We start from the raw sequence: 56059 nt of genomic DNA, 5'->3' as shown, positions 1-56059 counted from the left end.
GTCAGGTCGATGTTCAGTTCGGCGGCCGCCTGGCGGATAACCTCCTCCTGGCCCAGCAGGGCGATGGTCATGCCCTGGCCGAACTCCTTCACGGCATCGGCCGCGCCCTGCAATACGGCGTTGGGGGCGTTGTCGCCGCCCATCACATCCAAAAGAATCTTCATTCCACGTCCTCCTGTTGGGCCACCCAGCCGGCCATGTCGGTCTGGGCGGCGTTGGAAAGCGCCATGTAGCGTTCCCGCTTGTCCCGGATGGCGTTGATCTCCTCGGTGCGGGGCAAGATACCCATGTTGGCGCCCATGGGCTGGAAATCCTTGTTGGGGGTCATGAGATAGTCGATCAGCGCGCCGCACATGGTGGCCGCCGGGGGCGGGGTGTAGTGCTTGCCCTGCAGCCGGGCGTAGATCGACCGCGCGGCCAGCAGGCCGCTGGCGGCGCTTTCCATGTAGCCTTCAAAGCCGGTGATCTGCCCGGCAAAGAAGACGTTGGGATGCTGTTTCAGGCTCTGGTCGGGGGCCAGCACCTTGGGGGCATTCAGGAAGGTGTTGCGGTGCATGACGCCGTAGCGCATGAACTCGGCGTTTTCCAGGCCCGGAATCATCCGGAACACCCGCTTCTGCTCGCCCCATTTCAGGTTGGTCTGGAAGCCCACCAGGTTGTACAGGGTCCGGGCGGTGTTTTCCGCCCGCAGCTGGACGTTGGCCCAGGGGCGGTGCCCGGTGTTGGGGTCCTTGAGGCCCACCGGGCGCAGAGGACCGAACCGGATGGTGTCCGCGCCCCGGGCGGCCATGACCTCGATGGGCATACAGCCCTCATACACGGTCAGGTCCTTGTCGGCGTCGTGGAGGGGAGCCCGCTCGGCGCCGATGAGGGCGGTGTGGAAGGCCTCGTACTCCGCCTTATTGAAGGGACAGTTCAGGTAGTCCGCCTCTCCCCGGCCGTACCGGGAGGCGGCAAACACCTTGTTGTAGTCGAGACTTTCGGCGGTGACGATGGGGGCCACCGCGTCGTAGAAATTCAGTTCTTCCCCGCCGGAGAGAGCCGCCACGGCCTGGGCCAGGGCGCCTTCGGTCAAGGGGCCGGTGGCCACCAGGATGGGGGCGTCCTCCGGGATTTCGGTGACTTCCTGCCGGTGCACCGTGATACCCGGGCAGTTTTCCACCATGCGGGTGACCTCGGCGCTGAACCGGTCCCGGTCCACGGCCAGGGCGCCGCCGGCGGCCACCCGGGCCGTCTCGGCGGCCCGGAGCAGATGGCTGCCCATGGCGCGCATCTCCAGCTTGAGCAGGCCGGAAGCAGAGTCCGGGCGCTCGGCTTTCAGGGAGTTGGAGCAGATGAGCTCCGCAAAGCCCTCGCTTTTGTGGGCGGGGGAAAAATGCACCGGTTTCTGCTCGTACAGGTCCACCTGCACCCCGTGTTCCGCCAGCCAGAGGGCGGCTTCGCACCCGGCCAGGCCGGCGCCGTATATCGTAATCTTGTGCATGTTACTCCTTCTTGGGGGCGGCATCCTTGGTAAAGCCGCAGCCCTCTTTCAGGCAGATGAGCTGCCCCTTGCGCTTGAACAGGGTGCTGTTGCACTGGGGGCAGCGCTCGGTGACCGGCTCGTCCCAGGTCATGAAGTTGCAGGTGGGGTAGTTGCCGCAGCCGTAATACACACGGCCCTTGGCGCTCTTGCGCAGCAGCATGTGGCCGCCGCACACCGGGCACAGGCCGCCGGTGTCCTTGACCAGCGGGTGGGCGTTGCGGCATTCCGGGAAGCCGGAGCAGGCCACGAACTTGCCGTACCGCCCCGACTTGATGACCATGGGACGGCCGCACTTGTCGCAGATCTCGTCGGTGGGGATGTCCGCCACCTTGACCTTCTTGCCCTCCATGTCCTTTTCGGCTTTTTCCAGGCTCTGGGCAAAGCCCTGGTAGAACTCGTCCACCGTCTGCACCCAGTCGGCCTGGCCGTTTTCCACCACGTCCAGCTTCTTTTCCATCTCGGCGCTGAAGGTGGGGTCCACGATGTCGGGGAATTCCTCCAGCATAACCTGGTTCACCGCCTGGCCCAGGGGGGTGGTTTTCAGCTTCTTGTTTTCCTTTTCCACATAGCCCCGGTCGATGATGGTGCTGATGGTGGGGGCGTAGGTGGAAGGACGGCCGATGCCGTTCTCTTCCAGGGCGTGGATGAGGGCGGCTTCGGTGTACAGCGGCGGCGGCTGGGTGAACTTCTGGTCCGCCGTCAGTTTATGCAGATTCAGCGCCTGCCCGGCTTCCAGCGGGGGCAGGGCGGTTTCTTTCTTCTTGGTGTCGTCGGTGGCTTCCTCGTACAGGGCGGTGAAGCCGTCGAAGGTGACGGTGTAGCCGGAGGCGCGGAAGAGCCAGTCCCCCGCCCCCACGGTCACCGACATGGTGTCCATGAGGCAGTCGGCCATCTGGCTGGCCATGAAACGGGACCAGATCAGCCGGTACAGCCGGGCGGTGTCCCCGGAGATGCTCTTTTCCACCTCGTCGGGGGTCAGCTCGGGCATGGAAGGCCGGATGGCTTCGTGGGCGTCCTGGGCCGCGGTGGCGGAACGGGACTTCCAGTGGCGTTGGGTGGGGCAGACATACTTTTCGCCCCAGCGGCCGCCGATGAAGCTCTTGGCGGCGGCCACCGCCTCGTCGGAGATACGCAGCGAGTCGGTACGCATATAGGTGATCAGACCCACGGTGCCGTGGCCCTCGATGTCCATGCCTTCGTACAGGGTCTGGGCCGCCCGCATGGTGCGGGTGGCGGAAAAGCCGAAGGCACGGCTGGCGTCCTGCTGCAGGGTGGAGGTGATGAAAGGCGGGGCGGGAGCGCGGCGGCGCTTGCCCTTGTCCACCTTGGCCACGCTGTAGGGCTTGCCTTCCAGGGAGGCCAGAATTTTGTCCGCCTCCTCCTTGGTGCGCACGGTGACCTTTTTGCCGTCGGCGGAAGCGGACAGCCGGGCGGTGAAGGAGGCGCCGCCCCCGGCGGGTTTCAGGTTGGCGTCGATGTTCCAGTATTCCTCGGGCACAAAGCGCTCGATCTCCAGTTCCCGGTCCCGGATCAGGCGCACAGTGACGCTCTGCACACGGCCGGCGGACAGCCCCCGGCGCACCTTGCGCCACAAAAACGGGCTGAGCTTGTAGCCCACCAGGCGGTCCAGTTCCCGCCGGGCCTGCTGGGCGTTGAACAGGTCCATATCGATGGCCCGGGGATGGGCCATGCCTTCCTTGACGCCCTTCTTGGTGATCTCGTCAAAGGTGACGCGGTTGGGCGCCGCCGGGTCCAGGCCCAGCAGGTTGGCCAGATGCCAGCTGATGGCTTCCCCTTCCCGGTCCGGGTCGGTGGCCAGCAGCACGCCGTCGCACTTCTTGGCTTCGGTTTTCAGCTCCTTGACCAGCTTCTGCTTGCCCTTGATGGTGATATATTTGGGGGTATAGCCGTGTTCAATGTCAATGCCCAGCTGGCTGGCCGGCAGGTCGCGCACGTGGCCCATGCTGGCTGTGACTTTGTACCCGCGGCCCAGGTACTTGCCAATGGTCTTGGCCTTGGCCGGGGATTCCACAATGACTAATTTTGGCATAGCTTCGCTCCTGAAAAAATTTTACCGTTGGGCGGTATACAATTGCCCCGGGTGAGAGGCGGCGGCACCGGCAAATTCCAGTTCCATCAGCGCCGCCTGCACCTGCTGGATGGGCAGGCCGGTGTCCGTCACCACCTGGGCCGGGGTGCGGGGCACCGGGCCCAGGGCCTGCAGCACCAGGCGGGCTTCCTCGGTGAGAGGAATCTCCTCCGCCCCGGATTCAGCCGTCGGCGGCGGGTCCTCCGCCTGCATCTCCAGCGCATGCAGCACGTCCCGGGCTTCGCACAGCGGGCGGGCCCTGCCCTCCCGCAGCAGATCGTTGGTGCCTTCGCTGGTGGGGCTGTAAATGCTGCCCGGCACGCTGAACACCGGGCGGCCGTACCGCACCGCATGGGAGACCGTATTCAAGGTGCCGCTGCGGCGGCGGGCCTCGGTGACGCAGACCGCCTCGGACAGGCCGGCAATCAGCCGGTTGCGGGCCAGAAAGGTGCCGGTGGTCTTGCCCTGGTAGTCGGGCGGGTATTCGCTCACCACCGCCCCGCCCCCGGCCTCGATGGCAGACCGCAGAGGGGCGTTGGCGGCGGGAAAGGTCTTGTCGATGGCGGTGCCCAGAAAGGCCACGGTGGGGGTGCCTGCCTCCACGGCGGCCCGGTGGGCCTCGGCGTCCAGGCCGTCGGCCAGACCGCTGACCACCACCGCCCCCGCCCGGGCCAGGTTCAGCGCCAGGTCATGGCAGGCCTGCTGGCCGTACCGGCTGGGGCGCCGGGTGCCCACCATGGCCACATACCGCCCGCCGCTGAGGCAGGCGATGTTTCCGGTGACATACAGCACCACCGGCATGTCCGGCAGGGTGCGCAGACGGTCGGGGTAATCGATGTCCTGGGGGGTGAGGATCTCCACCCCCAGGCGGGCACAGGCTTCCAGCCGGGATTGCAGGGCGGCAGGGTCGGTGGTCATCAGCCGGGCCCGGGCGGTTTTGTGCAGGGCCGTGGGCAGCGGGCCGTTGCCCTGCAGCCGTTCATACAGGGTCTGAGGGTCCGGGCACTGCCGCAGCAGTTCCCGGGCGCTGCGGCAGCCGGAACCCAGTCCGTCTGCCAGCCACATCCAGTACAACGCGGTATCCATTGTACATCAAACTCCTCTGAAATGCCACAGCAAAACGCTGCCAGCCACCCCGGCGTTCAGGCTTTCCACCCGGTCGGTCATGGGGATGCGCACAGCGGCGTCGCAGGCGGCCACGGCTTCGTCGGTCAGGCCCTGGCCCTCGCTGCCGATGACCACGCACACCCCGCCGGGCAGGTCGGTGCCCACCTCCTGCAAAGGCCGGGCCTTGTACAGGGCCGCCGCCAGGCAGGTGACGCCCCGGGCCCGCAGGGTGCCCAGAGCAGCGGGCAGGTCGGCACAGACGCCCACAGGCAGCCGCCCCGCCGCCCCCATGGAGGCGCGGAGCACCTTGGGGGAGAAGGGCGCGGCACATCCGGGGCCCAGCAGAACCGCATCAAACCCGAAGGCCGCGGCGCTGCGCAGCAAAGTGCCCACGTTGCCGGGGTCCTGCACCCCTTCCAGGGCCAGGATGCGGCGGGCAACTGCCAGCAGCGGGGCCGGGTCGGTGGAAGGTTCCCGGAACAGCCCGAAAACATTCTGGGAAGAGCGGGTCCCGGCCAGCTTTTCGGCCACATGGGGGGCAATCACGGTGGTGCAGTCCCGGAAGGCGGCCAGGGCCGGGGTGCGGTCCAGGGCCGCCTGGGTGGCGTACAGCTCGGTGAGGGTACAGTCCTTGGCCAGCTCCAGGCAGAGCTTGGGACCCTCGGCAAAGAAAAGCCCCGCTTCGGCGCGCTGTTTTTCGCTGTCACGCAAAGCGCACACCCGCTTGATGCGGGCGTTGTCCCGGCTGGTGATCACAGGTAAGATGTCCATAAAAATGCTCACAATTCCAAAAAAGACGCACGCGCATGTGCGCGGGCGTCTTTGGGTGGTTCGTTTTCGATTACAGAGCCTTCTTGGCGGTCTCCACCAGAGCGGTGAAGCTGGCGGGATCGTGGATGGCCATTTCGGACAGCATCTTGCGGTTCAGCTCCACGCCGGCCTTCTTCAGACCGTTCATGAAGGTGGAGTAGTTCATGCCCTGGGCACGGGCCGCGTTGTTGATGCGGGTGATCCACAGGTTGCGGAACTGGCGCTTCTTCAGCTTGCGGCCGACGAAAGCGTAGTTGCCGGACTTCATCACGGCCTGCTTGGCCATGCGGAAATGCTTGGACTTGGAGCCGTAGTAGCCCTTCGCCAGTTTCAGGGTCTTGGTGCGACGCTTGTGCGTCATGGTAGCGCCTTTGATACGAGCCATTGTATTCTATCTCCTTTTATACAGTCATATTCAAACCGGTGGTTTCGTGCGGGGTGGGCAATCAGCCGCCGTAGGGCATCATGCGGCGCACGGTGGCCTCGTTGGTCTTGTCCACATAGTGGTTCATGCGCAGACCGCGGGTCAGCTTGGTGGTCTTCTTGGTCAGGATATGACGGCGCTTGGACGCATTGCGCTTGATCTTGCCGGTGCCGGTCATCTTGAAGCGCTTTTTGGCGCCGGAGCAGGTCTTCAGTTTGAGCTTTGCCATTTTGTTTTTCCTCCTAATATTGGGTTACTTGGTGGGCGCGGGCGACATGAACATCATCATGCTGCGGCCTTCCAGCTTGGGCTGTTTGTCAACAACACCCTTGCCTTCCAGCTGTTCGGCAAAACGACGATGCACGTCCAGGCCCAGGTTGGTGTGCGCCATCTCACGGCCGCGGAACCGGATGGAAACCTTGAGCTTGTGGCCCTGTGCCAGGAACTTGGCCGCCTGATTGACCTTGGTGTTGAAGTCGTTGGTGTCGATGTTCAAAGAAAGACGGATCTCCTTGACTTCCACGACTTTCTGGTTCTTTTTGGCTTCCTTTTCGCGCTTCTGCATTTCAAAGCGGTACTTGCCGTAATCAAGGATCTTGCACACCGGGGGCTTGGCCTGCGGGGCGACCTTGACCAGATCCAGGTCCTGATCCATGGCCATGCGCAGTGCGTCGCGGGGAGACATGATGCCCATCTGGGAGCCGTCGGCCCCGATCAGGCGAATCTCTTTGTCGCGAATGCGCTCGTTGATCTCCAGTTCCTTGGTAGTGTTAGTGCTGGCGATTGGAATACACCTCCCATACAAAACGTAAAGTGAATAACAAAAGCGGCTGCCGTAAAAAGCAGCCGCCGAACAGACCATACCATGCCGAAGCAGACCCGTGGGCCGCAGTCTTCGGTATCTATGACCCGGAGCCTTTGCGGCCCGCAAGGTGAACGACGGCATTCTAGCCGGACGCTGCTTTTTTTACAACCGTTATCTTACCACGGGAACAGGGCGTTGTCAAGCACTTTTTCGGCCCCGCCGGCCGCCGGAAAAGTTTTTTCCAATATTTTTTCTTTTTTGGGCAAACATCTTTTAACCCGTGGGCAAATATGCTATTATTATAAGCTGAAATGTTATGCGTTTCAATACATGAGGGGATGTAATCTGTATGGTTGAAGATAAACAGATCCGCCTGGCATTGTTCTTCGGCGGTGTATCCAGTGAACACGAGGTCAGCTGCGTATCCGCGGCGGCCTGGCTGCGGGCTTTGGGCCAGCCGCCCTGTGCCGGGCGCTATGCCGTCACGGCGGTGGGCATTACCAAGCAAGGCCGTTGGCTGCGCTACACCGGCCCCGCCGACCGGGTGGAGGATGGCAGCTGGGAAACCGACGCCGCCCACAGCGCCCCCTGCGCCCTGAGCCCCGACCGCACCCTGCGCGCCCTGCTGGTGAAGGAAAGCGACGGCTGGCGGGAACAGCCGGTGGACGTGGCGGTGCCGGTGCTGCACGGCAAAAACGGCGAGGACGGCACCATCCAGGGACTGTTTGAGCTGGCGGGCCTGCCCTATGTGGGCTGCGGCGTGCTGGCCAGCGCCGTGTGCATGGACAAAGTGGTGGCCAACACCGTGATGGACGCTTCCGGCGTACCCCACTGCGCCTGGTGCTTCGCCGTCCGCGCCGACCTGGAAGCCGACGCCGACAAGGTGCTGGACACGGTCGAAGCCAAGCTGCCCTACCCCATCTTCGTCAAGCCGGCCAACGCCGGGTCCAGCGTGGGCATCTCCAAGGCCCGGGACCGGGCCGAGCTGCGCAAGGCGGTGGATGTGGCCCTGGCCGAGGACGACAAGGTTGTCTTTGAGGAGTTCATCGACGGCCAGGAGGTGGAGTGTGCCGCCATCGGCAACCCCGACGCCCCCGACACCGTCTTCACCACCCATCCCGGCGAGATCCTGGCCGGGGCGGAGTTCTACACCTACGACGACAAGTACAAAAACGGGGTGTCCCAGGTGCTGATCCCCGCCCGGCTGAGCCAGGCCAAGCTGGATGAGGTGCAGGCGCTGGCCCGCCGGGCCTATCTGGCCCTGGGCTGCGCCGGGCTGTCCCGCTGCGACTTCTTTGTGCAGAAGGGCACCGGCCGGGTTTTGTGCAATGAGTTGAACACCTTCCCCGGGTTCACGGCCATCAGCATGTACCCCAAGCTGATGGAAAAGGAGGGGCTGAGCTTTTCGGCGCTGGCGGACCGTCTGATTCACCTGGCGCTGACCAAGCGGAAGGGAGCCTATTGATGGATACAAGGCCCATCGGAGTGTTTGACAGCGGCCTGGGCGGTCTGACCGCCGTGCGCCAGCTGCGCCGGGTTCTGCCCGGTGAGGACATCATCTATTTCGGCGATACCGGCCGGGTGCCTTACGGCAGCCGAGGCCGGCAGACCATCCTCCAGTACGCCCGGCAGGACATCCGGTTTTTGCTGAGCCAGAACGTCAAGTTCCTCATGGCCGCCTGCGGCACCGTCTCTTCCACCTACCCGTCGGAGGAGGCCTCCCGCCTGCCGGTGCCCTACACCGGGGTGGTGGGGGCCGCCGCCCGCAAGGCCGTCACCCTGACCCGCAACCATCGGGTGGGGGTCATCGGCACGGCGGCCACCATCCGCAGCGGGTCCTATGCGGCGCTGCTGAAGGACCTGATGCCGGACATCCAGATCACCGCCAAGGCCTGCCCGCTGTTTGTGCCCCTGGTGGAGAGCGGCCACGTGCAGGACGGCGACCCGGTGACCACCCTGGTCATTGAGCAGTATCTGACCGAGCTGCGGGACGCCGGGGTGGACACCCTGATTTTGGGCTGCACCCACTATCCCCTGCTGAAAAAGATGATCGGGGATTTCATGGGGGCGGACGTGGCCCTCATCGACCCGGGCAAGGTCACGGCCATCGAGACCGCCGCCGCCCTGGCCGACCTGGAACTGACCAACGGCCGCACCGAAGGCGGGCGGGTGCGCTACTACGTGAGCGACACCCCCGAGGCCTTCCAGGAACTGGAGACCCTGTTCCTGGGCGAGTACGCCGGCGGCCCGGTGGAGCAGATTGCCATCGAGACCTACTGACAAGGTACAATACTATATAAGGATAGAAAGAACATGCAGGACAATTACCTGATCACCATCCGCGGCACCATGCAGCAGAACGGCGAAGAGGACAGTGTGGAGCTGATGACCCGGGGCAAGTTCACCCAGCGGGGTTCGGCCTACTACATTGTGTACGAGGAGACCGAGGCCACCGGTTATGCGGGGTGCACCACCACCGTCAAGGCCACTCTGGACGGCCAGCAGGTGGTGATGACACGGTTCGGCAAGGTGCCCAGCCAGCTGGTGATCGAAAAGGGCATCCGCCACATCTGCCATTACGAGACCGGGTACGGGTCCATCTCCCTGGGGGTGGCCGCCGACGTGATCGAGCTGTTTCTGGGCGAGAACGGCGGCCGGCTGAAGTTCAGCTACACCCTGGATTCGGGCGGCGAGAACTTCATCAGCCGCAACCTGGTGGACATCACGGTGGAGCAGCTGCCCACCGAAGTGGAAGAATAAGCATCCTCCCTTTTGGGGATTTTTGAGTTAAACGGAGGTTTCAAACATGAAGTACGAACACTACAACCCCCGCCAGGCCGCCCTGGATGCGGCCCGGGGTCTGCTGCAGGGCGCCGCTGAAGCCGCCATGGAGTCCGGCGCGCTGCCCCGCGCCGAGCTGCCCGCCTTTATCGTGGAGATTCCGGCGGACGTGAAGAACGGCGATGTGGCCAGCAACCTGGCCATGGCCGGCGCCCGTGTGTTCCGCAAGGCACCCCGGCAGATCGCCGAGGCCATTGTGGGCTGCCTGGACCTGACCGGCAGCGCCTTTGACCGGGCGGAGATTGCCGGTCCCGGCTTCATCAACCTGTATCTGGGCACCGGCTGGTTCACCGACGTGGTCCGCGCCGCCTGCTCCGAGCCGGAATACGGCCGCACCGAGGCGGGCGCCGGCAAGAAGTACAACGTGGAGTTTGTTTCCGCCAACCCCACCGGCCCCATGCACATGGGCAACGCCCGGGGCGGCGCCCTGGGCGACTGCCTGGCCGCCTGCCTGGACTGGGCCGGGTACGACGTGACCCGGGAATTCTACATCAACGACGCGGGCAACCAGATCCAGAAGTTCGGCAAGAGCCTGGCCATCCGGTACCTGCAGCTGTTCAAGGGCGAGGAGGCCTGCCCCCTGCCCCAGGAATGCTACCAGGGCCACGACATCATCGAGCATGCCAAGAACTTTGCCGCCGAGCACGGCGACGCCTATGTGAACGCCGACTTCGAGGAGCTGAAGAAGGCCATCACCGACTACGCCCTGCCCAAGAACATCGAAGGGCTGCAGCGTGACCTGGGCAAGTACCGCATCACCTACGACGTGTGGTTCCATGAGAGCACCCTGCATGAATCCGGCGCGGTGAAGGCCGTGGTGGACAAGCTGCTGGAGTCCGGTGCCTGCTACAAGGCCGAGGACGGCGCCATCATGTACAAGAGCGCCCAGTTTGCCGCCAAGTACGGCGTGGCCAACAAGCGCAAGACCACCGACGGCACCGAGGAGGAAGCCAAGGATGAAGTGCTGGTGCGCGCCAACGGCATTCCCACCTACTTTGCCGCCGACATCGCCTACCACTACAACAAGCTGGCCGTGCGCGGCTTTGACAAGGCCATCGACGTGTGGGGCGCCGACCACCACGGCCACGTGGCCCGCATGAAGGGCGCCATGGACGCCGTGGGACTGGACGGCAGCCGTCTGGACGTGGTGCTCATGCAGATGGTCAACCTGATGCGGGACGGCAAACCGGTGCGGATGTCCAAGCGGACCGGCAAGGCCATCACCCTGACCGACCTGCTGGATGAGGTGCCCATCGATTCCGCCCGCTTCTTCTTCAACCAGCGGGAAAGCACCTCCACCCTGGACTTTGACCTGGACCTGGCCGTGCGCAACGACAGCGAAAACCCGGTGTACTATGTGCAGTACGCCCACGCCCGCATCTGCTCCATCCTGAAGAAGCTGGAGAGCGAGGGCATCACCTTCCGGGGCATGGAGGCCGTGGACGCCGCCGTCCTCACCGACCCCAGCGAGCTGGCCCTGATCCGGCTGCTGGCCGCCTTCCCCGCCGAGATTGCCGCCGCGGCCGAAAAGTATGACCCGGCCCGCATCACCCGCTTTGTCATCGACCTGGCCAGCGCCTTCCACCGGTTTTACAACTCCTGCCGCATCCTGGGCGCCGAGGACGCCGTCCTTCAGGGCCGCATTGCCCTGTGCCTGGCCGTGCGCGGGGTGATCCGCAACGTGCTGACCATGTTCAAGATCAGCGCCCCCGAGAGCATGTGAATCTTTCCGGCGGGCCCTGCCGCCGGTGGATGTATAAAAAAGCGAAGGAGGATTCCCTATGAAAACCTGTCCCCGCTGCGGCACTTCCTGTGCCGACAATGACCGTTTCTGCCCCACCTGCGGCCAGCCCATCCCCGAAGACACGGCCCCCAACAACGACCAGGGTCCCCGCTATGAACAGGCCCCGCCCCCGCCGTACAACGCCTACCAGCCCGGCTACCAGCGCCCCACCCGCAGCGTGGCCCTGGCCATCGTGCTGAGCATCATCACCTGCGGCATCTACGGCATCTACTGGTTTGTGGTGCTCAACGATGAGATCAACGCTCTGACCGGCGACGCCAGCGCCCCCAGCGGCATTGTGGTGTTCCTGCTGAGTTTGGTCACCTGCGGTATTTACGGTATCTACTGGGCCTATGTGATGGGCCGCAAGGTGGCTTACCTCAACCGCACGGCGGACAGCGGCATCATCAACCTGATCATTGCCCTGTTCGGGTTCCAGATCATCAACCTGGCCCTGTTCCAGGATGCTGTCAACCATTACGCCGGCTAAGCGCCGCAAACTGCGCACCCTGGCGCTGGTATGCGGTATCGGGGCCGTATACGCGGCGTTTGCCGCCCGCTTCGGCGGGATTCCCTGCCCCATCCGGCTGGTGACCGGGCTGAAATGTCCGGGGTGCGGAGTGACAACCCTGCTGCTGCACCTTCTGCGGGGCGACTGGGCAGGCGCTTTTGCCGCCAATCCCTTTCTGCTGGCCACATCACCGCTGCTGGCGGCGATCCTGTGGCGTTTTTGGTGGGAAGACACCCGCCCCGGCAAAACCTGGCAGATCACGGCGGTCGTGTACATTGCCGCACTGCTGATCTGGGGTGTTGCCCGCAATTTCTGCGGTCTATAATCAAAAAAACGGGATGCAGACCCTTGGTTCAAGGGCTGCATCCCGTTTTTAGGTACACCGGACATATTTATTATACCACATCCGTCAATGCATTATCCATCCATAACATGAACAAATATTTCATTTCAGCTTTGGCGTTTCTGCGAATGGACGGGACCGGACCCCCGTGCTATAGTATAATCACAGAAAGAAAACAGCCGGAGATAAGGAACCACAGAAAGTTCCAAGACAGCCACTTTCAAAAGGAACCGAAAAAGGCGCGGATACTCTTTCGACAGCTTACAGACGATTTCTCTAAAGTATGAACACCCGGTTCAGAACCAGATGGTTCCGAAAATGGGAAAGCAGCTTCAAAGAGAACACTGTAGGGACTCCGTAAAGAGGAAGCCGAAGAGCCATCGGAGAACTTGAAAGACGTGCAAAGGCTAGGCCGGCAGGATTCGTAAGGAAGGAGGCTCAGCCCGATGGCAAACTTCAAAGATCCCATTCATCACCGGCGGGCCTGGGCCTGCTGAAGAAAAACGAACCACATTGACAGCCGCAGGTCATTACCTGTAAAAGAAGTAATCAACCGATGATCGGTTCGTATAATAGAGATCAGCAGTCCCAGGGCCCGTCAAAGTTAGGACCCCAGCGTTTCGAATAGATTAGATGAAAGGAACGTAAAGTCTGACCTCATGGCCGGTGATTCCCGAAGGTAAAAGGATTCCGAAAGGAAACCGAAACGGCAAAATAAATCGTTAGGCCCGTAAGCTTAAAGGTTTTGAGCAAGTAAAAAAATTCCGACAAAAACTTTCCGAATAAATCTTTCCTTAAAAAGAAAGAGAAGCACTAAGAAAGTAAGTTCAGGAATAAGATGGGAACAAGATAACGGCCGGAAGTATCTTAGATGCGAATGGTTTGAACCGAAAGGTTCAGCCTTAAAAGTTCGATCTACGTTCATCTAACCAGTGGGAGATAACGCCAATGTACAGTTGATAAAGAGGGATGCATCCTCTGGCAGTAAACCCTTACCCGCAAACTCAGTGATCAGCAAAATCTGTTCAAATCGTTCTTTGGTAACAAACGCTTCGAAAAGGAAATCCCCTCGCAAAAGGTTTTGCGTACAGACCGCAGAAAATCAAACCAGACAAAATTGAATCGTAACCCATAAGATGTTGTAGAAGGTTCCTTTCCGAGGGAATCCGGAGATAACATCGTCAGATGGAAACCGAAACAAACTTGAATGGCCGGCCAACCTGAGATACGGAAGGCAAGATTGATGAACCTGCTTACGCAGATCCCGGGATAACACTCCAACCTCTTTTAAGCGCAAATCCCAAGATCCAATGGCAGACCCTGAAAAATCCGATCGATCGGATCACTGAAATCACCTTCGCAACGGAGCGGATCAAATCCAAAAAGTTCTGAAAACCATGATCCGCATACAACGAATACAGGGTATGAGGCTATGACTCCAATCAAGTAGTACCGCCCCGGCGCACCAAGGTGCGCCGGGGCTTTTTGTTTGTGTCTGTGCCTTCTCCCCGGTCCCGCCCGTCGGGCGTCCGGGATAAGGGCCCCTTCGCCCATCAGACGAGCTTTTTTCTTGGCTTTTTCCCCGGCACGGTTGCATAATGGCGTGCCGGACGATATAATAGAAATGTACTGCTTAAAATGGGAGGGGTGTGTATGGAACAAAACAAACCCAAGCGTCCGGTGCTGGGCATTCTGGGCGGGCTTGGTCCCGCTGCCAGCTGCTACCTGTACCAGATGCTCATCGACCACACCCCCGCCGTGCGGGACCAGGACCACATCGATCTGGTGCTGTCCTCCCGGGCATCCACCCCGGACCGCACTGCCTTCATCCTGGGCAAAAGCGACGAGGACCCCTTCACCGTGATGGAGCAGGACGGGGAAAGCCTGGTGGCCTACGGCGCCACCGTGCTGGCCATTCCCTGCAACACCGCACACTACTTCTACGACCGTCTGGCCGCCGCTCTGCCGGTGCCGGTGCTGAACATGCCCCGGCTGACCGTGGCCGAAGCAAAAGCCGACGGCTGCCAAAAGCTGGGCATCCTGGCCACCGACGGTACCCTGCAGGCCGAAACCTACCAGATCATGTGCCGGGAAGCGGGTCTGCCCTGGGCAGCGCCCTCCCCCGCCCACCAGGCCGGGGTGATGTCGGTGATCTATGACCAGATCAAGAAGGGCCACCGGGCCGACATGGCGGTGTTCAACGCCGCGGTGGAGGACCTGAAAGCCCAGGGGTGCGACCGCGCCGTGCTGGGCTGCACCGAGCTGAGCCTGGTCAAGCGGGACGAAGGCCTGGGAGAGTTTTTCATCGACAGCACCGAGGTGCTGTGCCGTCACGCATTGCTTGCCTGCGGCGTGCAGCCCATCGGGTTTGACAAGACGGGAGGCCAGCCATGAAAACAGGCCCCAGATGCCGCCAACCCGGGTTCCGAATGTGACCGCCGGGTCGCAGCTGTTTATAAATCATCGCTATACAATGAATTTTTGAAGGAAAGGGATGTTTTTCCCCCATGGAAAACAAAAAGTTTTATATCACCACCCCCATCTATTATCCCAGCGATAAGCTGCACATCGGTCACAGCTACACCACCGTGGCCTGCGACGCCCTGGCCCGCTACAAGCGCGCCAAGGGCTATGATGTCATGTTCCTGACCGGCACCGACGAGCACGGCCAGAAGATTCAGGACAAGGCCGCCGCCAAGGGCGTGACTCCCAAGGAATATGTGGACGAGATCGTGGCCACCGTCAAGGACCTGTGGAAGACCATGGACGTAAGCTACGACCGGTTCATCCGCACCACCGACGACTACCATGTCAAGAGCGTGCAGAAGATTTTCACCGCCCTGCATGACAAGGGCGACATCTACAAGAGCACCTACAAGGGCATGTACTGCAAGCCCTGCGAGAGCTTCTGGACCGAAGCCCAACTGAAGGACGGCTGCTGCCCCGACTGCGGCGGCCCCGTGTATGAGGCCGAAGAGGAAGCTTACTTCTTCAAGACTAGCAAGTATGCCGACCGCATCCTGCAGTGGTATGAGGATCACCCCGACTTCATCCAGCCCGCCACCCGCCGCAACGAGATGATCGCCTTCATCAAGCAGGGCCTGCAGGATACCTGCGTATCCCGCACCAGCGTGTCCTGGGGCATCCCCGTTCCCTTTGACCCCAAGCACACCATCTACGTCTGGATCGACGCCCTCTCCAACTATATCACCGCCCTGGGCTACGGCAACGACACCTACCACGACTACGACAAGTACTGGCCCGCGGACGTGCACATGGTGGGCAAGGAAATCCTGCGTTTCCACACCATCATCTGGCCGGCCATGCTCATGGCTCTGGATCTGCCCCTGCCCAAGAAGGTCTTCGGCCACGGCTGGCTGCTGCTGGGCGGCGGCAAGATGAGCAAGAGCAAGGGCAATGTCGTTGACCCGGTGAAGCTCTGCGACCGCTACGGCGTGGACGCCGTGCGCTACTTCCTGCTGCGGGAAGTGCCCTTCGGCAATGACGGCTCCTTCACCAACGAAGCCCTGATCAACCGCATCAACACTGACCTGGCCAACGACCTGGGCAACCTGCTGTCCCGCACCGTGGCCATGTGTGAGAAGTACTTCGGCGGCACCGTGACCAACGCGCCGCTGGACGAGGCCCTGGCTTCCATCATGCGGGAACTGCCCGGCAAGGTGGATGCTTCCATGGAAGCCCTGGACGTGCCCACCTCCCTGATGCACATCTTTGAGCTGGTGCAGCGGGCCAACAAGTACATCGACGAGACCGCGCCCTGGGTGCTGGCCAAGAACGAGGAGGACAAGCCCCGCCTGAACGTGGTGCTGTTCAACCTGTGCAGCGCCCTGGAACTGATTGCCGCCCTGCTGCAGCCCTACCTGCCCAACACCGCCCCCAAGATGGCCGAACAGCTGGGCGTGAGTGCCGACGAGCTGAACGCTCTGCTGCGGGACGAGACCATGGGCACCCTGCGCAGCGCCTACACCGTGCACAAGGGCGAGGCCCTGTTCCCCCGCATCGACGTGAAGGCGGAGATTGCCTATCTGGAAGCGGAGGACGCCAAGCGCAAGGCCGCAGCCGAAGCCAAGGCAGCCGCCGAGGCCGCCAAGGCCGAAGCCCCCAAGGCGGAAGCGGTGGCCGAGATCACCGACCACGAAGAAGAGATCGACTTCGACACCTTCTGCAAGGTGGAAATGCGGGTGGGTGAAGTCCGCGCCTGCGAGGCCATGAAGGAGAGCAAGAAGCTGCTGCACCTGACCGTGTTCGACGGCGAGCGGGAGCGCTGCATCCTGTCCGGCATTGCCAAGTGGTACAAGCCGGAAGACCTGGTGGGCAAGCGTGTGCCCATCGTGGCCAACCTGGCCCCCCGCCCCATGATGAAGGGCAAGTATGTCAGCGAAGGCATGATCATGGCCGCTGACACCGCCGACGGCGGCTGCTCCATCGCCTTCTACGGCGACGATGTGCCCGTCGGTACCCGTATCCACTGATTTTGATTGAGCCGGCGGCGCTGCCCTGCGGTTTGGCGCCGCCGGTTTTGTATGCGGCCCTGCGGCCGAATTTTTCAGAAAAGGTAGGCATTTTCTTGGAAACCAAGTCCGTTCAAAAATCGCGCCTGGACACGATTTTTTCCATCCCCGCCGCGGCGGTGGTCCTGGCCGTGGTCTGCAACATCCTGTGGGGGTCGGCTTTCCCCTTCATCAAGCTGGGCTATCGCCTGTTTGTGATCGATTCCTCCGACACCCCCACCATCCTCTGTTTTGCCGGCATCCGGTTCATGCTGGGCAGCCTGTTGGTCTGGCTGGTGGGGTCCGCCCTGGAACGCCGTCCCCTGCCCATGCCCCGGGGCAAGGTGCTGGCTGAATGCTGTGCCATGGGTCTGTGGCAAACGGCCACCCAGTATTTCTTTTACTACTCGGCAGTGGCCCAGCTCACCGGCTCTTTCGGCAGCATCCTCAACAGCACCCAAAGCTTTATGGGTGTAATTCTGGCCCACTTTCTGTACGGTGCCGCCGACCGTATGACCCCGCGCAAGGCCCTGGGCTGTGTGCTGGGATTCGGCGGCGTGCTGGTGGCCACCCTGGGCAACCACGGCGGCGGCAGTGCCTGGGGCATCGCCGCCATGCTCATCGCCTCGGCGGTGTTCTCCATGTCGGGGCCCTGGAACAAATCCGTGACCCGCAAGGCCGACAGCTTCAGCGTCTGCTGCCTGAACCTGGGCGTGGGCGGTCTGGCCCTGGCTGTCATCGGCTTCGCCATGGGCGGACGGCTTTCGCCCCAGAGCCCCGCCGCCGTGCCGGTGCTGCTGTATCTGGCCTTTGTGTCCGGCGCCGGGTATGTGCTGTGGGCCCTGCTCATGAAAAACAACCCCGTCAGCCGCATTGCCGTTTCCGGATTGCTGATTCCGGTGGTCACCACCCTGCTTTCGGCGGTGCTCAACGGCGAGCCCCTGTTTGAGTGGCAATACATTGGGGCGTTGGTGCTGGTATGTGTGGGCATTTTCCTGGTCAACAAGCCCCGCAAAACGCCCCAAAAGGTTGAGGTGACCCCATGACCAACATCTTTGACACCCACGCCCACTATTCCTCCCGGCAGTTCGACGCCGACCGGGCGGAACTGCTGGGCAAGGCCCTGCCGGAAGGTGGGGTGGTAGGGGTGCTGGAATGTGCCACCCATTCCGGGGATGCTCCCCGGGTGCTGGAACTGGCCCACACCTACCCCTACATCCACGCGGCGCTGGGCATCCACCCCGAAAGTCTGGGAGAGGAGGACGCCCCCACCGTGGCCGTCTACGGCGGGGACTGGCGAGCGGAGCTGAAGGCCCTGCGCCCCCTGTTTGAGGACAAGGCGGTGGTGGCGGTGGGCGAGATCGGCCTGGACCATCACTGGCCTTTGCCCGCCCGGGAACAGTACGACCTCTTTGAAGCCCAGCTGCAGCTGGCCGCCGAGCTGGACCTGCCGGTGTCCATCCATGACCGGGAGGCCCACGGCGAGATGTACGAACTGCTGCGCCGGTACAAGCCCCGTGGGGTGCTGCACTGCTACAGCGGCAGCGCCGAGGACGCCGCCTGGCTCACCGCCCAGGGCCTTTGCCTGGGCTTTGGGGGCGCGGTGACCTACAAGGGCGCCAAGCGGGCCGCCAAGGTGCTGGCCGCTATCCCCCACGACCATGCCGTGCTGGAGACCGACTGCCCCTACATGGCGCCGGAACCGGTGCGCGGCCGCCGCAACGACAGCCGCAACATCCTGCATGTGGCCGGGTATATTGCCGGCCTGTGGGAGACAGAACCCCAGGCGGTGCTGGATACCTGCGCCGCCAACGCACGCCGGATTTTCGGCGTGGAATGACCCCGTCCGTAATATACAAATTGTATATTATCATAAAATATCAACAGGAGTGTATCACTATGAAAGCTCGTATTCCCACCCATCGCGAATTCATCATCGACTTCCCGAAGGATATGGACCAGGCCAAGGCCGATGAGGGCTGGGCCAAGCTGACCCAGATCGTGGAAGACTACAAGAAGGCCCACAACGGCCAGAGCGTGTACGCCCCCACCTTCATTGAGGACTGCGAACCCGCCGTCAAGGCCCTGCAGGAAGCGTACGGCTTCACCTACACCGTGCAGCAGGTGCGCTGAGCCTTTTCCCCGGCCCCCGGAACCCCCGGGGGCTGTTTTTATAGCATTTTCCTGATACTTTCTACACAATCGGCTGTTAGCATATTGGTATCTTAAAGAAAAGAGAGGTTTCTTTCCCATGCTGACAACGCAAAAACGGGGTCTGGACGGCACCGTCCTCAAGACCATTGCCCTGGTGCTGATGGTCATGGACCACATCCACTACTTTTTCGAGTTCACCGGCCTTGTACCGGAATGGTTCTCCATGCTGGGACGGCTTTCCGCCCCGCTGTTCCTCTTCTGCGCCGTGGAGGGCTTTGCCCACACCCATGACCGCAAGCGCTATTTTCTGCGCATGTGGGGCATTGGTGCCGGGATGGGGGCCCTCACCTTCCTGATGATGTATGTGGGGCTGTTCCGCCGTCCCGACGGGTTCTATCCCCTCAACGGCATCTTTCTGAACTTTGTGATCCTGTGTGTGGTATGGCAGGGCATCGACTGGCTGCGGCAGGGGCGGATTGTCCGGGGCCTGCTGGCCGCCCTGGGACCGGTGGTCTGGGGCTTTGCGGTGGTGCTGCTGGCCGCCCTGCCGGGGATGGCCACGACGGTGGTGCTGCTGGGCAGCACGGTGCTGCCCGCCTGGGTGTGCATCACCGACGGCGGGCCGATGTACCTCATCGGCGGGGTGATCCTGTACCTGTTCCGGGACAAGCGCCCCCTGCAGCTCACCGCCTGGGCGGTGTGGACCATCGGCATGGACTTCTTTGCGGTCTGGCTGGCGGTGCGGGGGCAGGACGGGTTTGCCTTCTCCCAGATGTTCACCGCCTACTATGAATGGTACGGCGTGGCAGCGGTCATCCCTATGGCGCTGTACAACGGCCGCCGGGGTGCCGGGCACAAGGCGCTGTTTTACTGGTTCTATCCCACCCATGTGTACCTGCTGTATGCGGCGTCCTGGGCGGTGTGCGTATTGACGGGGGCGGCATAATGGCAAACATACTGGCTGTGGACGACGACCGGGAGATTGGTTCCCTGCTGCAGACCGCCCTGGAGCGGGACGGGCACCGGGTGCGGGTCTGTACGGCGGGCGCCCAGGTGACCGGGGAACTCTGCCGCTGGGCGGACTGCATCCTGCTGGATGTGATGATGCCCGGGGAGGATGGCGTGGCCCTCTGCCGCCGCATCCGGGACCTGACCGGGGCACCCATTCTGTTTCTCACCGCCAAGGACGGGGAGGCGGATATCCTGCAGGGGCTGGCCGCCGGCGGGGACGATTATCTGCGCAAGCCCTTCCGGGTTGCCGAGCTGCGGGCCCGGGTGAACGCCCATCTGCGGCGGCAGCAGCGGGGCGTACAGCCCACCGACCGGCTGCTGCGGGGGGAGTTTGCCCTGGACATGGCCGCCAAGGTGCTGTATGCGGGGCAGACGCCCCTGCACCTGACCCGGGCGGAGTACGCCCTGTGCGAATATCTGGCCCTGCACCCGGGGCGGACCTTCTCCAAGGAACAGCTGTACGAGGCGGTGTTCGGCTACGACGGTAGCGCCGACGAGCGGGCCGTCACCGAACACATCAAGAATATCCGGGCCAAGATGCGTGCCGCCCTGCCCGGGGCGGACCCCATCGAGACGGTGTGGGGCATCGGCTACCGGTGGAAAGGAGCCACGCCATGAAACACCCGGCCGTCAGCCTGCGGGGACTGCTGCTGCGCTATCTGCTGTCCACCGCCGCCCTGGGCGCCGCTCTGGTGCTGGTGTGGTGGCTGGTCTTTGGGATTCTGTTCAATATGGGATTCATCCTGCCCGCCTCCGCTGCCGCCGAAGCCTGTAACCGGGCCGCCGAGGTGCTGCCCGCCATGACCGCCGACACCTTTGATGCTTCCCGCCTGGACCCCTTATGCCGGTACGCCCTCTTCCCCGCCCCCGGCTCCCCCGCCGTGCTGGCCACCAACATGACCGACCGCCAGCTGGACACGGCGCTGAATGCCTGGTTCGGCGGGTCGGGCAATCTGGGCTACACCCAGTATCACCTGCCGGTGACGTTGGCGGACGGGTCGGTGTGCTTTCTGCAATACGATTACTCGGTGCCTTACGCCAACGAACATCTGCGGCAGCGGCTGCCGGATTTTCAGCTGACCTATCTGGGGTTGCTGGCCGTACTGATGGGACTGCTCATCTGGTGCAACACCCGCCGCACCGCCCGGCGCCTCTCGGCGGCGGCAGTCCGGCTGCAGGATGCCTGCACCCGCATCACGGCGGGGGATCTTTCGGGAGACACCTTCGGCCGAACCCGCATCCGGGAACTGGACGAAGCCCTGGACACCATGCAGACCTTGCGGGAACACCTGGCCCAAAGTCTGCGGGAACAGTGGGAGGCGGAACAGCAGCGCGCGGAGCAGATTGCCGCCCTCAGCCACGACCTGAAAACGCCGTTGACCGTCATTGCCGGCCACGCCGACCTGCTGGCCGAGGAGGCCCTGCCGCCCCAGGCCGCCGGAAGTGTGGCGGCGGTGCGCCGGAGCTGCGAGACCGCCGCCCGGTATCTGGCGGATCTGCGGGCGGTGGCTGCCCCCGGGACCGGCACAGACGAAGCCCGGCAACGGGTGGCGGCGGCGGATTTTCTGGCCCGGCGGAAGGAGACCGGCCGGGCGTTGTGCACGGCGGCGGGCCGGACTTTCCGGCTGCTGAACGCCCTGCCCGACGGGTCCGCCCTGGATATCCAGCCCCATCGGATGGCCCGGGCGGTGGACAACCTGCTGGACAATGCCGTTCGATTCGCACCGCCGGGAGGCACCGTCACCCTGGAAGTCCGCCTGACCGGTGGGACCCTGATGCTGGCGGTGCAGGATACAGGGCGCGGTTTTTCCCCCGAAGCCCTGCGCAAGGCCGGACGACTGCTGTACACCGGGGACACCGCCCGCCACGACGCCCACCAGGGCCTGGGGCTGTACATGGCCCGGCAGGTGGCCGCCTCCCACGGCGGCACCCTGGCGCTGTACAACCTGCCCCAGGGCGGGGGCTGCGCCGAAATCCGGCTGCCGAGGAGTCTGCTTTTGCCGCCCCGGCAGGGATAAACAGGCTTTTTGCAGCATAAAAAAGCTTGTATTCCGGTTAAAATGGTGGTATACTATCCACAAATTCGCCGGTTCCGCGGGAGCCGGTGCAGGGAAGAGAGGGACATCCTATGGCATTATTCCGTCATCTGCTGCCGGTTCTGGCCGGTGCGGCCCTGGGCTGCGCCGCTACCCTGCTGGCCCAGCGTTATTCCGAAAACAGCGAGCACGAGCATATTTTGGGCCCGGAGGCATTTGATGAGGATGCCGCCGAGCCCGAGACCGACGCGCCTGAAACCGCGGAATCCCCGGCCAGCGCAAGCGCCGAGGTGTATATCCCGGTGCCGGACAACAGCTCGCCCAACCCCAACCCCGTGCAGGACCACACCGACCCCGTTCCCACCGTGGACGGCAAACTCGACCCCACCGCCATTGCCAAGGCCGAGGATTTTGCCGACTGGGACGAGATGGGCTGCCAGGGCTGAATCAACAGCTGCAAACCTTCCAGCAGGCGCATTTTTCCGTTTATCCGAAAGACGGGAAAGCTGCGCCTGCTGTTTTTGTTTTTCCGGCGGCCGGTTGCCGCTCTTTACATCTTTAGTCCGCTAAAGTATAATAAGACCATGTTTTGCATGGATGTGTGAGGTATCGTTGTATGGAACTGGATTTGACTCGTTTTTCCCCCGCCGAGCGCTGCACCCTGCAGCTGCGGGCCCTGTACGAACAGGCCGGGTACCGCAAATTCCGCTGTGCCCGGTTTGAGGAGTATTCCCTGTACCAGCAGAACCAGAAATTTCTGCCCGACGCCCAGGTCATCACCTTCACCGACCTGGACGGCAAGCTGCGGGCCATCCGCCCGGATGTGACCCTCTCCATTGCCAAGAACGCCCAGCCCGCCCCCGGCGAGTGCAAGCGCTACTATTACACCGAACAGGTCTGCCGTCCCAGCCGGGAAAGCCACACCTTTGCGGAGATCAGCCAGATGGGGCTGGAGTGCATCGGCGCGGTGGACGCCGCCCGCCAGGCCGAGGTGGTCCGGCTGGCCGTGGACAGCCTGGCCACCCTGGGCACCCGGACCTTTTTGGAAGTGAGCCACATGGGGTATCTCACCGGCCTGCTGGACACCCTGCAGGTGGACGCCGCTGCCCGGCCCCGGCTGCTGGAACTGCTGCGGGACAAAAACGCCCACGAACTGCGCCAGGCAGCCCTTTCCGCCGGGCTGGACGCGGATGGCTCCGACGCCCTGTGCGCCCTGCTGAGCCTGCACGGCCCCTTTGAGGCCGCCCTGGCCGAAGCCCGCGCCCGCTGCCGCTGCCAGGCCCAGACCGAAGCCCTGGATGAACTGCAAGCCCTGTACGCGGGCCTGGGCAAAGACGCCGCCACCGTGCGGCTGGACCTGAGCCTGGCCGGGGACATGGAATATTACAACGGCCTGGTGTTCACCGGGTACGCCGCCGGGGCACCCCGGGCGGTGCTGAAGGGCGGCCGGTACGATCTGCTGGCCCGCCGGTTCACCCCTGACGCCTGTGCCCTGGGCTTTGCCCTTTACCTGGACGAGCTGGAACGGCTGGCCCCCAGCGCCGAAGCGGAGCCGGACACCTGGCTGAACATCGCCCTGCCCAAGGGACGTCTGGGCGACAAGGCCTACGGCCTGCTGGCCAAGGCCGGGTACGGCTGCGACGAGGACTACAACGAGACCCGCAAGCTGGTGGTGGAGAACCCCGAAGCCAGGGTGCGGTACTTCCTGGTCAAACCCAGCGATGTGGCCATCTATGTGGAGCACGGGGCCGCGGACATCGGCATTGTGGGCAAGGACATCCTGGCCGAATCCGGCGCCGACGTATATGAGCTCATGGACACCGGCATGGGCAAGTGTCGGATGTGTGTGGCCGGGCCCAAGGATTTTGTGGACGACGAGAGCCGGGCCCTGCGGGTGGCCACCAAGTTTGTTTCCATCGCCCGGGAGCACTACGAAGCCCTGGGCCGGGACATCGACATCATCAAGCTCAACGGTTCCATCGAACTGGCCCCCATCCTGGGGCTGTCCGATGTGATCGTGGACATTGTGGAAACCGGCACCACCCTGCGGGAAAACAACCTGGCCGTGCTGGAAGAGTTCATGCCCATCAGTGCGCGGTTCATCGCCAACCGCGCCAGCTACCAGTTCAAGTATCGCCAGCTGACCGAGCTGCTGGCCAAAATGAAGGAGGCACTGAAAGTATGATCCGTATTCTTTCTTTTGACACCGTGCGGCCGGAGGAGATTCTGAACCGGGATATCCGGGCCGAAGCCGATGTGGAAGCCGTGGTGGACGGCATCATTGCCGACGTGCGTGCCCGGGGGGACGAAGCCCTGCGGGATTACGCCAAAAAGTTTGACGGCGCCGATCTGGACAGCCTGCTGGTGACCAAGGAGGAGATCGACGAAGCCTTTGCCGCCGTGGGGGAGGATTTCCTGACCACCCTGCGCATGGCCGCCGCCAACATCCGGGCCTTCCACGAACACCAGGTGCACAAGGATTTTGTGATCAACGACACCCCCGGCGTGGTGCTGGGGCAGAAATACACCCCCATCGAAAAAGCCGGTGTCTACGTGCCGGGGGGCACGGCAGCCTACCCGTCCACCGTATTGATGGACGTGATTCCCGCCAAGGTGGCCGGGGTCAAGGAGATCGTCATGACCACCCCCGCCGGCAAGGACGGCAAGGTGAACCCCAACATTCTGGCCGCGGCGGCGGTGGCGGGCATTGACAAGATCGTCAAGTCCGGCGGCGCCCAGGCGGTGGCCGCCCTGGCCTACGGCACCGAGACCGTGCCCGCCGTGGACAAGATCGTGGGCCCCGGCAACATCTATGTGGCCACCGCCAAGCGCAAGGTCTTCGGCAAGGTGGGCATTGACATGATCGCCGGACCTTCGGAAATTCTGGTGCTGGCCGACGGCGGCTGCAATCCCACCTGGGTGGCGGCGGACCTGCTGAGCCAGGCCGAGCACGACAAGCTGGCCACCGCGGTGCTGGTCACCGACAGCATGGACCTGGCCAAGGCGGTGCAGTCGGAACTGGAAGTGCAGATTTCCCAGCTGCCCCGCGCGGCCATTGCCCGGGAGAGCATCGACACCAACGGCAAGATCATCGTCACCGACGACCTGACCAAGGCGGTGGAGGCCGCCAACCTCATCGCCCCCGAACACCTGGAACTGTGCGTGGAGGACCCCTTTGCCCTGCTGGGCCAGATCCGCAACGCGGGCAGCATCTTTATGGGCCGCAACGTGCCCGAGGCCCTGGGCGACTACTTTGCCGGGCCCAACCACACCCTGCCCACCTCCGGCACCGCCCGGTTCTCCAGCCCGCTGAGCGTGGACGATTTTGTCAAGAAGTCCAGCTTCCTCTACTACACCCGGGACGCCCTGGCCGATGTGAAGGACCGCATCGCCGACTTTGCGGAGCGGGAAGGCCTGCACGCCCACGCCAAGAGCGTGACCATCCGCTACGAGGACGGTCAATGACCGCCCCCTTTGCCCTGAGTGCGGGCCGGTTGCATCTGCGCCCCATGGTGCAGTCCGACTACCGCGCCCTGTGTGCCATCCTGCAGGACCCGGAAGTCATGTACGCCTACGAACACGCCTTCTCCGACGCCGAGGTCCAGGACTGGCTGGACCGGCAGCTGAACCGCTATCAAAAGGACGGATTCGGCCTGTGGGCCGCCGTCCGCCCCGATACCGGGGAGATGATCGGCCAGTGCGGGCTGAGCATGCAGCCCACCCCCTTGGGGGATGTGATGGAGGTGGGATACCTCTTCCGCCGGGATTGCTGGCACCAAGGCTATGCCACCCAGTGCGCCCGGGCCTGCATGCACTACGGATACTGGGCGCTGGATGCCGACGCCGTCTATTCCATCATCCGGGACAACAATGCCCCTTCCCGGGCGGTGGCGGAGCGCAACGGCATGCAGGTAGTGGGGCAGTTTACCAAACATTACTACGGTGTGGATATGCCGCACCTGATCTACTGTGCCCGCCGTCCGGCGCCGCACAAGGACGGAGGCCAAATATGAGCCGTTATTTCACCCCCACGCTGGCGGCGCTGGAACCCTATACACCCGGCGAACAGCGCAAAATGCCCGATCTTGTCAAGCTCAACGCCAACGAGAACCCTTATCCCCCCTCCCCTGCCGTGGCCGACGCGGTGGCGGGGGCGGTGGCCGGGCTGCGCCTGTACTGCGACCTGACCGAAGCTGACCTGTGTGCGGCCATCGCCCAGCAGGTGGGCCTGCCCGCCGATCACATCCTGTGCGGCAACGGCAGCGACGAGAACCTGCTGCTGGCCATCCGGGCTTTCTGTGATGAGAACACCCCCCTGGCCTTTGCGGACATTACCTACAGCTTTTACCCGGTGCTGTGCCAGCTGATGGGAGTGCCGGCCCACATCCTGCCGGTGCGGGAGGACTTTACCCTGGACCTGACCGCCTATTACGGGTTGGGGCAGACCATCGTCATTGCCAACCCCAACGCCCCCACCAGCCTGCTGGCCCCGGTGGCGGCCATCGAGGAGGTCATCCGCCGCAATCCCGACCACATTGTGATCGTGGACGAGGCCTACGTGGATTTTGCGGGGGAGGGCGCTTCCTGCCTGCCGCTGGTGCCCAAGTACGATAACCTGGTTGTGGTGCGCACCTTCTCCAAGTCCCGCAGCCTGGCGGGGGCCCGGCTGGGCTTCTGTGCCGCACAGCCCGCCCTGATCGCGGACATGAACCGCATCAAGTTCAGTTACAGCCCCTACAACATCAGTTCGCTGAACCAGGCCGCCGGGGCCGCCGCCATGCGGGATGACGCCTATTTCCGGGCCACGGTGGAAAAGATCTGCCGCACCCGGCAAAATACCGCCGAAGAACTGCGCCGGCGAGGCTTCACAGTGCTGGATTCGGCCACCAATTTTCTGTTTGTCAAGCCCGCCGGAAAACCGGCGAAGGAAATCTTTGAAGCGCTGCGGGAACGGGGGGTGCTGATCCGGTACTTCTCGGCCCCGCGCATCGACAGCTGGCTGCGCATCACCATCGGCACGCCGGAACAGATGGCGCGGTTTTTCACCGAGCTGGACGATATTCTGCGCTGAAATGTACATAAAGAGGGGGATTTCAGATGATTGCCATTGTGGATTACGGGGTAGGCAACCTGTTCAGCCTGGCTTCCAGCGTCAAGAGCCTGGGCGCCGAAGTGCGGGTGACCCACGAAGCCGAGGACCTGCGCAGCGCCACCCATATCCTGCTGCCCGGGGTGGGCGCCTTTGCGGACGCCGCCGCCAAGCTGCAGGCCACCGGTCTTATACCGGTATTGCGGGAGGAAACCAAGCACACCCCGCTGCTGGGCATCTGCCTGGGCATGCAGCTGCTGTTTGAGAAAAGTTATGAGTACGGCGAGCACGAAGGTCTGGGCCTGGTGCCCGGGCAGGTGTGTCCGCTGGCCGATGATCTGAAAGACCCGTCCCTGAAAGTGCCCCACATCGGCTGGAACGCCCTGGACCTGACCCCGGCGGGAGCCAAGGACCCGCTGTTCAGGTACGTCAGGAACGGCGAATATGTCTACTATGTGCACAGCTACTACGCCAAGAATTGCGCCGACAACACCCTGGCCACCAGCGAATACAGCATTCCGGTAACCGGCACCGTGCGGGCAGGGCTGGTGTACGGTACCCAGTTCCACCCCGAAAAATCCGGCGATACCGGCCTGCGGATTCTGCGGGCCTTTGCCGAACTGTGAGGAGGGCGCTGTATGAAACTGTATCCTGCCATTGACCTGCGGGGCGGCCAGGCCGTGCGGCTGTACCAGGGCGACTACGACCAGATGACCGTTTACAACCCCGACCCGGTGGCCCAGGCCAAGGACTTTGCGGCCGCCGGGGCCAAGTACCTGCATGTGGTGGACCTGGACGGCGCCAAGGACGGTCAGGCGGTGAACTTTGCCACCATCCAAAGCATCACCGCCGCGGGCGACCTGTTTGTGGAGGTGGGCGGCGGCATCCGGGACCAGCAGCGCATCGAGGACTATCTGGCCCTGGGAGTGGGCCGCTGCATCCTGGGCACCATCGCAGTGCGGGACTTTGACTTCACCGCCCGCATGGCCCGCACCTACGGCGACCGGATTGTTGTGGGCGTGGACATGAAAGACGGCTATGTGGCGGTGAGCGGCTGGAAGGAAGTCACCCCCGAGCCGGGGCTGGATTTCTGCCGCCGCTGTGCCGATGCCGGGGTCAAAGCCCTCATCGTCACCGACATTTCCCGCGACGGCACCATGCAGGGCACCAACATGCAGCTGTACCGGGATCTTTTAACCATTCCCGGGGTGGAGATCACCGCTTCCGGCGGCATTGCCCGCATGGAGGAGCTGGCCCGGCTGCAGGACATGGGCTGCCATGCGGCCATCCTGGGCAAATCCATCTACACCGGCGCCATCGACCTGGCCGAGGCCGTGCGCCGCTTTGAAGGCTGAAAGGGGCGGAAACTATGGTTACAAAACGCATCATCCCCTGCCTGGACGTCAAGAACGGCCGGGTGGTCAAGGGGGTCAACTTCGAAGGGCTGCGGGACATGGCCGACCCGGTGGAGATGGCCCGGTACTACAACGCCGCCGGGGCGGATGAGCTGGTGTTTTACGACATCACCGCCAGCGTGGAGGGCCGCACCCTCTTCACCGACATTCTGCGCAAGGTGGCTTCCGAAATCTTCATTCCCCTGACGGTGGGCGGCGGCATTGCCACCCTGGAAGACTTTGACCGGGTGCTGAAATGCGGCGCCGACAAGGTCAGCGTCAACTCCGGCGCCATCAAAAATCCCGCCATCATCTCGGCGGCCGCCCAGCGCTACGGCGACCAGTGCGTGGTGCTTTCGGCGGACATCAAGCGGGTGGACGGGCATTTCCGTCTGTTCGCCAAGGGCGGCCGGGAAAACACCGGCATCGACGCCCTGGACTGGCTGGAACAGGGGGTGAAAAACGGCGCCGGGGAACTGGTGGTCAACTCCATTGACACCGACGGGGTCAAGAGCGGCTTTGACCTGGAACTGCTGGACGAGGTTTCCAAGCGGTGCGCCGTGCCCATCATCGCTTCCGGCGGGGCAGGCTGCCGGGAAGATTTTCTGGAACTTTTCCGCAACCATCCGGCGGTGGACGCCGGGTTGGCCGCCTCCATCTTCCACACCAAGCAGGTGGATATCCGGGAGCTGAAACAATATCTGCGCGAAAACGGGATCGAAATGCGTCTTTGACAGCTTTCCCCTCTGTCCCCTCTTGCAAAATGTTCGCCGCCGCTGTACACTATAAGTATCTCATATCTATAATGAGCAGGAGTTTTTTCTCATGGAATATACCGAAACTTCCCGTACACTGAAATTTGACAAACATGGGCTGATCCCCGCCATCGTGCAGGATCACTACACCAAAGAAGTGCTGACCCTGGCGTACATGAACGCCGAGACCCTGGCCCTGACCATCGCGGAGGGCCGCACCGTCTTCTGGTCCCGCAGCCGCCAGGAAATCTGGCGCAAGGGCGAAACTTCCGGCAATGTGCAGAAGGTGGTGTCCATCACCGCCGACTGCGACAAGGATGCCCTGGTGGTGGAGGTGGTGAAGAGCGGTCCCGCCTGCCATACCGGCGCCGAAAGCTGCTTCTTCAACCCGGTCTACGTTTCGGAGGAGCTCAAGCAGTTCACCTGGGAGGGGCTGTATCACCTGATCGAGGGCCGCAAGACCGACCCCAAGGAAGGCAGCTACACCAGCTATCTGTTTGACAAGGGCCTGGAAAAGATCCTGAAAAAGGTCGGCGAGGAGAGCACCGAAGTGATCATTGCGGGCTCCAAGCGCGACAAGGAAGAGACCGTGTTCGAGATCAGCGACCTGGCCTATCATGTGCTGGTGCTGATGATCGAGCTGGGTATCTCGGTGGAAGACATCACCCGTGAGCTGGAAAAACGCCACGTGGTCGATCATAAAGTAAAACAGGAGAGGATGCAGTGAGATGGCTGACGAATACAAACTGAGTTCGGTACATGTCCATTCCAAACTGTGCGACGGCAAAAACACCCTGGATGAACTGGCGGTCACCGCCTGGCATGCCGGGCTGAAGACCCTGGGTTTTTCCGGCCACAGCCACACCCCCTGTGATATCGAATACTGCATGACCCAGAGCCGCACCGCCCTGTACAAAGCGCAGGTGGCCAAGCTCAAGGAGCGCTATGCGGGCAAGCTCGATATCCTGTGCGGGCTGGAATGGGATTTGTTCAGCGACGACGACCCCACCGCCTACGATTACTTCATCGGCAGCGCCCACTACGTGCGCGGTCCCAAGACCGGGCGTTATTATGAGATCGATTTCCGGGAGGCCGACCTGGCCGCCTGCATTCAGGACGATTTCGACGGCGACGGCCTGGCCGTTGTGGAAGCCTACTTCGACAACGTGCGCCAGGTGGCCGAGCACAAGCCCCCCATTCTGGGCCACATCGACCTGATCAAGAAGATCAACAAGGGCAACAAGTTCTTTGATGAGACCAGCCCCCGCTACATGGCCGCGGCCCGCAAAGCCCTGGAGGCGGCGGCCGCCAACGGCTGCGTGCTGGAAGTGAACACTTCCTCGGTGTACCGCGGATACCGGGACGATTTCTTCCCCGGGGAAGAAATCCTGCGCGCCTGGAAGGAGATGGGCGGCGAGGTGATCATCACCGCCGACGCCCACGAGGCCAAGGCCCTGACCTTCGGCTACGAGGAGGCCGCCGCCCAGCTGAAGGCCCTGGGCTACGACCATGTGCAGGTGCTGGGCAAGGACGGCTTTGTCCCCTGCGCCCTGTAAAATCATTCATAGGCAATACAGCAGCCCCGCCGCAAGGTATATCCCTTTGCGGCGGGGCTGTTTTGTCTTTTGTCTTTGTAAGAAAGGCTCAGTCCAGCAGGTCAAACTGGCAGGCGCCCATGGCTTTCAGCGCCGTTTCGTGGGCCTGGGGCGAAACCCCGGCGCACAGGCCGGCAAGGATCTCGATGGGGGTTTCGGGGAAGAAAGCCCGCAGCAGCATGGCGTTGGAGATAACGCAGATGTCGGTGCAGACGCCGTACACCCGGAACTTTTCCACCGTGGTGCCCTTTTCTGTTAAAAACTTTTGGATGGCGGCGGGCAGGTCACTGGCGCCGAAGGTGGGCTTTTCCACCAGGACCTTGGCCGGGCAGGCCGGGTCGTGCTCCCTGGCCACGGCGTCCACTTCCGGCACCAGCTGCCAGCCTTGGGTGCCCCGCAGGCAGTGTTCCACCGGCAGCTTCTTGCCTTACCGGGTGGACAGATAGTCCGCTTCGTGGGTATCCAGGGTGAAGAAGAGGGCATGCCCCTCCCCCGCTGCCCGCCGGGCTTCCGCCGCCAGCCGTCCGGCCATGGCCCGGGCTTCGGCGGTGCCCAGGGCCCCGGTGACAAAGTCGTTCTGCATATCCACAATCACGTCAATGATAACCTTCTGCATGAAAAACTCCCCCTGTCTTGGTGTTGCACATCCTGTTACCGGTAAGTATAGCACAAATACCGCCCACAAAAAAGCCCCGCCTTCTGCACGCACAGCGCAAAAGGTGGGGCTTTCATTTTGTTTCAGGGAAGAATCACAGGTGCAGCACGCGGTCCTTGATTTCGGCGGTGCGGCCCTGGTTCCAGAACTGGGTGCCGATGTAGCCGCAGGTACGGCGGGCCACGTTCAGCTTGTTCTGGTCACGGTTATGGCAGTGGGGGCACTCCCACACCAGTTTGCCGTCGTCCTCCACGATCTTGATTTCGCCGTCGTAACCGCAGACCTGGCAGTAGTCGCTCTTGGTGTTCAGCTCGGCGTACATGATGTTCTCATAGATGAACTGCATGACACGGATGACAGCGGCCAGGTTGTCCTGCATGTTGGGCACTTCCACATAGCTGATGGCGCCGCCCGGGGACAGACGCTGGAAATCGCTTTCAAACTTCAGCTTGGTGAAGGCGTCGATCTCCTCGGCCACATGGACGTGGTAGGAATTGGTGATATAGTTGCGGTCGGTGATGCCGGGCACGATGCCGAAGCGCTTCTGCAGGCACTTGGCAAACTTGTAGGTGGTGGATTCCAGCGGGGTGCCGTACAGGCTGAAGTCGATGTTGGATTCCGCCTTCCACTTGGAGCAGGCATCGTTCATATGCTGCATGACCTGCAGGGCAAAGGGCTTGGCAGCCGGGTCGGTGTGGCTCTTGCCGGTCATATACTTGCAGCACTCATACAGGCCCGCGTAGCCCAGGCTGATGGTGGAGTAACCGCCGTACAGCAGCTTGTCGATGGGCTCGCCCTTTTCCAGGCGGGCCAGGGCGCCGTACTGCCACAGGATGGGGGCGGCGTCGGACAGGGTGCCCTTCAGGCGGTTGTGGCGGCACATGAGGGCTTCGTGGCACAGATCCAGACGCTCGTCAAAGATCTTCCAGAACTTGTCGAAGTCGCCGCCGGAGGACAGGGCCACGTCCACCAGGTTGATGGTGACCACGCCCTGGTTGAAGCGGCCGTAGTACTTGGGCTTGCCGGGTTCGTAGTTCTTGGCGTTGGCCACGTTGTCCCAGCCGTTGCCGGAGCGGTCCGGGGTGAGGAAGCTGCGGCAGCCCATGCAGGTGTACACGTCGCCGTGGCCTTCGGTTTCACCCTTGGACAGCTTGTATTCCCGCATCTTCTTTTCGCTGATGTAGTCGGGAACCATCCGCTTGGCGGTGCACTTGGCGGCCAGCTTGGTCAGGTAGAAGTAGGGGGTGCCTTCGCGGATGTTGTCCTCCTCCAGCACGTAGATCAGCTTGGGGAAGGCGGGGGTGATCCAGACGCCGGCTTCGTTCTTGACGCCCTGGTAGCGCTGGCGGAGCATCTCCTCGATGATGATGGCCAGGTCGGACTTCAGGCGCTGGTTGTCCCCGGCCTCGTTCAGATACATGAAGACGGTGATGAAGGGCGCCTGACCGTTGGTGGTCATGAGGGTGACCACCTGATACTGGATGGTCTGCACGCCGCGCTTGATCTCCTCACGCAGGCGGGCTTCCACGATCTCGGACAGCTTCTCCTCGCCGGGGTTGATGCCCAGCTCCTTCATCTCGGCTTCCACATCCCGGCGGATCTTCTTGCGGCTGATGTCCACGAAGGGAGCCAGGTGGGTCAGGCTGATGCTCTGGCCGCCATACTGGTTGGAAGCCACCTGGGCGATGATCTGGGTGGCAATGTTGCAGGCGGTGGAGAAGGAATGGGGCTTTTCGATGAGGGTACCGGAAATGACGGTGCCGTTCTGCAGCATGTCGTCCAGATTGACCAGATCACAGTTGTGCATGTGCTGGGCAAAGTAGTCGGCGTCATGGAAGTGGATGATGCCCTCGTCATGGGCCTTGACCACCTCGGGAGGCAGCAGCATACGCATGGTCAGGTCCTTGGAAACCTCGCCGGCCATGTAGTCACGCTGGACCGAGTTCACCGTGGGGTTCTTGTTGGAGTTTTCCTGCTTGACTTCCTCGTTGTTGCACTCGATCAGGGCCAGGATGCGGTCGTCGGTGGTGTTGTGGGTGCGCTTGAGGCTCTGCACATACCGGTAGGTGATATACTTGCGGGCCACCTCATAGGCGCCGGCTTCCATGATGGCGTTCTCCACCAGGTCCTGGATTTCCTCCACGTTCATGGCGTGGTTGCGCTTGCTGCAGACATCCTGCACCTCGTCCGCAATGGCGATGATCTGCTCCTTGGTCAGACGCTGGTTGGCCGGCACCACATTGTTCGCCTTGGTCACCGCCGCGATGATCTTGGAAATATCGAACACGACCTCGCTGCCGTTGCGCTTGATGATCTTCATGGTGATTCTCCCTCAATAATTCTATGGCAAACCCCTCTCGCCGGGGGCGCAGTAAGTGAATATATAGCCGAAATATTACAATTTGTATATTCCGCCTCGTGCGAGCAAGTTTATCTTACCCTATCCTACAGGGAAAGTCAAGGGAAAATACCACAAGATATTGTGTCCACAGCAACAGACAGCCCCAAAATAACAAGGTTTTGACGTTCCGACGCAAAAAAGCGCCCCGCCTGCAAAAACGCTGAATTTCGGCCCGGATTTTTGGCAAAAATGGGCTAGTTTTTCATTTTGACTTGTCATCGTTATTTTTTGGCACGTCATGGAATTTTCCCCTTGCGCTTTGGTTGGGCGGCTGGTATACTGTATAAGCTGATTTTATCCAGATACGGGGCCGGTTATCCATTCCGGCTACAAGATATTGTATCACCATTTTCCCCTGAGAGAAAGAGGCTCATCCATGAATTACGCCAACATCAAATACTGCGACATTGCCAACGGCGAAGGGGTGCGCACCAGCCTGTTCGTGTCCGGCTGCCGCCGCCACTGCAAGGAATGCTTCAATGCCGTGGCCTGGGATTTCTGCTACGGCAAGCCCTTTGACAAGGCCGTGCGCAACGAAATCCTGGCCAGCCTGGCGCCGGAATACATCGACGGACTGTCCCTGCTGGGCGGCGAACCCTTTGAGCCGGAAAACCAGCGGGCCCTGGTCCCCTTTTTGCACGACGTGCGGGTGCTGTACCCCCACAAGACCATCTGGTGCTACACCGGCAACAGCTATGAGAAGGAACTGCTTGCTCCCAGCGCCGCCCGGTGCGAAGTCACCGACGAGATGCTGGGCCTGATCGACGTGCTGGTGGACGGAGAGTTCCTCATTGACGAGAAGGACATCACCCTGCGGTTCCGCGGTTCCAAAAACCAGCGCATCATCGACATGAACCGCACCCGCCAGGCCGGGCATGTGGTGCTTTGGGAAGATGATCCCATCTTTGCCGACCACAAGATGTGACCGGCGCGCCTGGCTATCGGTTTGCCGCCGTACCGGGCTTTTTGCCCGGCGGCGGCCTTTTTTGTACGGGGCCAGGCAAAAATTTGCTTGCTTTTCCCGGCGGCATATATTATAATGATGGAGTCATGCCGGTGTGTTGGAATTGGCAGACGAGACGGACTCAAAATCCGTTGGTAGCAATACCGTGTGGGTTCGACCCCCACCACCGGCACCAGAATCCAAACAACAAATGCCATCGGCGTTTTGCCGGTGGCATTTGTCGTATGGGCCCGCTTTTTCATCAAACACGGAAGGAGAAATCATGAACCGACAGGAACCCGCCGTGTTTACCAACATGTGCATGATCTGCGACGGAGCCGGCAACGTGCTGGTGCAGAACCGTCTGGACCCGGACTGGCCGGGAATCACCTTTCCCGGCGGCCATGTGGAGCGGGGCGAATCCTTCACCGATGCGGTCATCCGGGAAGTGCGGGAGGAGACGGGCCTCACCGTCTCTCAGCTGCGGCTGTGCGGCGTCAAGGACTGGATGCAGGAGGACGGCTCCCGCTATCTGGTGCTGCTGTACAAGACCCATACCTTCCGCGGGGAGTTGGTTTCCTCCCCGGAGGGGGATGTCTTCTGGGTGCCCCTGGCCGATCTGCCCCGCCTGTCTCTGGCAGAAGGGATGCAGAACACCCTGCGGGTCTTTTGTGAGGAAACCCTGTCCGAGCAGTTTCTGGACAGGGAGGACGACTGGCGATCCCTCCTGAAATAAAGGGTTCTGATTTCGGGACAAACAAAAACGGCGTGTCGGTCCCTGTTCCGACACGCCGTTCCCGAAAAGAAGAAAAGAGAAAGAGGAGTGGATGAAAAAGTTTGTCTGCTTCCCAGCGGACTGTGAATCCGGGTCCCTGTTCCCGGATGTTCCTTTTGGGAACACTTACAGAATACCCGGAATATGTGACAAAAAAGTGATGGTTCTTTCAAGAAATTACGAAAGAACTTCAAAAACTCTATGAACAAATACAGAAAAGAGAACGCCTATGCCCAACCGCATCAACTATGAGCTGGAAATGGAAAAGACCATCCGCGCCCTGAAGGCCGAAGGCCGCCGCCCCCGGCTGCTGCTCCACGCCTGCTGCGCGCCCTGTTCCAGCGCCACTCTGGAGCGCCTGGCCGATGATTTTCAGGTGACCATCCTGTATTACAACCCCAACATTGCCCCGCCGGCGGAATATCACCGCCGGGCGGATGAGCTGGACCGCTTTGTGCAGGACGCCGGGTACGCCGGGCGAGGCATCACGGTGGTGCGCCTGCCTTATGACCCCCAGGAGTTCTACACCGCCGTGCGCGGGCTGGAGAACGAGCCGGAAAAGGGCGAGCGATGCACCGTGTGTTATCGGCTGCGGCTGGAACAGGCCGCCCGCTACGCCGCCGCCCACGACTTTGAGTGGTTCACCACCACCCTGTCCATCTCCCCCATGAAGGACCCGGTGCGGCTGAACACCATCGGCACCGAGCTGGGGCAGCAATACGGGGTGCGGTACCTGCAAAGCGAGTTCCGCAAAAAGGACGGCTACAAGCGCAGCCTGACCCTGAGCGACGAATATGGATTGTACCGGCAGGATTACTGCGGGTGCATCTTCAGCAAAGAGGAGCGGGAACGCCAGGCGGCGGCCCGCCGGAAGGAGGCAGAACAATGAAACGGATTCTGGTGGCTTTGCCCCTGAACGAGGAACAATGTGACCGGCTGCACCGGGCCGCCCCGGGCACCGAGATGCATATCACCGCCCACCCCACCGAGGAGGACATCCTGTGGGCGGATGTGATCATGGGCAATGTGCCGGTGGAGATCATCCGGAAAAGCGACCACCTGGAATGGTTCCAGAGCAACTTTGCGGGGCCGGACCCCTATCTGGCACCGGGGGTGCTGCCCGAAGGCTGTTTTGTGACCAATGCCACCGGCGCCTACGGCCTGGCCATCAGCGAGTGGATGCTGGGCATGTGGCTGGGGCTGTGCAAGGACCTGTTCTTGTACCGGGACCGGCAGAACCGCTGTGAGTGGGATGCCATCGAACGGCCGGTGCGCAGTGTGGACGGGTGCCGGGTGCTGTGCGTGGGGCTGGGGGACATCGGTTCCAGCTTTGCCCGCCGGGCCCACGCCATGGGGGCCCGGGTGGTGGGGGTACGCCGCCACGCTCCGGACAGCTGGCCCGCCTACTGCGAACGGGTGGTGGGCCAGGCCGATCTGGACGCCGAACTGCCCGAAGCCGACCTGGTGGCCCTGAGCCTGCCCGGCACCGACGAGACGGCCCATCTGTTTGACGCCGCCCGCATTGCCCGGATGAAGCCCGGGTCCATCCTGATCAACGTGGGCCGGGGCACGGCGGTGGACACCGACGCCCTGACCGAAGCCCTGCGCAGCGGGCATCTGTTCGGTGCGGCCCTGGATGTGACCGACCCGGAACCCCTGCCCGCCGACCATCCCCTGTGGAAGCTGCCCAATGTGCTGATCACCCCCCACATTTCCGGGCGGTTCAGCCTGCCCCGCACCCTGGATCTGATCGTGGACATCTTTGCCCACAACCTGGGCCGGTATCTGCGGGGCGAGCCCCTGGACAACCAGATGTCCCGCCTGACCCACTATGTGAGCGAGGACACCGCCGGGCAGCGGCTGCGCTGCGAACCCGACACCTGAGCTTCTTTCCGCCCCTCCCTTTTGAAACCGAGAGGTACTTTTCATGACAATTTTTGGCCTTCTCTGGCTCTTTTTCTGTTATTCCTTCCTCGGCTGGCTGGCCGAAGTGCTCTTCACCGCCATCCGGCAGCGCCGCTACCAGGACCGCGGCGTGCTGGGCGGGCCGTTGTGCCTGATCTACGGTGTGGCGGGCTGCATCATCACCGTCGGTCTGCGGGAACTGGCTATGGACAGCTGGTTCTTCCTCTTCCTGTTCAGCGCGGTCATTGCCACCGCGGTGGAATGGGTCGGCGGGCACATTCTGGAACGGTTCAGCGACGCCCGCTGGTGGGACTATTCCAACCGCAAATTCAACCTGGACGGCTATATCTGCCTGACCGCCTCGGTATTCTGGGGCATTCTGGGCGTGGTGGCCGTCAAGTGGGTGGCACCGCTGCTGCTGAACCTGTTTGCCCTGCTCCCCGCTCTGGCAGGCCAGATCCTGATCTGGGTGCTGCTGGTTCTGCTGGCGCTGGACGGCGTCGGCACAGTTCTGACCCTGGCGGGTATCCGCCACCGGTTCGACCAGGCCCGGGAAGTCCACAACCGTCTGGCCGGTCTGACCCTGAAGCTGGGCATGTGGGTGCTGGGCCGCACCGAGCGCCGCATGACCAAGGCCTATCCCCAGGCCAACTTTGTGCGCCCCAAGCGGGAAAAAAGCACCGTCTTTGCCGAAGGGTGCAGCTTCTACAAGCTGTTCCTGCTCTTTGTCATCGGGGCTTTTCTGGGGGATGTGGCCGAGACCATCTTCTGCCGCATCACCGCCGGGGAATGGATGAGCCGGTCCAGCCTGGTGTGGGGGCCCTTCTCCATCGTGTGGGGGCTGGCCATCGCCATGGTGACCCTGCTGCTCTACCGCTACAAGGACAAGAGCGCCAGCTGGCTGTTTGTGGCCGGCACCCTGCTGGGCGGCGCCTATGAGTATCTGTGCAGCGTCTTTACTGAGATCGTCTTCGGTGCCGTGTTCTGGGATTACAGCAAGATTCCCTTCAACCTGGGCGGACGCATCAACCTGCTGTACTGCTTTTTCTGGGGCTTTGCGGCGGTGGCCTGGTTCAAGGTCTTCTATCCCCCGCTGTCCGCCGGCATCGAGAAGCTTCCCCGCCGGTTGGGCACCGTGCTGACCTGGTGCCTGGTGGTGTTCATGTGCACCAACATGGCGGTGAGCTCGGCGGCGCTGTCCCGCTACACCGCCCGCATCGAGGGCAAACCCGCCGACACCAAACTGGCGGTGTATCTGGACGAACACTTTGACGACGCCCGGATGGAGCGGATTTATCCCAAGTTTGTACACACCGGCTGATTGCCGGGCACACAAAAACGGCCCCTCTGCGAAGATTCTCCTCGCAAAGGGGCCGTTTTGCACCGCCCTGTGGGCTGTGTTACTTCTGTTCGTAGCTCTGGCAGAAGTGCGGGGTATCCACCCCGGATGCGCTGTCGCTGTGGTGGGTGATCTTGATCTGGCTCAGATCACATTTCTGGCAGTCGATGTTGTGGGCGCAGGCGTCCACATCGCAGAAAACACCGCGGTTTTCCATTCGGATTCACCTCCCTTTCGGCGGGCGGCTTGGCGCTGCCCTGCAAGGTAAGTATGCCCCGCTGTCTGCCAAATAAACATCCTCCCAAAAGAAAATCAGCCCCCGCCGTCTGGCGGGGGCTGATTTGGTTGGGCCGGCGAGGTTCGAACTCACGAATGGCGGAGTCAAAGTCCGCTGCCTTACCACTTGGCTACGGCCCAGCAACAGGCGGCCGGAGCCGCCAAAATCCTAAGAAAAAAGACCGCGCAGCTTTTTAAGGACTGTGCGGTCTTTGGTGGGGTGCCTAGAGGGATTCGAACCCTCGGCCTCCAGAGCCACAATCTGGCGCGCTAACCAACTGCGCCATAGGCACCATACATATGCGCCCGAAGGGACTCGAACCCCCGGCCCACTGCTTAGAAGGCAGTTGCTCTATCCAGCTGAGCTACGGGCGCGCATGGTTCTTGACCCCCTTGTACGGGAACAAGCTGCGTTTGTTAATATACCATACGCAACCCCAAAAGTCAAGACCCTGCTGTAAAAAACATCAAACTTTTGCGGAATATACCCCCACCGGCGGCTGGCTGTTCACAAAATACAGCTCATACCACAGAATAAAGGAGTAAATGCTCCAGATTTTGGTCATATTCTTGGCGCGGCCGGCCTTGTGGTCGTCCAGAAGACGGCAGATCTCCTGCACGTTGAAGAACTGCTCCGCCACCGGGCCGGTGAACTTTTCGTGCACCATGTTGTAATATTTGTCCTGCTTCAGCCAGTCGTTCAGCGGCACCGGGAAGCCCAGCTTCTTACGCTGGGCCACGCTTTCGGGCAGCTGCTTGAGCGCCGCGCCCCGCAGGGCAATCTTGGTGTGTTCCTTGTCGCAGCGGTACCGGCGGGGAATGCTCAGGGCCACCTCCAGCATCTCCCGATCCAGGAAGGGCACCCGCAGTTCCAGGGAGTTGGCCATGCTCATGCGGTCGGCCTTGAGCAGGATATCGTAGAGCATCCAGGTGTGCATATCCACCCACTGCAGCTGGGTGGGCTCATCCAGGCCCTGCACCTTGTCGAAATAGGGCTTGAAGAAGGTTTCGGGGGCGGGGTTGCCGTAATTCTTTTTCAGATAGCGGTCCCTCTCCGCCGGGGATTCAAACACATAGTTGGCCCGCATATACCGCTCCCAGGGTTCCCGGCCGCCCCGGACCAGGAAATGCCGGCCCTTGAACTGGGGCATCTTTTCCGCCGTGTGGGAGAGGAAGCGGCGCACCGCCTTCGGCACCTTGCGGCCGTAATCCTCAAAATGGACGGCCTGGCAGTACATGGGATAGCCGCCGAAGAGCTCGTCGGCGCCTTCGCCGGAAAGCACCACCTTGACGTACTTGCGGGCGTTCCGGGCCAGGAAGTACAGCGGCACCTCCGCCGGGTTGGGCATGGGCTCGTCCAGATACCACTGGATCACCCGGTTGGCCTCAAAGAACTGGTCGGCGTCCACCTTGTTGGCGATGCTGGGCACCCCGATTTCCTTGCTGAAGGCCTGGGCGTAGGGCAGCTCGGAGTATTTTTCCTCCGCATAGCCCACCGAGAAGCTCTTCACATGGGGGGTGCCTTTGGCCACCTCGTTGACCACAAAGCTGGAATCCACGCCGGAGGAGAGGAAGCAGCCCACCTCCACGTCGGCGATCTGGTGGGCGGCCACGCTCTCGGCAAAGGTGTCGGTGATCTTCTTTTCCCAGTCGTCCAGGCTCTTGGATTCGTCGATGTGGTAGCGGATGTCGTAGTACCGCTCGATGGTCAGGTTGCCGTCCTGCCAGGTGAACATGTGGGCCCCGGGCAGCTTGAACACATCCACAAACATGGTTTCCTCGTTGGGGATGTATTCGATGCTCAGGTACTCGGGCAGACGCTTTTCGTTGAGCTGCTTCTTAAAGCCCGGATGGGCCAAAAAGCTCTTGATCTCGCTGCCGAAGAGGAACAGCCCATCCACGTTGTAGTAGTAGAAGGGCTTGATGCCGAAGATGTCCCGGGCGCCGAACATGGTCTTGTGGTTGCGGTCCCAGATCACGAAGGTGAACATGCCCCGCAGTCTAGCGGGCAGGTCCTTGCCCCACTGCTCATAGCCGTGGAGCAGCACCTCGGTGTCCGAATGGGTGCGGAAGGTATGGCCTGCGGCTTCCAGGTCGGCGCGCAGGGCCTGGAAGTTGTAGATTTCGCCGTTGAAGATGACCACCAGGCTTTCATCCTCATTGTACATGGGCTGGCGGCCGCCCTCCAGGTCGATGATGGACAGGCGGCGGTGGCCCAGCGCCACCTGGTCGTCCACATAGTACCCTTCCCCGTCGGGGCCGCGGTAGGTGATCAGGTCCGCCATGGCCTTCACGGTGGTCCGGGCGGTCTCGATATCATGTTTGCGTTCGGCAAAGCCGGTGATACCACACATGGATGTTGTCCCCCTCTGTGTCAGTCGGTCAGACCCTTGTTGCCGTAATAGCGGGCGGTCTTGCGGTAGTAGTTCAGCTGGCTGCGCAGGTACCACAGCCCCCGTTTCAGGCTGCGGTCCTCCTTGCAGTAGAGCTGATGGGCACAGCGGCCCTGCTTTTTCAGCCGGGCGGCGGTGGCCAGCAAGGTCTGGTCTTTCAGGTATTTGCGGATGACGCCGTAAGGAGCGATCATCCACAGGCTTTCGCTGTCGGCGATGGTGAAGCCGGTGTCCTTGCCTTCCAGCACGTCCTCCACCAGCCAGCGGGCCAGGTTGTAGCCTGCGGCGGTGACAAAATAGCTGGACCGGCCCTGGCGGGGGTTCATCTCAAAGAGCTTATACTCCCCGGTGCGGGCGTCGAACTTCATATCAAAGTTGGCGTAGCCCACCCAGCCCACATCTTCCAGGAAGGCCCGCATCCGCTCCAGCAGGGCGGGGTCGTTGATTTCCGGCGCAGACAGGATAGCCGCATAGTTGCCGATGCCCTCGGGGGTCTGCTCCTCCAGCAGAGGGCGGCCCAGGGCCATCAGGTGCACCTTGCCGTCCAGGCCGCAGTAGGCGTTGAGCACCCGCATGCAGTTGTCGTCCCCGGGGATGTACTCCTGCAAAATCAGGTCGTCCTGGTAGGAACTGCCGTAGATGGCGGTGGTGATGGCGTCGTACTCCGCCCGGTCATGGGCCAGGAACACCTTCTTCTTGTGGGGGAAGGAGCAGTTCCAGTAGGCCGGGGAGTTGCTGGCCTTGATGATCACCGGAAAGTCGAAGGGAAATTCGGCATTTTTGTAGTTCCGGGCCGTGCAGGTGGCGGTTTTCGGGTAAGAAAGCCCATGTGCGGCACAGGCTTTATAAAAATTGTCTTTTATGTCCAGATCCAACACGGTTTGCAGTTCCGGGCAGGCAAAATGGAAGTAGGGTTCCAGTTCCTGGCGGTGGCGGGCCATGAGGATGGTGTAGCCGTCGGCACAGGAGACCAGCAGCAGCGGGCAGTTTTTATAGTCGTGGGCCTTGGCGTAGTCCACCAGGGTTCGCACGAAAACTTCATCGTTTTCCAGGTCCGGCTCCACCACCGCAATGCGCACCAGCCGGGTGTTGCGGCAGGCCACCAGGACCCCCTTGCAGACGGCATCGCTGACGACCCCGTATTGGGTATAAAAGCTGCGGGCCATGCCGTAGACGTTGGCGTCGCTGCCCAACAGCACAGGTTGAAATTTCAGCATACAAAAGCCTCTTTGTTCATACAGATGGTATATTCCTGATCATTGTACGTCCAAAGCGGTGCCCTTGTCAATCGTCTGCACCGCTCGGCACGCCCGGAACACACCGGCCGTCCCCCTCACAGTATGCGCTGCATCGATCAAAGGTATCACCGTCCCCCCTGGTTTCCCCACTACTTTTACATTCTTTTGGGGTGTTCAGGCTTTTCTTTTTGGGGGCATGTGTGTATAATATAGGATATCGAAAATCAACCGGCACCCTAAGGAAAGGGAAAGTATATGTGCGGAATCGTTGGATTTGTGGGCGCGCGGGATGACGCGCGCGAAGTTTTGCAGGCCATGATGGACCTGATCGCCCATCGCGGCCCGGACGGCCAGGGCCAGTTTCTGGAAGGACCGGTGGCCCTGGGTCAGCGGCGGCTTTCCATCATCGACCTGGAGGGCGGACGCCAGCCCATGTACAATGAGGACGAAAACCTGGTGGTGGTCTTCAACGGCGAGATCTACAACTTCCAGTCCCTGGCCGAGGAGCTGCGCGCCGCCGGCCACACCTTTGCCACCCGGTCGGACACCGAGGTGCTGCTCCACGGCTACGAGCAGTGGGGCAAGGGTATGCTGGACCGGCTGCGGGGCATGTTCACCTTCGCCATCTGGGACCGGCGGGAAAACACCCTGCTGCTGGCCCGGGACCATTTCGGCATCAAGCCGCTGTATTACTATCAGAATGAGGAGGGCGAACTGCTCTTCGGCAGCGAGATCAAGAGCTTTCTGGGGCATCCGGGCTTCCACAAGGAGCTCAACGAGGACCAGCTCTCCCTGTACCTGTCCTACCAGTTTTCCCCCGGGGAAAACACCTTCTTCAAGGGGGTCAAGAAGCTGATGCCCGCCCACTGGCTGGAATGGAAGGATGGCCAGGCGACGGTACAGCGGTACTGGCGCCCCGAATTCAAGCCCGACGACGCCCCCAGCCTGCAGGAGTGGGAGAAGGCCATCAGCGATACCATGCAGGAGAGCGTGACCGCCCACAAGATTGCCGATGTGGAGGTGGGCAGCTTCCTTTCCTCCGGCGTGGATTCCAGCTATATGGCCGCTCTGGCCAAGGTGGATAAGACCTTCACCGTGGGGTTTGCCAACAAACAGTACGACGAGACCGACTATGCCACCGAGTTTTCCAAGCATATCGGGGTCAAGAACTACGCCTACCGCATCACCCCTGAGGAGTACTGGGCCAATCTGGGCCGCATCCAGTACCACATGGATGAGCCTCTGGCCGACGCCGCCAGCGTGGCCCTCTACTTTGTCAACCGGGAAGCCGCCAAGCAGGTCAAGGTCTGCCTGTCCGGCGAGGGCGCGGACGAATTCTTCGGCGGGTACAACATTTATAAAGAGCCCTTCACCGTGAGCTGGTACGACCATCTGCCCCTGTGGCTGCGCCGCAGCGTGGGCGCGGTGGCCAACCTGCTGCCCCCGGTGCCGGGCATCAACTTCCTGGTGCGCCGGGGCCGCCCGCTGGAGGAGCGGTATATCGGCAACACCAACCTGATGGGCGAGCGCCGCAAGCGCAAACTGATGAAGCACTACACCGGCAACTGCAAGCCCACCGACATTTCCCGGCCCTTCTTTGAGATGACCAAGGGCCAGGACCCGGTGACCCGGATGGAATACTGTGACCTGAACCTGTGGATGGTGGGGGATATTCTGCTCAAGGCCGACAAGATGAGCATGGCCAACTCCCTGGAACTGCGGGTGCCTTTCCTGGACCGGAAGGTCTTTGAACTGGCCTGCCGCATTCCCACCAAGTGCAAGGTCAACGCCCAGCAGACCAAGATTGCCATGCGGGGCGCCGCCGAGATGACCATTCCGGCCAAGACGGCGGACAAGAAGAAGCTGGGCTTCCCGGTGCCGGTGCGGGCCTGGCTGCGGGAGGAAAAATACGCCGCCATTCTGCGGGATGCCTTTGCCACCCCCGCGGCGGAAAAGTTCTTCAACACCAAGGAATTGAACCGCATGCTGGACCAGCATGTCAGCGGCAAGCGGGACAACTGGCGCCAGCTGTGGTGTGTGTTTATCTTCCTGGTATGGTACGACGAATATTTTGTGAAGAGGTGAAAGACCGATGCTGCTGAAACAACTGCTGAAAGGACTGCGCTACACCCAGGTGCAGGGCACCCTCAATGTCGAGGTAGCCGACATCTTTTATGATTCGCGCAAGGTGACGCCCGGCGGCCTGTTTGTGTGCATTGTGGGCACCCAGCGGGACAGCCACGACTATGCCGCCGATGTGGCGGCCAAGGGCGCCGCGGTGCTGGTGATCCAGCATGATCTGGCCGAAGGCGTGCTGGAAAGCATGCCCGACGTGACCGTGCTGAAGTTTGAAAACACCCGCTACGCCATGGCCATGCTGTCCGCCGCCTACTTCGGCCATCCCGCCGACGAGATGACCATGGTGGGGGTGACCGGCACCAAGGGCAAGACCACCACCACCCACATGATCCGGGCGGTGCTGACCGCCGCCGGGCACAAGACCGGCATGGTGGGCACCAACGGGGTGTACTATCCCGGGCACCACTACGACCTGAACAACACCACCCCCGAAAGCTACGAGCTGCAGAAGATCCTGCGCCAGCTGGCCGACGCCGGCTGCGACGCCTGTGTGATGGAGGTGTCCAGCCAGGGCCTGATGATGGACCGGGTGGCGGGCATCCACTACCGGGTGGGGGTGTTCACCAACCTGTACCCCGACCACATCGGCCCCGGGGAGCATTCCAGCTTTGAGGAATACCGCAGCTGGAAGGGTCAGCTGTTTAAGCGGTGCGACATCGGGGTGGTGAACGCCGACGACGAGAACACCGAAGCCCTGCTGGAAGGCCACACCTGCGAGCTGATCACCTACGGCATCGACAAGCCGGCGGATTACCGCGCGGACAAGGACTACCGCCTGCTGCGCAGCAAGACCATGCTGGGGGTGGAGTTCACCCTCACCGAGCCGGACGGCCACACCCTGGATGTGCAGGTGGGCATGCCGGGCCGGTTCAGCATCTACAACGCCCTGGCCACCATCGGGGTGGGCAAGGCCCTGGGCCTGCCCGACGAGCCCATCCACCAGGGGCTGCGGGACACGGTGGTGAAAGGCCGGGTGGAGCTGGTGCCCATCAGCCACCATTTCACCATCCTCATCGACTACGCCCACAACGAGGCCGCCACCGAAAGCCTGATGGAGACCCTGAAAGCCTACCAGCCCCACCGGATGGTGGTGGTGTTCGGCTGCGGCGGCAACCGCAGCAAGCTGCGGCGGTACGGCATGGGGGAAGTCTGCTCCAAAATGGCCGACTTCATGATCCTCACCGAGGACAACAACCGGTTTGAGAAGGTGGAGGACATCATCGCCGACATCAAGGAGGGCATTGCCAAGGGCAACCCCGACACCCCCTATGTGGAGATTCCCGACCGGCTGGACGCCCTGCACTACGCCATCGACCACGCCCAGGAAGGCGACCTGATCGCGGTCATCGGCAAGGGCCACGAGGCCTACCGGGATCGGGAGGGCGTCAAGACCCCCTTCCTGGAGCGGGAACTGATTGAGGAATATGCCGCCGAAAAAGGCATCGAGTAACCCTGTACACAAAATAAACCGGCGCGGAGAAGGCAAAGCCGCTTTCTCCGCGCCGGTTTTTGTATTCAGCTGTCAGCCCCGGGTCTGCTCCCAGTATTCCCCCATGCTGGCCCCCTTTTGGCCGGTGACTTCGTCGGTGAGGTAGGTTTCCAGCCCGGCATCCGCCGGGGTCCAGGTGCGGGCGGTGGCTTCGTCGGGGTATTCCACCTCGGCGTACATGAAGTGCCCCGGCTGTCCCGGGTCCACATCGTTCACTTCCAGGTGCAGCCCGCCGGGCAGGGCGTAGGTGCGCCGCTCCTTGGCGATGAGGGGCTTGCCGATAAGGGCCTCCAACTGTGCAAACAGGTCGGGGGTGATCTCGGTTTCGATCTCCTGGCGGCTCATGCCGGTGGGGTCGGGGGCTCCCTTGAAGCAGAGCACCAGCGCCGTGGGGCCGCCCTGCAGCGCTTCCCGCCGGATGCGCACGGTGGGCCGCACGCTGATATAGCCCTGGTCCATGCGGTGCACCTGCACCGGTTCCAGGCTGCGGGGCCAATCCGTTACCATCCATTTGCGTTCAATTTCCATAGGTGCCCTTCCCCTTTTTGTGAAATTCCGCGGCACGGCCGCCGGGAACAGTATACCACGCTTGCGCCGGTCCCGGCAAGCGGGTATAATGATAGAAAGCTGCGGCATGCCGCAAAAACGAATTCAAGAAAAGAGAGTTTTTCATGCAGCATCTCAAACACTTCTGTACCAGAAAGAATCTGTGGTTCCTTGTGTTGGTGGCCGCAGAAGTGATCTTTCTGCTGGCCCGGTTCGCCTCGGATTACGGCGCCGGGACAAGGTTGGATGTGACCCCCGACCTGATCATTCCCTACACCGACCAGGCGGTCAACGACGACCGCGGCACCCAGGTGGAGAATTACGTGGGTCAGTTTGCCACCACCCGCTGGCTGAACCTGGAAGCAGGCAGCTACCAGGTGGTAGTAACCTACGCCAACAACGGCAACACCGGCACGGTGCGTTTTCTGGATGAGGTCATGCCCACCGCCCAGTATGACGTGGCCAGCCTGCCTCCGGGACGCAGCAGTTCCACCTTTACCCTGTGGATGGAACATCCCTGTGATGTGGTGCAGCTGCAATTCTATTCAGACTGCGGGGAAGACCAGGTCACCTTCATCACCGATGTCCAGATCATTCCCACCCACTCCTTTGCCTATGTGCATTTTCTCACCGTATTGGCGCTGTTTGCGGCCATCGACTGGTTGATTCTGGTGCTGACCCGCCGGGTGGCGCTGCCCTGGCGCACCGTGAAGGCCCGGTACAGCGCCCTGGCCGTCGTGGTGCTGGTGGCGGTGGCCTGCCTGCCCCTGGGGCTGGATTACATCATCTACGGCCACGATCTGACGGTGCACCTGACCCGCATTGAAGGGCTGAAAGCCGGTCTGCTGGCCGGACAGTTCCCGGTGCGGATGAATCCCGACATTGTCAGCGGCAAGGGGTATCCCTTCAGCCTGATGTACGCCGACCTGCTGCTCTATCCCGCCGCAATTCTGCGCATCCTGGGGTTCAGCCTGCAGACGGTGTACAAGCTGTACCTGGCCGGCATCACCCTGGCCACCGCCCTGATCACCCGGTATGTGCTGCGCCGCATCTTCAACAATGAGATGGTGGCGCTGGCCGGCACGGCCCTGTATCTGCTGGCTCCCTACCGGCTGACCAATGTGTACGTCCGCGCCTCGGTGGGGGAATATTCCGCCATGTTGTTTCTGCCGCTGGTGGTGTACGGGCTCTGGCTCATCTATCGCCAGGACCCCGGCGAAAAGCCCCGTCCCTGGTGCTGGCTGCCCCTGGCCCTGGGCTTTACCGGGCTGCTTCAGACCCATCTGCTTACCAGCGTGATGACCGGGTTCCTCACCGCCGTGTTCTGTCTGGTCTATGCCCGGCGCACCTTCCGCCGGCCCGTTCTGCTCAGCCTGTGCAAGGCGGCACTGGTGGCGGTGGTGTGGAACCTCTGGTTCCTGGTACCCCTGGCCCAGTATATGATCCAGGGCGTCTGCCACATTTCCGGCCGGTACGACGCCGCCAACCTGCAGGACTCCACCGTCATGCTGGGGCAGATGTTCATGCTCTTCGGCAAGGGTACCGGCACCGCCCAATCCATCAAACTGGGCATGGAGGACGAAATGCCCCTGGCCCTGGGCACCACCCTGGGGCTGGGCGCGCTGGCTCTGATAGCTGCCATGCTGGATCCCGCCGTGCGGAAATCCGACCGCAAGGCCACCCGCATCAGCCTGTGGGCCCTGGGCTTCGGCGCCCTGTGCGTCTGGATGGCCAGCGACCTCTTCCCCTGGTATGGTGTGTATCTGAGCGACAACCCGCTGGTCAAGGCCTTCTCCTCCCTGCTGGGCAAGCTGCAGTTCTCCTGGCGGTTCCTGAGCCCGGCCAGCTTCCTGCTCACCGTCTGCACCGCCGGCGCCCTGGCCCTGCTGTGGCATAAACGCCGGGATCTGGCCCGACAGACCGCCCTGGTGCTGGTGCTGCTGACCCTGATTCCCGCCGGATACCTGATGTACGACACCTGCGACAAGAGCGCCGTGGTCCATTACATCAGCCTGGGCTCCATGGGGGTGAGCAGTCCTCTGAAGGAATCCCAGCTGGCCGGGGGCGAATATCTGCCCTATGACCTGTCGGACAAACTGTCTTCCGCCCAGTTCAACGACACCAACTTCTATTTTGAGGAGGGGGTGGAAGCGGAATCCTACGCCCGCGGGCAGCTGAGCGTGACCTTCACCGCCACCAACACCAACGATGCCCAGTCCACCGTGGTGGTGCCTCTGTTCGCCTATCCGGGCTATGAGCTCACCGACACCGCCGGCACCGCCCGGCTCAGCCGTCAGGACGGCTACCTGATCGTGCTGCTGCCCGCCGGATACAGCGGCACCATTACCCTGCGCTTTACCGGGTTCTGGTTCTGGCATGTGTTTGATCTGGTCAGCCTGGCCGGCGTTGCGGCCACCGTAGTGCTGTGGCGCCGCCACCGCCGTCAGCTTGCCGCAAGGTGACACGTTGCCGGGCGTTTCATACAAGAAAATTTTTCTTGTTTTGTGCTGTTTCACAAAGGTTCTGACCAAAACGTGCGTTTTCCACCGTGCGGGCGGTTTCCGATTTGTTCAAACCGCCAGTTGCATTTTGCCCGGTGGACTCGTATAATAATTGCATACAGCAAGGGCGCTGCGAAGGACATTCGCAGCGCTTTTTTTCATGCTTTTGTCCCGGGGTGGGGCAACAATCTGCATGGTAAAGGAGTTAGAGAAGTATGGCAGCAACCGTTATGGAAATTTACGGCAGCAAAGTCTTCAACGAACATGAGATGCGTGAGCGTCTGCCCAGCTCGACTTATAAGAGCCTGAAGGCCACCATTGAAAAGGGCCAGCCGCTGGACCTGGATGTGGCCAATGTTGTGGCCAGCGTGATGAAGCGCTGGGCCATTGAACAGGGCGCCACCCATTACACCCACTGGTTCCAGCCCCTGACCGGCATCACCAGTGAGAAGCACGACGGCTTTGTCAGCCCCCAGCCGGACGGCACCGCCATCATGGAATTTTCCGGCAAGGAGCTCATCAAGGGCGAGCCGGACGCTTCCTCCTTCCCTTCCGGCGGCCTGCGCGCCACCGCCGAAGCCCGCGGCTACACCGCCTGGGATCCCACCAGCTACGCTTTCGTGAAGGATGACGTGCTGTGCATTCCCACCGCGTTCTGCTCTTACACCGGCGAGGCTCTGGACAAGAAGACCCCGCTGCTGCGCTCCATGCAGGCCATCTCCGACCAGGCCTGCCGCGTGCTGAAGCTGTTCGGCAAGGATGTGGACCGCGTGGCCACCACCGTCGGCCCGGAACAGGAATACTTCCTGATCCGCAAGGAAGACTATGACAAGCGCCTTGACCTGGTGCTGACCGGCCGCACCCTGTTCGGTTCCGCTCCCTCCAAGGGCCAAGAACTGGAAGAGCATTACTTCGGCGTGATCCGCCCGGTGGTGTCCGAGTTCATGAAGGAACTGGACGAAGAACTGTGGAAGCTGGGCATTCCCGCCAAGACCAAGCACAACGAGGTGGCCCCCGCTCAGCATGAGCTGGCCCCCATCTACGATACCACCAACGTGGCCATCGACCACAACCTGCTGACCATGGAGATGATGAAGAAGATCGCCTCCAAGCACGGTCTGGTCTGCCTGCTGCACGAAAAGCCCTTCGAAGGCGTGAACGGCAGCGGCAAGCACAACAACTGGTCTCTGGGCACCAAGGACGAAAACCTGCTGGATCCCGGCGACACCCCCATGGAAAACCTGCAGTTCATGGTCTTCCTGGCGGCCGTGGTCAAGGCGGTTGACGAATACGCCGACCTGCTGCGCACCGCTGTGGCGACCCCCGGCAACGATCATCGTCTGGGCGCCAACGAGGCCCCGCCGGCCATCATCTCCATCTTCGTGGGCGAAGAGCTGGAAGCCGTCATCGACGCCATCTGCTCCGATTCTCCCTACGCCGGCCCCGTCAAGATGAAGATGGACCTGGGCGTGGATGTCCTGCCCAAGTTCAGCAAGGACACCACCGACCGCAACCGTACCTCTCCCTTCGCCTTCACCGGCAACAAGTTTGAGTTCCGTATGCCCGGTTCCGCCGAGAACCTGTCCGACGCCAACTTCATTCTGAACACCGCCGTGGCCAAGGCTCTGAAGGATTTCTGCGCTGCCACCGAGGGCGCCGGCGACTTTGAGTGCGCCGCCGCTGCCTGGGTCAAGCAGACGCTGAACGATCATCGCCGGGTCATCTTCAACGGCAACGGTTATTCCGCCGCCTGGGAAGAAGAGGCCGAGCGCCGTGGCCTGCCCAACCGCAAGTGCACCCCCGACGCCATGGTCGCCCTGAAGGATCCCAAGAACATCGAACTGATGGAAGAGTTCGGCGTTCTGACCAAGACCGAAATGCTCTCCCGCTACGAAGTGGAGATGGAGCATTACAGCAAGGTCATCAACATCGAAGCCCGCACCATGCTGAAGATTGCCAACAAGCAGCTGATTCCCGCCGCCACCAGCTATATGGGCGATGTGGCCGGCACCGCTGCCGCCAAGACCTCTGTGTCTGATGCGATCTCCGTCCATGCCGAGACCAAGCTGCTGACCGAGCTGTCCAAGTATACCGACGAAATGTCCGATGCGGCTGACGCCCTGAAGGCTGTGACCGATGAGGTCAGCGCCATGGACGACGAAGCTGCCAAGGCCCATGCGTTCCACGACAAGGTTCTGCCTGCCATGGCGCGCCTGCGTGCCGCCGCCGATGTGGCGGAAGAGCTGTGCGACGAAGAGTACTGGCCGCTGCCTTGCTACAGCCGCCTGCTGTTCTACACCGAATAATCGGGCCACCGCTGAATTATTTTTGCGTTTCCCTTTCCTAATTTCTTACACCAGCTCGAAAGGCCCGCCCCCTCGGCGGGCCTTTCGAGTTTAGGGGCAAGCCCCACCCGGAGGTATTTTGTATGAAACACACCGCGCAGGACATCCTGAACTATGTGGAGGACAACGACGTCAAGTTTGTCCGCCTGGCATTCTGCGATATATTCGGCAATCAGAAAAACATCTCGGTCTATTCCAGTGAGCTGCCCCGGGTGTTTGAATACGGCATCTGCTTTGACGGCAGTTCCATCGCCGGGTTCATGAACACCGAGGAGAGCGACCTGATCCTGTGGCCCGACCCGGACACCATGACCATCCTGCCCTGGCGCCCCGCCGAAGGCAGGGTCATGCGCATGTACTGCGACATCACCCTGCCCGACGGCAAACCCTTTGAGGGCAACTGCCGGGGGTATCTGCAGTCGGTGGTGGACCGGTTCCAGGCAAGGGGACTTTCCTGCACCGTGGGCTGCGAGTGCGAGTTCTATCTCTTTGAGACCGACGAGCACGGCAATCCCACCCGCATCCCCATGGACCACGGCGGCTACTTTGACATGGCGCCCCTGGACAAAGGGGAGAACATCCGCCGGGAAATCTGCTTTGCCATGGAGGATATGGGCCTGCAGCCCCAGCACAGCCACCACGAAAGCGGCCACGGCCAGAATGAGATCGACTTTCTGTACAGCGCGCCCCTGCGCACCGCCGACAACGTGAACACCCTGAAAAGCACCATCAAGGCCATTGCAGGCAGCAACGGCCTGTTTGCCTCCTTCATGCCCAAGCCCCTGGCCGACCAGGCCGGCAGCGGCATGCATGTGAATCTTTCCCTGATCCGGGACGGCAAGAACCTGTTTGCCGGGGACATTGCCCCGGACAGCGAAGCCGGGCATTTCATTGCCGGGCTGCTGGCCCATGCCCGGGAGCTGACCGCCTTCTGCAACCCGGTGCCCAACAGCTACAAGCGGTTCGGCTCCTGCGAAGCACCCCAGTACATCAGCTGGAGCCGCCAGAACCGCAGCCAGCTGGTGCGTCTGCCTTCGGCCAGCGGGGAATTCTGCCGCCTGGAGCTGCGCAGCCCCGACCCCGCCTGCAACCCCTATCTGGTCATCGGGCTGATCCTGGCCGCCGGCCTGGACGGCATCGAGCGCAAACTGCCCCTGCCCGCCCCGGTGAACCGCAACCTGTTCCACAAGGAGGCGGCTTCCGGGCTGGAAAGCCTGCCCCATACCCTGCGGGAAGCCATCACGGTGGCAGCCCAGAGCGAGTTTATCGCCAAGGAACTGCCCTTAGCCGTGATGAACAAGTACTTTGAATACCAGACCCAGCTTTGCATTGCCAGCGAGACCGCCCACGACCCCGCCGCCTGGGAACGGGAACACTGCTTCCTGATCCTGTGACGCGGCGCCGCACGCAATCGCAGGAAAGGAGGGAAAGGCATTGGGTCTGGCATTGATCGCATCGGCCGGTACTAACGCCAATGAATACCTGGCCCGGCATGCCGCCGAACTGGGGTACACGAGGCCGGTCATTGTGGCCAGCGGCGGTGAGGCCCGCCGCCGCCTGACCGATAAAGATTTTGAGGTGGTCATCATCAACGCGCCGCTGCCGGACGAGTTCGGCCACGAACTGGCCCTGCACGCCGTGGAAAAGAGCCACGCGGGCGTGTTGTTCCTGGTCAAAAGCGGCAACGCCGAACAGATCGGCGCCAAGCTGCAGGAGCGGGGCGTGCTGGCGCTGGGCAAGCCCTTCTCGGCGGCCCAGTTCCGCCAGGCCATGCAGATGGCCGCCAGCTGTTACCGCCGCCTGGACATTCTGCGGGCGGAAAACGACCGTCTGGCAGACAAAATCGCCCAGCTGCGGCTGGTGGACCGGGCCAAGTGTTTCCTGATCGAACACAAGGGATACACCGAGGCCGACGCCCACCGGCTGATTGAAAAGCGAGCCATGGACACCCGCCGCAGCCGCGGCGATGTGGCCCGGGAGATTCTGGAGGAAAACGAACCTGGAACCGAGGGCCAAATTTTGTGATTTCTGCGCATTTTAGGGTCTATACCTTGCCAAACCGGGTCAAGACCGTGTATAATATCCGTATGTGTGTTTTTACTTGATGTGGAGGATGTACAATGGCTACGAAATACGTATTCGTCACCGGCGGCGTGGTCTCCGGCCTGGGCAAGGGCATCACGGCGGCCAGCCTCGGGCGTCTGCTCAAGACCCGCGGTCTGAAGGTAGCTTCCCAGAAGCTGGACCCGTATATCAATGTGGACCCCGGCACTATGAGCCCGCTGCAGCACGGCGAGGTCTTTGTGACCGACGACGGCACCGAGACCGACCTGGACCTGGGCCACTATGAGCGGTTTACCGACGAAAACCTGAACAAATATTCCAACCTGACCACCGGCAAGGTGTACTGGAACGTGCTGCACAAGGAACGCCAGGGTGCATACCTGGGCCAGACCGTGCAGATCATCCCTCACATCACCAACGAGATCAAGAGCTACATCTACAATCTGGCCAAGAGCACCGAGGCGGATGTGGTCATCACCGAGATCGGCGGCACCACCGGCGACATCGAGAGCCAGCCGTTCCTGGAGGCCATCCGCCAGGTGGGTCTGGAGCAGGGCCTGGAAAACTGCTGCTACATCCACGTGGTGCTGGTGCCTTACATTTCCGGTTCCAATGAATACAAGTCCAAGCCCGCCCAGCATTCCTGCAAGGAACTGCAGGGCATGGGCATCATCCCCAACGTCATCGTGCTGCGCGCCGACGGCAGCGTTGGTTCGGACATCAAGCGCAAGATCAGCATGTTCTGCAACGTGCGCCCCGACTGCGTCATTGAGAACCTGACCATGCCCAGCCTGTACGAGTGCCCCCTGATGCTGGAAGCGGCCGGTCTGACCAACGTGGTGGCCCGCCAGCTGCATCTGGACACCCCGCCGTCTGATCTGACCGAGTGGAAGGAACTGATCTCCCGCATTGCCACCCGCAGCCGCAACTGCACCATCGCGTTGGTGGGCAAGTACGTCAAGCTGCACGACGCCTACCTGAGCGTGATGGAAAGCCTGTACCATGCGGGCTTTGAGAACGAAAGCAAGGTGGACATCCGCTGGGTGGACAGCGAACTGCTGGTGGACCAGGAGCGCTGCGCCGAGGAACTGGCCGACGTGGACGGCATCATCCTGCCCGGCGGCTTCGGCGACCGCGGCATCGAAGGCATGATTCAGGCCGCCCAGTTTGCCCGGGAACAGCATATCCCCTACTTCGGCATCTGCCTGGGCATGCAGATCATGGTCATGGAGTTTGCCCGCAACGTGCTGGGCTACGCCGACGCCAACTCCAGCGAGTTCACCCCCGACGGCGCCCACAACGTCATTGCGCTGATGCCGGACCAGCAGGGCAACATTCCCAAGGGCGGCACCATGCGTCTGGGCAAGTATCCCTGCGTGGTGACCGAAGGCACCCACATGTATGCCGCTTACGGCAAGCATGAGATCGACGAGCGCCACCGTCATCGCTACGAGTTCAACAACGATTACCGCGAAGCCATGCAGGAAAAGGGCCTGGTCATCGCCGGTACCAGCCCCGACGGCCGCCTGGTGGAGGCCGTGGAGCTGCCGGATCGGGACTTCCACATCGGTGTGCAGTTCCACCCCGAGTTCAAGAGCCGTCCCAACCGCGCCCATCCCCTGTTCAAGAGCTTCATTGCCGCTTCGCTGAAGAACCAGCAGGAGCGCAACCAGCGGGAACACAGCCAGATGGTGCACAACTAAACCGCAAGGCGGGTACCCACAACGGGCACCCGCCTTTTTTCAACGATTTTCAGCTTCTTTGTGGAAAAATCCCCCGTCTGCAGCACAGGCGGGGGATTTTTTGCCTTTGGGAATCAATCCAGGCGGAACACCTGTTCCAGCTTGGGCTGGGCGCCGGTTTCAGGGTCCATTTCCAGTTCCAGCACATCCTTCATGTACTCGTTCCAGCGGTCCACCACCGGGCTTTCGGCCTGGACCTTCTCGGCGTAGGCAACGCCCTTCTCGCACTCATAGTAGCCGAAGAGCTCGTCGTTGACGTAGAAAATGCTGTAATTGCAGATACCTGCCTTTTTCAGCACCTCCACCATCTCGGGCCAGATCTCGGCGTGGCGCCGCTTGTACTCTTCCTTGCAGCCGGGCTTGACCCGACCTTTCCATGCCATATGTTCCATACAACACATCTCCTTTGTTGTTTATTGAACCCAATGTATCAGCGCCGACCGGCGCCGCCGCCGCGGAAAGACCCGCCGCCTGCCCGGAAGGACCCGCCCCCCGAACGACCGGCACCGCCGCCGCGGAAAGCCC

At 62.0% G+C, this 56059-nt stretch carries 53 protein-coding genes and 4 tRNA genes (1 of these 57 cut by a window edge); 37 read left to right on the top strand and 20 right to left on the bottom strand.

Annotation, left to right across the window (positions count from 1 at the left end):
- From plsX to infC, 8 genes are all read right to left on the bottom strand, one after another.
- A protein-coding gene (plsX, locus tag H6B15_RS05020) for a phosphate acyltransferase PlsX (protein WP_204646729.1) crosses the window boundary here: on the bottom strand, window positions 1-164 show its start. It extends 853 nt beyond the left edge of the window; the window shows 164 of its 1017 coding nt (coding positions 1-164); the start codon lies at window positions 162-164; its stop codon lies beyond the left edge, outside the window.
- Complete coding sequence (gene trmFO, locus H6B15_RS05015; protein ID WP_204646727.1) at window positions 161-1483, bottom strand: methylenetetrahydrofolate--tRNA-(uracil(54)-C(5))-methyltransferase (FADH(2)-oxidizing) TrmFO; 1323 nt, start codon at window positions 1481-1483, stop codon at window positions 161-163. Before trmFO ends, plsX begins: the two co-directional genes overlap by 4 nt.
- A 1-nt stretch (window position 1484) precedes the next feature.
- Window positions 1485-3575, bottom strand: a complete 2091-nt coding sequence (topA, locus tag H6B15_RS05010; RefSeq protein ID WP_204646725.1) for a type I DNA topoisomerase — start codon at window positions 3573-3575, stop codon at window positions 1485-1487.
- Between the two features lie 21 nt (window positions 3576-3596).
- On the bottom strand, window positions 3597-4700 hold the full coding sequence (dprA, locus tag H6B15_RS05005) for a DNA-processing protein DprA (RefSeq protein WP_204646723.1): 1104 nt from the start codon (window positions 4698-4700) through the stop codon (window positions 3597-3599).
- A 6-nt stretch (window positions 4701-4706) separates the two neighbouring features.
- A complete protein-coding gene (locus tag H6B15_RS05000; RefSeq protein WP_204646716.1) occupies window positions 4707-5492 on the bottom strand; it encodes a TrmH family RNA methyltransferase in 786 nt (261 codons plus the stop codon).
- A gap of 70 nt (window positions 5493-5562) precedes the next feature.
- Window positions 5563-5916: a 50S ribosomal protein L20 gene (gene rplT / locus H6B15_RS04995; RefSeq protein ID WP_204646714.1), complete on the bottom strand. Its 354-nt coding sequence runs from the start codon at window positions 5914-5916 to the stop codon at window positions 5563-5565.
- 61 nt (window positions 5917-5977) lie between these two features.
- Window positions 5978-6184, bottom strand: a complete 207-nt coding sequence (gene rpmI / locus H6B15_RS04990) for a 50S ribosomal protein L35 (protein WP_204646712.1) — start codon at window positions 6182-6184, stop codon at window positions 5978-5980.
- Between the two features lie 24 nt (window positions 6185-6208).
- Window positions 6209-6817, bottom strand: coding sequence for a translation initiation factor IF-3 (gene infC, locus H6B15_RS04985; protein ID WP_204646710.1), 609 nt, complete (start codon window positions 6815-6817; stop codon window positions 6209-6211).
- Between the two features lie 292 nt (window positions 6818-7109).
- Between infC and H6B15_RS04980 the strand changes: the two genes are divergently transcribed.
- The 24 genes from H6B15_RS04980 to H6B15_RS04865 all read left to right on the top strand — a co-directional run bounded on the left by H6B15_RS04980 (window position 7110) and on the right by H6B15_RS04865 (window position 30744).
- Window positions 7110-8225, top strand: coding sequence for a D-alanine--D-alanine ligase family protein (locus H6B15_RS04980; RefSeq protein ID WP_204646708.1), 1116 nt, complete (start codon window positions 7110-7112; stop codon window positions 8223-8225).
- On the top strand, window positions 8225-9040 hold the full coding sequence (gene murI / locus H6B15_RS04975; protein WP_204646706.1) for a glutamate racemase: 816 nt from the start codon (window positions 8225-8227) through the stop codon (window positions 9038-9040). Before H6B15_RS04980 ends, murI begins: the two co-directional genes overlap by 1 nt.
- Window positions 9041-9073: 33 nt before the next feature.
- A complete protein-coding gene (locus H6B15_RS04970; RefSeq protein WP_204646705.1) occupies window positions 9074-9520 on the top strand; it encodes a DUF1934 domain-containing protein in 447 nt (148 codons plus the stop codon).
- A 46-nt stretch (window positions 9521-9566) separates the two neighbouring features.
- A complete protein-coding gene (argS, locus tag H6B15_RS04965) occupies window positions 9567-11324 on the top strand; it encodes an arginine--tRNA ligase (RefSeq protein WP_204646704.1) in 1758 nt (585 codons plus the stop codon).
- Between the two features lie 58 nt (window positions 11325-11382).
- Complete coding sequence (locus H6B15_RS04960) at window positions 11383-11874, top strand: DUF4234 domain-containing protein (protein ID WP_204646703.1); 492 nt, start codon at window positions 11383-11385, stop codon at window positions 11872-11874.
- Entirely contained in the window at window positions 11849-12220 is a 372-nt protein-coding gene (locus H6B15_RS04955; RefSeq protein WP_204646702.1) for a DUF2752 domain-containing protein, read from the top strand. The genes H6B15_RS04960 and H6B15_RS04955 overlap by 26 nt, the downstream gene beginning before the upstream one ends.
- 1671 nt (window positions 12221-13891) lie before the next feature.
- Window positions 13892-14632 carry an aspartate/glutamate racemase family protein gene (locus H6B15_RS04950; RefSeq protein ID WP_207751490.1) on the top strand — a complete coding sequence of 247 codons (741 nt, stop codon included), beginning with the start codon at window positions 13892-13894 and terminating at the stop codon, window positions 14630-14632.
- Window positions 14633-14745: 113 nt separating this feature from the next.
- Complete coding sequence (gene metG / locus H6B15_RS04945; protein WP_204646701.1) at window positions 14746-16731, top strand: methionine--tRNA ligase; 1986 nt, start codon at window positions 14746-14748, stop codon at window positions 16729-16731.
- Between the two features lie 95 nt (window positions 16732-16826).
- Window positions 16827-17795: a DMT family transporter gene (locus H6B15_RS04940; protein WP_204646700.1), complete on the top strand. Its 969-nt coding sequence runs from the start codon at window positions 16827-16829 to the stop codon at window positions 17793-17795.
- The gene (locus H6B15_RS04935) at window positions 17792-18589 is read left to right on the top strand and encodes a TatD family hydrolase (RefSeq protein ID WP_204646698.1); all 798 of its coding nucleotides are present in this window, start codon (window positions 17792-17794) and stop codon (window positions 18587-18589) included. The genes H6B15_RS04940 and H6B15_RS04935 overlap by 4 nt, the downstream gene beginning before the upstream one ends.
- A 59-nt stretch (window positions 18590-18648) precedes the next feature.
- Complete coding sequence (locus H6B15_RS04930) at window positions 18649-18882, top strand: methylenetetrahydrofolate dehydrogenase (RefSeq protein WP_204646696.1); 234 nt, start codon at window positions 18649-18651, stop codon at window positions 18880-18882.
- Between the two features lie 118 nt (window positions 18883-19000).
- A complete protein-coding gene (locus H6B15_RS04925; protein WP_204646694.1) occupies window positions 19001-19849 on the top strand; it encodes a TraX family protein in 849 nt (282 codons plus the stop codon).
- Window positions 19849-20532 carry a response regulator transcription factor gene (locus H6B15_RS04920; protein WP_204646692.1) on the top strand — a complete coding sequence of 228 codons (684 nt, stop codon included), beginning with the start codon at window positions 19849-19851 and terminating at the stop codon, window positions 20530-20532. The genes H6B15_RS04925 and H6B15_RS04920 overlap by 1 nt, the downstream gene beginning before the upstream one ends.
- Window positions 20529-21932 (top strand): sensor histidine kinase, encoded by a 1404-nt coding sequence (locus H6B15_RS04915; protein WP_204646690.1) that lies wholly within the window; start codon window positions 20529-20531, stop codon window positions 21930-21932. The genes H6B15_RS04920 and H6B15_RS04915 overlap by 4 nt, the downstream gene beginning before the upstream one ends.
- Before the next feature lie 110 nt (window positions 21933-22042).
- The gene (locus H6B15_RS04910; protein WP_204646688.1) at window positions 22043-22396 is read left to right on the top strand and encodes a hypothetical protein; all 354 of its coding nucleotides are present in this window, start codon (window positions 22043-22045) and stop codon (window positions 22394-22396) included.
- 170 nt (window positions 22397-22566) lie between these two features.
- Entirely contained in the window at window positions 22567-24135 is a 1569-nt protein-coding gene (hisG, locus tag H6B15_RS04905; RefSeq protein ID WP_204646686.1) for an ATP phosphoribosyltransferase, read from the top strand.
- A complete protein-coding gene (gene hisD / locus H6B15_RS04900; protein ID WP_204646684.1) occupies window positions 24132-25415 on the top strand; it encodes a histidinol dehydrogenase in 1284 nt (427 codons plus the stop codon). Before hisG ends, hisD begins: the two co-directional genes overlap by 4 nt.
- Window positions 25412-25963, top strand: a complete 552-nt coding sequence (locus H6B15_RS04895) for a GNAT family N-acetyltransferase (RefSeq protein ID WP_204646682.1) — start codon at window positions 25412-25414, stop codon at window positions 25961-25963. The genes hisD and H6B15_RS04895 overlap by 4 nt, the downstream gene beginning before the upstream one ends.
- Window positions 25960-27021, top strand: coding sequence for a histidinol-phosphate transaminase (gene hisC / locus H6B15_RS04890; protein ID WP_204646680.1), 1062 nt, complete (start codon window positions 25960-25962; stop codon window positions 27019-27021). Before H6B15_RS04895 ends, hisC begins: the two co-directional genes overlap by 4 nt.
- Window positions 27022-27047: 26 nt before the next feature.
- Window positions 27048-27665 (top strand): imidazole glycerol phosphate synthase subunit HisH, encoded by a 618-nt coding sequence (hisH, locus tag H6B15_RS04885; protein ID WP_204646678.1) that lies wholly within the window; start codon window positions 27048-27050, stop codon window positions 27663-27665.
- A gap of 12 nt (window positions 27666-27677) precedes the next feature.
- Window positions 27678-28394, top strand: a complete 717-nt coding sequence (gene hisA, locus H6B15_RS04880) for a 1-(5-phosphoribosyl)-5-[(5-phosphoribosylamino)methylideneamino]imidazole-4-carboxamide isomerase (protein ID WP_204646676.1) — start codon at window positions 27678-27680, stop codon at window positions 28392-28394.
- 14 nt (window positions 28395-28408) lie between these two features.
- Window positions 28409-29167, top strand: a complete 759-nt coding sequence (hisF, locus tag H6B15_RS04875; RefSeq protein ID WP_204646674.1) for an imidazole glycerol phosphate synthase subunit HisF — start codon at window positions 28409-28411, stop codon at window positions 29165-29167.
- A 91-nt stretch (window positions 29168-29258) separates the two neighbouring features.
- Window positions 29259-29915 carry a bifunctional phosphoribosyl-AMP cyclohydrolase/phosphoribosyl-ATP diphosphatase HisIE gene (gene hisIE, locus H6B15_RS04870; RefSeq protein WP_204646672.1) on the top strand — a complete coding sequence of 219 codons (657 nt, stop codon included), beginning with the start codon at window positions 29259-29261 and terminating at the stop codon, window positions 29913-29915.
- Between the two features lies 1 nt (window position 29916).
- Complete coding sequence (locus tag H6B15_RS04865; RefSeq protein ID WP_204646670.1) at window positions 29917-30744, top strand: histidinol-phosphatase HisJ family protein; 828 nt, start codon at window positions 29917-29919, stop codon at window positions 30742-30744.
- 88 nt (window positions 30745-30832) lie between these two features.
- On the opposite strand, the gene H6B15_RS15460 is transcribed toward H6B15_RS04865, so the two are convergent.
- From H6B15_RS15460 to nrdD, 3 genes are all read right to left on the bottom strand, one after another.
- Window positions 30833-31195 carry a cysteine hydrolase family protein gene (locus tag H6B15_RS15460; RefSeq protein ID WP_345941936.1) on the bottom strand — a complete coding sequence of 121 codons (363 nt, stop codon included), beginning with the start codon at window positions 31193-31195 and terminating at the stop codon, window positions 30833-30835.
- 15 nt (window positions 31196-31210) lie between these two features.
- Window positions 31211-31399 carry a hypothetical protein gene (locus H6B15_RS15455; RefSeq protein WP_243424288.1) on the bottom strand — a complete coding sequence of 63 codons (189 nt, stop codon included), beginning with the start codon at window positions 31397-31399 and terminating at the stop codon, window positions 31211-31213.
- A 133-nt stretch (window positions 31400-31532) separates the two neighbouring features.
- Window positions 31533-33758 (bottom strand): anaerobic ribonucleoside-triphosphate reductase, encoded by a 2226-nt coding sequence (gene nrdD / locus H6B15_RS04855; protein ID WP_204646669.1) that lies wholly within the window; start codon window positions 33756-33758, stop codon window positions 31533-31535.
- A 457-nt stretch (window positions 33759-34215) separates the two neighbouring features.
- Between nrdD and nrdG the strand changes: the two genes are divergently transcribed.
- From nrdG to H6B15_RS04825, 6 genes are all read left to right on the top strand, one after another.
- Window positions 34216-34764: an anaerobic ribonucleoside-triphosphate reductase activating protein gene (nrdG, locus tag H6B15_RS04850; protein WP_204646668.1), complete on the top strand. Its 549-nt coding sequence runs from the start codon at window positions 34216-34218 to the stop codon at window positions 34762-34764.
- 127 nt (window positions 34765-34891) lie between these two features.
- Window positions 34892-34978, top strand: a tRNA-Leu gene (locus H6B15_RS04845).
- An 87-nt stretch (window positions 34979-35065) separates the two neighbouring features.
- On the top strand, window positions 35066-35518 hold the full coding sequence (locus tag H6B15_RS04840; RefSeq protein ID WP_204646667.1) for an 8-oxo-dGTP diphosphatase: 453 nt from the start codon (window positions 35066-35068) through the stop codon (window positions 35516-35518).
- Window positions 35519-35786: 268 nt separating this feature from the next.
- Window positions 35787-36446, top strand: coding sequence for an epoxyqueuosine reductase QueH (locus tag H6B15_RS04835; protein WP_204646666.1), 660 nt, complete (start codon window positions 35787-35789; stop codon window positions 36444-36446).
- Window positions 36443-37441 carry a D-2-hydroxyacid dehydrogenase gene (locus H6B15_RS04830; RefSeq protein WP_204646665.1) on the top strand — a complete coding sequence of 333 codons (999 nt, stop codon included), beginning with the start codon at window positions 36443-36445 and terminating at the stop codon, window positions 37439-37441. The genes H6B15_RS04835 and H6B15_RS04830 overlap by 4 nt, the downstream gene beginning before the upstream one ends.
- A gap of 43 nt (window positions 37442-37484) precedes the next feature.
- Window positions 37485-38783: a putative ABC transporter permease gene (locus tag H6B15_RS04825; protein WP_204646664.1), complete on the top strand. Its 1299-nt coding sequence runs from the start codon at window positions 37485-37487 to the stop codon at window positions 38781-38783.
- Between the two features lie 79 nt (window positions 38784-38862).
- On the opposite strand, the gene H6B15_RS04820 is transcribed toward H6B15_RS04825, so the two are convergent.
- The 6 genes from H6B15_RS04820 to H6B15_RS04795 form a co-directional block, all read right to left on the bottom strand.
- Window positions 38863-39018, bottom strand: coding sequence for a DUF1540 domain-containing protein (locus H6B15_RS04820; RefSeq protein ID WP_204646662.1), 156 nt, complete (start codon window positions 39016-39018; stop codon window positions 38863-38865).
- 125 nt (window positions 39019-39143) lie between these two features.
- Window positions 39144-39218, bottom strand: a tRNA-Gln gene (locus tag H6B15_RS04815).
- 75 nt (window positions 39219-39293) lie between these two features.
- Window positions 39294-39370 (bottom strand) — tRNA-His (locus tag H6B15_RS04810).
- An 8-nt stretch (window positions 39371-39378) separates the two neighbouring features.
- Window positions 39379-39452: transfer RNA gene (locus tag H6B15_RS04805), tRNA-Arg, on the bottom strand.
- Window positions 39453-39544: 92 nt separating this feature from the next.
- Window positions 39545-41431: an asparagine synthase (glutamine-hydrolyzing) gene (gene asnB / locus H6B15_RS04800; RefSeq protein WP_204646660.1), complete on the bottom strand. Its 1887-nt coding sequence runs from the start codon at window positions 41429-41431 to the stop codon at window positions 39545-39547.
- Between the two features lie 20 nt (window positions 41432-41451).
- Window positions 41452-42687: an ATP-grasp domain-containing protein gene (locus H6B15_RS04795; RefSeq protein ID WP_204646658.1), complete on the bottom strand. Its 1236-nt coding sequence runs from the start codon at window positions 42685-42687 to the stop codon at window positions 41452-41454.
- Between the two features lie 276 nt (window positions 42688-42963).
- Between H6B15_RS04795 and asnB (H6B15_RS04790) the strand changes: the two genes are divergently transcribed.
- Together asnB (H6B15_RS04790) and H6B15_RS04785 are read left to right on the top strand one after the other, a co-directional pair.
- On the top strand, window positions 42964-44793 hold the full coding sequence (gene asnB / locus H6B15_RS04790) for an asparagine synthase (glutamine-hydrolyzing) (protein WP_204646656.1): 1830 nt from the start codon (window positions 42964-42966) through the stop codon (window positions 44791-44793).
- A gap of 7 nt (window positions 44794-44800) precedes the next feature.
- Window positions 44801-46297, top strand: a complete 1497-nt coding sequence (locus tag H6B15_RS04785) for a UDP-N-acetylmuramoyl-L-alanyl-D-glutamate--2,6-diaminopimelate ligase (protein WP_204646654.1) — start codon at window positions 44801-44803, stop codon at window positions 46295-46297.
- 72 nt (window positions 46298-46369) lie between these two features.
- Here the strand turns inward: H6B15_RS04785 and H6B15_RS04780 are convergent, their stop codons facing one another.
- Complete coding sequence (locus tag H6B15_RS04780) at window positions 46370-46864, bottom strand: hypothetical protein (protein WP_204646652.1); 495 nt, start codon at window positions 46862-46864, stop codon at window positions 46370-46372.
- A gap of 143 nt (window positions 46865-47007) precedes the next feature.
- Between H6B15_RS04780 and H6B15_RS04775 the strand changes: the two genes are divergently transcribed.
- A complete protein-coding gene (locus H6B15_RS04775; protein ID WP_204646650.1) occupies window positions 47008-49344 on the top strand; it encodes a hypothetical protein in 2337 nt (778 codons plus the stop codon).
- Window positions 49345-49360: 16 nt separating this feature from the next.
- On the opposite strand, the gene H6B15_RS04770 is transcribed toward H6B15_RS04775, so the two are convergent.
- On the bottom strand, window positions 49361-49501 hold the full coding sequence (locus H6B15_RS04770; protein ID WP_204646648.1) for a hypothetical protein: 141 nt from the start codon (window positions 49499-49501) through the stop codon (window positions 49361-49363).
- Window positions 49502-49598: 97 nt separating this feature from the next.
- Between H6B15_RS04770 and H6B15_RS04765 the strand changes: the two genes are divergently transcribed.
- The 4 genes from H6B15_RS04765 to H6B15_RS04750 all read left to right on the top strand — a co-directional run bounded on the left by H6B15_RS04765 (window position 49599) and on the right by H6B15_RS04750 (window position 55495).
- Window positions 49599-51689, top strand: a complete 2091-nt coding sequence (locus H6B15_RS04765) for a glutamine synthetase III (RefSeq protein WP_204646647.1) — start codon at window positions 49599-49601, stop codon at window positions 51687-51689.
- A gap of 122 nt (window positions 51690-51811) precedes the next feature.
- Window positions 51812-53122 carry a glutamine synthetase family protein gene (locus tag H6B15_RS04760; RefSeq protein WP_204646645.1) on the top strand — a complete coding sequence of 437 codons (1311 nt, stop codon included), beginning with the start codon at window positions 51812-51814 and terminating at the stop codon, window positions 53120-53122.
- 40 nt (window positions 53123-53162) lie between these two features.
- Window positions 53163-53753 (top strand): ANTAR domain-containing response regulator, encoded by a 591-nt coding sequence (locus H6B15_RS04755; RefSeq protein ID WP_204646643.1) that lies wholly within the window; start codon window positions 53163-53165, stop codon window positions 53751-53753.
- A gap of 95 nt (window positions 53754-53848) precedes the next feature.
- Window positions 53849-55495: a CTP synthase gene (locus H6B15_RS04750; RefSeq protein ID WP_204646641.1), complete on the top strand. Its 1647-nt coding sequence runs from the start codon at window positions 53849-53851 to the stop codon at window positions 55493-55495.
- Window positions 55496-55608: 113 nt separating this feature from the next.
- Here H6B15_RS04750 and H6B15_RS04745 read toward each other — a convergent pair whose 3' ends face one another.
- Entirely contained in the window at window positions 55609-55926 is a 318-nt protein-coding gene (locus H6B15_RS04745) for an L-rhamnose mutarotase (RefSeq protein ID WP_204646639.1), read from the bottom strand.
- Between the last annotated feature and the right edge of the window lie 133 nt (window positions 55927-56059).

Source organism: Gemmiger formicilis (assembly GCF_016900095.1).
GTDB lineage: Bacteria > Bacillota > Clostridia > Oscillospirales > Ruminococcaceae > Gemmiger > Gemmiger formicilis_A.
Note: the sequence above shows the minus strand (reverse complement) of the source record. Positions and strands in the feature narration are given on the sequence as shown.

Excerpts from the sequence above, each read along its gene's own strand:
- hisIE (WP_204646672.1), top strand. The coding sequence starts at position 29,259 with ATGGAATATACCGAAACTTCCCGTACACTGAAATTTGACAAACATGGG.
- infC (WP_204646710.1), bottom strand. The coding sequence starts at position 6,817 with ATGGTCTGTTCGGCGGCTGCTTTTTACGGCAGCCGCTTTTGTTATTCA.
- rplT (WP_204646714.1), bottom strand. The coding sequence starts at position 5,916 with ATGGCTCGTATCAAAGGCGCTACCATGACGCACAAGCGTCGCACCAAG.
- hisG (WP_204646686.1), top strand. The coding sequence starts at position 22,567 with ATGGAACTGGATTTGACTCGTTTTTCCCCCGCCGAGCGCTGCACCCTG.
- rpmI (WP_204646712.1), bottom strand. The coding sequence starts at position 6,184 with ATGGCAAAGCTCAAACTGAAGACCTGCTCCGGCGCCAAAAAGCGCTTC.
- H6B15_RS04835 (WP_204646666.1), top strand. The coding sequence starts at position 35,787 with ATGCCCAACCGCATCAACTATGAGCTGGAAATGGAAAAGACCATCCGC.
- H6B15_RS04910 (WP_204646688.1), top strand. The coding sequence starts at position 22,043 with ATGGCATTATTCCGTCATCTGCTGCCGGTTCTGGCCGGTGCGGCCCTG.
- hisF (WP_204646674.1), top strand. The coding sequence starts at position 28,409 with ATGGTTACAAAACGCATCATCCCCTGCCTGGACGTCAAGAACGGCCGG.
- hisA (WP_204646676.1), top strand. The coding sequence starts at position 27,678 with ATGAAACTGTATCCTGCCATTGACCTGCGGGGCGGCCAGGCCGTGCGG.
- hisH (WP_204646678.1), top strand. The coding sequence starts at position 27,048 with ATGATTGCCATTGTGGATTACGGGGTAGGCAACCTGTTCAGCCTGGCT.
- H6B15_RS04930 (WP_204646696.1), top strand. The coding sequence starts at position 18,649 with ATGAAAGCTCGTATTCCCACCCATCGCGAATTCATCATCGACTTCCCG.
- H6B15_RS04925 (WP_204646694.1), top strand. The coding sequence starts at position 19,001 with ATGCTGACAACGCAAAAACGGGGTCTGGACGGCACCGTCCTCAAGACC.
- H6B15_RS04745 (WP_204646639.1), bottom strand. The coding sequence starts at position 55,926 with ATGGAACATATGGCATGGAAAGGTCGGGTCAAGCCCGGCTGCAAGGAA.
- H6B15_RS04820 (WP_204646662.1), bottom strand. The coding sequence starts at position 39,018 with ATGGAAAACCGCGGTGTTTTCTGCGATGTGGACGCCTGCGCCCACAAC.
- hisC (WP_204646680.1), top strand. The coding sequence starts at position 25,960 with ATGAGCCGTTATTTCACCCCCACGCTGGCGGCGCTGGAACCCTATACA.
- H6B15_RS04960 (WP_204646703.1), top strand. The coding sequence starts at position 11,383 with ATGAAAACCTGTCCCCGCTGCGGCACTTCCTGTGCCGACAATGACCGT.
- H6B15_RS05000 (WP_204646716.1), bottom strand. The coding sequence starts at position 5,492 with ATGGACATCTTACCTGTGATCACCAGCCGGGACAACGCCCGCATCAAG.
- argS (WP_204646704.1), top strand. The coding sequence starts at position 9,567 with ATGAAGTACGAACACTACAACCCCCGCCAGGCCGCCCTGGATGCGGCC.
- H6B15_RS04955 (WP_204646702.1), top strand. The coding sequence starts at position 11,849 with ATGCTGTCAACCATTACGCCGGCTAAGCGCCGCAAACTGCGCACCCTG.
- H6B15_RS04760 (WP_204646645.1), top strand. The coding sequence starts at position 51,812 with ATGAAACACACCGCGCAGGACATCCTGAACTATGTGGAGGACAACGAC.
- H6B15_RS04915 (WP_204646690.1), top strand. The coding sequence starts at position 20,529 with ATGAAACACCCGGCCGTCAGCCTGCGGGGACTGCTGCTGCGCTATCTG.
- H6B15_RS04775 (WP_204646650.1), top strand. The coding sequence starts at position 47,008 with ATGCAGCATCTCAAACACTTCTGTACCAGAAAGAATCTGTGGTTCCTT.
- H6B15_RS04830 (WP_204646665.1), top strand. The coding sequence starts at position 36,443 with ATGAAACGGATTCTGGTGGCTTTGCCCCTGAACGAGGAACAATGTGAC.
- H6B15_RS04780 (WP_204646652.1), bottom strand. The coding sequence starts at position 46,864 with ATGGAAATTGAACGCAAATGGATGGTAACGGATTGGCCCCGCAGCCTG.
- H6B15_RS04935 (WP_204646698.1), top strand. The coding sequence starts at position 17,792 with ATGACCAACATCTTTGACACCCACGCCCACTATTCCTCCCGGCAGTTC.
- H6B15_RS04795 (WP_204646658.1), bottom strand. The coding sequence starts at position 42,687 with ATGCTGAAATTTCAACCTGTGCTGTTGGGCAGCGACGCCAACGTCTAC.
- nrdG (WP_204646668.1), top strand. The coding sequence starts at position 34,216 with ATGAATTACGCCAACATCAAATACTGCGACATTGCCAACGGCGAAGGG.
- H6B15_RS04840 (WP_204646667.1), top strand. The coding sequence starts at position 35,066 with ATGAACCGACAGGAACCCGCCGTGTTTACCAACATGTGCATGATCTGC.
- H6B15_RS04980 (WP_204646708.1), top strand. The coding sequence starts at position 7,110 with ATGGTTGAAGATAAACAGATCCGCCTGGCATTGTTCTTCGGCGGTGTA.
- dprA (WP_204646723.1), bottom strand. The coding sequence starts at position 4,700 with ATGGATACCGCGTTGTACTGGATGTGGCTGGCAGACGGACTGGGTTCC.
- H6B15_RS04970 (WP_204646705.1), top strand. The coding sequence starts at position 9,074 with ATGCAGGACAATTACCTGATCACCATCCGCGGCACCATGCAGCAGAAC.
- asnB (WP_204646656.1), top strand. The coding sequence starts at position 42,964 with ATGTGCGGAATCGTTGGATTTGTGGGCGCGCGGGATGACGCGCGCGAA.
- H6B15_RS04750 (WP_204646641.1), top strand. The coding sequence starts at position 53,849 with ATGGCTACGAAATACGTATTCGTCACCGGCGGCGTGGTCTCCGGCCTG.
- hisD (WP_204646684.1), top strand. The coding sequence starts at position 24,132 with ATGATCCGTATTCTTTCTTTTGACACCGTGCGGCCGGAGGAGATTCTG.
- nrdD (WP_204646669.1), bottom strand. The coding sequence starts at position 33,758 with ATGAAGATCATCAAGCGCAACGGCAGCGAGGTCGTGTTCGATATTTCC.
- metG (WP_204646701.1), top strand. The coding sequence starts at position 14,746 with ATGGAAAACAAAAAGTTTTATATCACCACCCCCATCTATTATCCCAGC.
- trmFO (WP_204646727.1), bottom strand. The coding sequence starts at position 1,483 with ATGCACAAGATTACGATATACGGCGCCGGCCTGGCCGGGTGCGAAGCC.
- asnB (WP_204646660.1), bottom strand. The coding sequence starts at position 41,431 with ATGTGTGGTATCACCGGCTTTGCCGAACGCAAACATGATATCGAGACC.
- H6B15_RS15455 (WP_243424288.1), bottom strand. The coding sequence starts at position 31,399 with ATGCAGAAGGTTATCATTGACGTGATTGTGGATATGCAGAACGACTTT.
- H6B15_RS04765 (WP_204646647.1), top strand. The coding sequence starts at position 49,599 with ATGGCAGCAACCGTTATGGAAATTTACGGCAGCAAAGTCTTCAACGAA.
- H6B15_RS04920 (WP_204646692.1), top strand. The coding sequence starts at position 19,849 with ATGGCAAACATACTGGCTGTGGACGACGACCGGGAGATTGGTTCCCTG.
- H6B15_RS04895 (WP_204646682.1), top strand. The coding sequence starts at position 25,412 with ATGACCGCCCCCTTTGCCCTGAGTGCGGGCCGGTTGCATCTGCGCCCC.
- H6B15_RS04785 (WP_204646654.1), top strand. The coding sequence starts at position 44,801 with ATGCTGCTGAAACAACTGCTGAAAGGACTGCGCTACACCCAGGTGCAG.
- H6B15_RS04770 (WP_204646648.1), bottom strand. The coding sequence starts at position 49,501 with ATGCAATTATTATACGAGTCCACCGGGCAAAATGCAACTGGCGGTTTG.
- H6B15_RS04865 (WP_204646670.1), top strand. The coding sequence starts at position 29,917 with ATGGCTGACGAATACAAACTGAGTTCGGTACATGTCCATTCCAAACTG.
- H6B15_RS04825 (WP_204646664.1), top strand. The coding sequence starts at position 37,485 with ATGACAATTTTTGGCCTTCTCTGGCTCTTTTTCTGTTATTCCTTCCTC.
- H6B15_RS04950 (WP_207751490.1), top strand. The coding sequence starts at position 13,892 with ATGGAACAAAACAAACCCAAGCGTCCGGTGCTGGGCATTCTGGGCGGG.
- topA (WP_204646725.1), bottom strand. The coding sequence starts at position 3,575 with ATGCCAAAATTAGTCATTGTGGAATCCCCGGCCAAGGCCAAGACCATT.
- murI (WP_204646706.1), top strand. The coding sequence starts at position 8,225 with ATGGATACAAGGCCCATCGGAGTGTTTGACAGCGGCCTGGGCGGTCTG.